Annotated in this window: 60 protein-coding genes, 1 pseudogene and 1 other annotated feature (2 of these 62 only partly in view); of the genes and pseudogenes, 19 read left to right on the top strand and 42 right to left on the bottom strand. The window is 38.8% G+C overall.

Translation table 11 applies throughout. From position 1 onward, the window contains the following. A protein-coding gene (locus I5J82_RS03995; RefSeq protein WP_198766761.1) for a hypothetical protein crosses the window boundary here: on the top strand, positions 1 to 8 show its 3' portion. The gene continues 277 nt to the left of window position 1, outside the view; only the last 8 of its 285 coding nucleotides appear in the window; the start codon falls outside the window, past its left edge; it ends in the stop codon at positions 6 to 8. 15 nt (positions 9 to 23) lie between these two features. Then, complete coding sequence (locus I5J82_RS03990; RefSeq protein ID WP_198766760.1) at positions 24 to 746, top strand: hypothetical protein; 723 nt, start codon at positions 24 to 26, stop codon at positions 744 to 746. Between the two features lie 36 nt (positions 747 to 782). Here I5J82_RS03990 and I5J82_RS03985 read toward each other — a convergent pair whose 3' ends face one another. The 3 genes and pseudogenes from I5J82_RS03985 to I5J82_RS03975 form a co-directional block, all read right to left on the bottom strand. After that, entirely contained in the window at positions 783 to 1,145 is a 363-nt protein-coding gene (locus I5J82_RS03985) for a cupredoxin domain-containing protein (protein WP_191752706.1), read from the bottom strand. A 115-nt stretch (positions 1,146 to 1,260) separates the two neighbouring features. Beyond that, positions 1,261 to 1,578, bottom strand: a pseudogene (locus tag I5J82_RS03980) (redoxin domain-containing protein); the annotation flags it as partial. A gap of 15 nt (positions 1,579 to 1,593) precedes the next feature. Beyond that, a complete protein-coding gene (locus I5J82_RS03975; RefSeq protein ID WP_198766759.1) occupies positions 1,594 to 1,776 on the bottom strand; it encodes a hypothetical protein in 183 nt (60 codons plus the stop codon). Positions 1,777 to 1,901: 125 nt separating this feature from the next. Here I5J82_RS03975 and I5J82_RS03970 point away from each other — a divergent pair, with 125 nt between their 5' ends. Continuing rightward, positions 1,902 to 2,603 (top strand): thermonuclease family protein, encoded by a 702-nt coding sequence (locus I5J82_RS03970; RefSeq protein WP_233096401.1) that lies wholly within the window; start codon positions 1,902 to 1,904, stop codon positions 2,601 to 2,603. A 77-nt stretch (positions 2,604 to 2,680) separates the two neighbouring features. Here I5J82_RS03970 and I5J82_RS20660 read toward each other — a convergent pair whose 3' ends face one another. The 6 genes from I5J82_RS20660 to I5J82_RS03940 form a co-directional block, all read right to left on the bottom strand. Next, positions 2,681 to 2,962, bottom strand: coding sequence for an adhesin (locus I5J82_RS20660; protein WP_198766757.1), 282 nt, complete (start codon positions 2,960 to 2,962; stop codon positions 2,681 to 2,683). Between the two features lie 141 nt (positions 2,963 to 3,103). Continuing rightward, a complete protein-coding gene (locus I5J82_RS03960) occupies positions 3,104 to 3,298 on the bottom strand; it encodes a hypothetical protein (protein WP_198766756.1) in 195 nt (64 codons plus the stop codon). Positions 3,299 to 3,454: 156 nt separating this feature from the next. Next, positions 3,455 to 4,039, bottom strand: a complete 585-nt coding sequence (gene uptA, locus I5J82_RS03955; RefSeq protein WP_197127418.1) for an undecaprenyl phosphate transporter UptA — start codon at positions 4,037 to 4,039, stop codon at positions 3,455 to 3,457. A gap of 374 nt (positions 4,040 to 4,413) precedes the next feature. Continuing rightward, entirely contained in the window at positions 4,414 to 4,758 is a 345-nt protein-coding gene (locus I5J82_RS03950) for a fluoride efflux transporter FluC (protein WP_198766755.1), read from the bottom strand. After that, the gene (crcB, locus tag I5J82_RS03945; protein WP_198766754.1) at positions 4,755 to 5,144 is read right to left on the bottom strand and encodes a fluoride efflux transporter CrcB; all 390 of its coding nucleotides are present in this window, start codon (positions 5,142 to 5,144) and stop codon (positions 4,755 to 4,757) included. The genes I5J82_RS03950 and crcB overlap by 4 nt, the downstream gene beginning before the upstream one ends. Positions 5,145 to 5,190: 46 nt before the next feature. Continuing rightward, on the bottom strand, positions 5,191 to 5,613 hold the full coding sequence (locus I5J82_RS03940) for a CBS domain-containing protein (protein ID WP_066392775.1): 423 nt from the start codon (positions 5,611 to 5,613) through the stop codon (positions 5,191 to 5,193). 244 nt (positions 5,614 to 5,857) lie between these two features. On the opposite strand from I5J82_RS03940, the gene I5J82_RS03935 reads away from it, so the two are divergent. Beyond that, complete coding sequence (locus I5J82_RS03935; protein WP_198766753.1) at positions 5,858 to 6,829, top strand: metal ABC transporter solute-binding protein, Zn/Mn family; 972 nt, start codon at positions 5,858 to 5,860, stop codon at positions 6,827 to 6,829. 36 nt (positions 6,830 to 6,865) lie between these two features. On the opposite strand, the gene I5J82_RS03930 is transcribed toward I5J82_RS03935, so the two are convergent. The 3 genes from I5J82_RS03930 to I5J82_RS03920 form a co-directional block, all read right to left on the bottom strand. Beyond that, a complete protein-coding gene (locus I5J82_RS03930) occupies positions 6,866 to 8,689 on the bottom strand; it encodes an ABC transporter ATP-binding protein (protein ID WP_198766752.1) in 1,824 nt (607 codons plus the stop codon). Positions 8,690 to 8,694: 5 nt separating this feature from the next. Further along, positions 8,695 to 10,458 carry an ABC transporter ATP-binding protein gene (locus tag I5J82_RS03925; protein WP_198766751.1) on the bottom strand — a complete coding sequence of 588 codons (1,764 nt, stop codon included), beginning with the start codon at positions 10,456 to 10,458 and terminating at the stop codon, positions 8,695 to 8,697. A 173-nt stretch (positions 10,459 to 10,631) separates the two neighbouring features. Continuing rightward, positions 10,632 to 11,162 (bottom strand): copper resistance CopC family protein, encoded by a 531-nt coding sequence (locus tag I5J82_RS03920; protein ID WP_198766750.1) that lies wholly within the window; start codon positions 11,160 to 11,162, stop codon positions 10,632 to 10,634. Between the two features lie 221 nt (positions 11,163 to 11,383). On the opposite strand from I5J82_RS03920, the gene I5J82_RS03915 reads away from it, so the two are divergent. Beyond that, complete coding sequence (locus I5J82_RS03915) at positions 11,384 to 11,470, top strand: YjcZ family sporulation protein (RefSeq protein ID WP_082820548.1); 87 nt, start codon at positions 11,384 to 11,386, stop codon at positions 11,468 to 11,470. A 193-nt stretch (positions 11,471 to 11,663) separates the two neighbouring features. On the opposite strand, the gene I5J82_RS03910 is transcribed toward I5J82_RS03915, so the two are convergent. Further along, a complete protein-coding gene (locus I5J82_RS03910; RefSeq protein ID WP_198766749.1) occupies positions 11,664 to 13,748 on the bottom strand; it encodes a peptidoglycan D,D-transpeptidase FtsI family protein in 2,085 nt (694 codons plus the stop codon). 144 nt (positions 13,749 to 13,892) lie between these two features. Beyond that, on the bottom strand, positions 13,893 to 14,948 hold the full coding sequence (locus I5J82_RS03905; RefSeq protein WP_198766748.1) for an EAL domain-containing protein: 1,056 nt from the start codon (positions 14,946 to 14,948) through the stop codon (positions 13,893 to 13,895). 94 nt (positions 14,949 to 15,042) lie between these two features. Between I5J82_RS03905 and I5J82_RS03900 the strand changes: the two genes are divergently transcribed. The 3 genes from I5J82_RS03900 to I5J82_RS03890 are packed head-to-tail and all read left to right on the top strand — an operon-like array spanning position 15,043 to position 17,592. Further along, entirely contained in the window at positions 15,043 to 15,822 is a 780-nt protein-coding gene (locus I5J82_RS03900) for an ABC transporter permease (protein WP_198766747.1), read from the top strand. A 3-nt stretch (positions 15,823 to 15,825) separates the two neighbouring features. Beyond that, positions 15,826 to 16,611, top strand: a complete 786-nt coding sequence (locus tag I5J82_RS03895) for an ABC transporter permease (RefSeq protein WP_198766746.1) — start codon at positions 15,826 to 15,828, stop codon at positions 16,609 to 16,611. Between the two features lie 12 nt (positions 16,612 to 16,623). Continuing rightward, on the top strand, positions 16,624 to 17,592 hold the full coding sequence (locus tag I5J82_RS03890) for an ABC transporter ATP-binding protein (RefSeq protein WP_198766745.1): 969 nt from the start codon (positions 16,624 to 16,626) through the stop codon (positions 17,590 to 17,592). Positions 17,593 to 17,685: 93 nt separating this feature from the next. Here I5J82_RS03890 and I5J82_RS03885 read toward each other — a convergent pair whose 3' ends face one another. The 4 genes from I5J82_RS03885 to I5J82_RS03870 all read right to left on the bottom strand — a co-directional run bounded on the left by I5J82_RS03885 (position 17,686) and on the right by I5J82_RS03870 (position 22,224). Beyond that, positions 17,686 to 18,543: a patatin-like phospholipase family protein gene (locus tag I5J82_RS03885; RefSeq protein ID WP_198766744.1), complete on the bottom strand. Its 858-nt coding sequence runs from the start codon at positions 18,541 to 18,543 to the stop codon at positions 17,686 to 17,688. Between the two features lie 170 nt (positions 18,544 to 18,713). Further along, positions 18,714 to 20,288, bottom strand: a complete 1,575-nt coding sequence (locus tag I5J82_RS03880) for an N-acetylmuramoyl-L-alanine amidase family protein (protein ID WP_198766743.1) — start codon at positions 20,286 to 20,288, stop codon at positions 18,714 to 18,716. A 138-nt stretch (positions 20,289 to 20,426) separates the two neighbouring features. Continuing rightward, positions 20,427 to 21,203 carry a Cof-type HAD-IIB family hydrolase gene (locus I5J82_RS03875; RefSeq protein ID WP_198766742.1) on the bottom strand — a complete coding sequence of 259 codons (777 nt, stop codon included), beginning with the start codon at positions 21,201 to 21,203 and terminating at the stop codon, positions 20,427 to 20,429. A 94-nt stretch (positions 21,204 to 21,297) separates the two neighbouring features. Beyond that, complete coding sequence (locus tag I5J82_RS03870; protein WP_198766741.1) at positions 21,298 to 22,224, bottom strand: DMT family transporter; 927 nt, start codon at positions 22,222 to 22,224, stop codon at positions 21,298 to 21,300. Positions 22,225 to 22,656: 432 nt separating this feature from the next. Between I5J82_RS03870 and I5J82_RS03865 the strand changes: the two genes are divergently transcribed. Further along, the gene (locus tag I5J82_RS03865; RefSeq protein WP_066288466.1) at positions 22,657 to 22,863 is read left to right on the top strand and encodes an alpha/beta-type small acid-soluble spore protein; all 207 of its coding nucleotides are present in this window, start codon (positions 22,657 to 22,659) and stop codon (positions 22,861 to 22,863) included. 53 nt (positions 22,864 to 22,916) lie between these two features. Here the strand turns inward: I5J82_RS03865 and I5J82_RS03860 are convergent, their stop codons facing one another. Further along, positions 22,917 to 25,355, bottom strand: a complete 2,439-nt coding sequence (locus I5J82_RS03860; RefSeq protein WP_198766740.1) for a DUF6359 domain-containing protein — start codon at positions 25,353 to 25,355, stop codon at positions 22,917 to 22,919. A 203-nt stretch (positions 25,356 to 25,558) separates the two neighbouring features. Further along, complete coding sequence (locus I5J82_RS03855) at positions 25,559 to 26,206, bottom strand: SOS response-associated peptidase (protein ID WP_269819557.1); 648 nt, start codon at positions 26,204 to 26,206, stop codon at positions 25,559 to 25,561. A 72-nt stretch (positions 26,207 to 26,278) separates the two neighbouring features. Between I5J82_RS03855 and I5J82_RS03850 the strand changes: the two genes are divergently transcribed. Further along, entirely contained in the window at positions 26,279 to 26,509 is a 231-nt protein-coding gene (locus tag I5J82_RS03850; RefSeq protein WP_198766738.1) for a YczF family membrane protein, read from the top strand. Here the strand turns inward: I5J82_RS03850 and I5J82_RS03845 are convergent. From I5J82_RS03845 to gnd, 5 genes are all read right to left on the bottom strand, one after another. After that, complete coding sequence (locus I5J82_RS03845; RefSeq protein ID WP_198766737.1) at positions 26,469 to 27,602, bottom strand: GerAB/ArcD/ProY family transporter; 1,134 nt, start codon at positions 27,600 to 27,602, stop codon at positions 26,469 to 26,471. The two genes, I5J82_RS03850 and I5J82_RS03845, sit on opposite strands and share 41 nt — an antisense overlap. Further along, positions 27,599 to 28,819: a Ger(x)C family spore germination protein gene (locus I5J82_RS03840; RefSeq protein ID WP_198766736.1), complete on the bottom strand. Its 1,221-nt coding sequence runs from the start codon at positions 28,817 to 28,819 to the stop codon at positions 27,599 to 27,601. Before I5J82_RS03840 ends, I5J82_RS03845 begins: the two co-directional genes overlap by 4 nt. After that, entirely contained in the window at positions 28,816 to 30,489 is a 1,674-nt protein-coding gene (locus I5J82_RS03835; protein ID WP_198766735.1) for a spore germination protein, read from the bottom strand. The genes I5J82_RS03840 and I5J82_RS03835 overlap by 4 nt, the downstream gene beginning before the upstream one ends. A gap of 370 nt (positions 30,490 to 30,859) precedes the next feature. After that, entirely contained in the window at positions 30,860 to 31,378 is a 519-nt protein-coding gene (locus tag I5J82_RS03830; RefSeq protein ID WP_144701383.1) for an acyl-CoA thioesterase, read from the bottom strand. 115 nt (positions 31,379 to 31,493) lie between these two features. Then, positions 31,494 to 32,390 carry a phosphogluconate dehydrogenase (NAD(+)-dependent, decarboxylating) gene (gnd, locus tag I5J82_RS03825; protein ID WP_066392738.1) on the bottom strand — a complete coding sequence of 299 codons (897 nt, stop codon included), beginning with the start codon at positions 32,388 to 32,390 and terminating at the stop codon, positions 31,494 to 31,496. A gap of 242 nt (positions 32,391 to 32,632) precedes the next feature. Between gnd and I5J82_RS03820 the strand changes: the two genes are divergently transcribed. Further along, entirely contained in the window at positions 32,633 to 33,499 is an 867-nt protein-coding gene (locus I5J82_RS03820) for a sulfite exporter TauE/SafE family protein (protein WP_198766734.1), read from the top strand. A 102-nt stretch (positions 33,500 to 33,601) separates the two neighbouring features. Here the strand turns inward: I5J82_RS03820 and I5J82_RS03815 are convergent, their stop codons facing one another. Next, entirely contained in the window at positions 33,602 to 34,444 is an 843-nt protein-coding gene (locus I5J82_RS03815; protein ID WP_198766733.1) for a DegV family protein, read from the bottom strand. A gap of 227 nt (positions 34,445 to 34,671) precedes the next feature. Between I5J82_RS03815 and I5J82_RS03810 the strand changes: the two genes are divergently transcribed. The 4 genes from I5J82_RS03810 to I5J82_RS03795 all read left to right on the top strand — a co-directional run bounded on the left by I5J82_RS03810 (position 34,672) and on the right by I5J82_RS03795 (position 37,354). Beyond that, positions 34,672 to 35,115: a MarR family winged helix-turn-helix transcriptional regulator gene (locus I5J82_RS03810; RefSeq protein ID WP_198766732.1), complete on the top strand. Its 444-nt coding sequence runs from the start codon at positions 34,672 to 34,674 to the stop codon at positions 35,113 to 35,115. 212 nt (positions 35,116 to 35,327) lie between these two features. Beyond that, positions 35,328 to 36,281, top strand: a complete 954-nt coding sequence (locus I5J82_RS03805) for a helix-turn-helix transcriptional regulator (protein ID WP_198766731.1) — start codon at positions 35,328 to 35,330, stop codon at positions 36,279 to 36,281. A 67-nt stretch (positions 36,282 to 36,348) separates the two neighbouring features. After that, entirely contained in the window at positions 36,349 to 36,537 is a 189-nt protein-coding gene (locus tag I5J82_RS03800; protein ID WP_066392730.1) for a cold-shock protein, read from the top strand. Positions 36,538 to 36,775: 238 nt separating this feature from the next. Then, positions 36,776 to 37,354, top strand: a complete 579-nt coding sequence (locus I5J82_RS03795) for a YtxH domain-containing protein (RefSeq protein ID WP_198766730.1) — start codon at positions 36,776 to 36,778, stop codon at positions 37,352 to 37,354. Between the two features lie 56 nt (positions 37,355 to 37,410). Here the strand turns inward: I5J82_RS03795 and I5J82_RS03790 are convergent, their stop codons facing one another. After that, on the bottom strand, positions 37,411 to 39,279 hold the full coding sequence (locus I5J82_RS03790) for a heavy metal translocating P-type ATPase (protein WP_233096400.1): 1,869 nt from the start codon (positions 39,277 to 39,279) through the stop codon (positions 37,411 to 37,413). A 563-nt stretch (positions 39,280 to 39,842) separates the two neighbouring features. On the opposite strand from I5J82_RS03790, the gene I5J82_RS03785 reads away from it, so the two are divergent. Both I5J82_RS03785 and I5J82_RS03780 read left to right on the top strand, forming a co-directional pair. Continuing rightward, positions 39,843 to 40,460, top strand: coding sequence for a DUF47 domain-containing protein (locus I5J82_RS03785; protein WP_198766729.1), 618 nt, complete (start codon positions 39,843 to 39,845; stop codon positions 40,458 to 40,460). A gap of 12 nt (positions 40,461 to 40,472) precedes the next feature. Beyond that, on the top strand, positions 40,473 to 41,471 hold the full coding sequence (locus tag I5J82_RS03780) for an inorganic phosphate transporter (RefSeq protein WP_198766728.1): 999 nt from the start codon (positions 40,473 to 40,475) through the stop codon (positions 41,469 to 41,471). A gap of 42 nt (positions 41,472 to 41,513) precedes the next feature. On the opposite strand, the gene I5J82_RS03775 is transcribed toward I5J82_RS03780, so the two are convergent. From I5J82_RS03775 to I5J82_RS03725, 11 genes are all read right to left on the bottom strand, one after another. After that, positions 41,514 to 42,335: a pentapeptide repeat-containing protein gene (locus tag I5J82_RS03775; RefSeq protein ID WP_233096399.1), complete on the bottom strand. Its 822-nt coding sequence runs from the start codon at positions 42,333 to 42,335 to the stop codon at positions 41,514 to 41,516. A gap of 146 nt (positions 42,336 to 42,481) precedes the next feature. After that, positions 42,482 to 43,735, bottom strand: coding sequence for a dicarboxylate/amino acid:cation symporter (locus I5J82_RS03770; protein ID WP_198766726.1), 1,254 nt, complete (start codon positions 43,733 to 43,735; stop codon positions 42,482 to 42,484). 89 nt (positions 43,736 to 43,824) lie between these two features. Next, on the bottom strand, positions 43,825 to 44,733 hold the full coding sequence (locus I5J82_RS20595; RefSeq protein ID WP_198766725.1) for a GNAT family N-acetyltransferase: 909 nt from the start codon (positions 44,731 to 44,733) through the stop codon (positions 43,825 to 43,827). Positions 44,734 to 44,818: 85 nt separating this feature from the next. Next, on the bottom strand, positions 44,819 to 45,856 hold the full coding sequence (locus tag I5J82_RS03760) for an HAAS signaling domain-containing protein (protein WP_198766724.1): 1,038 nt from the start codon (positions 45,854 to 45,856) through the stop codon (positions 44,819 to 44,821). A 13-nt stretch (positions 45,857 to 45,869) separates the two neighbouring features. Further along, on the bottom strand, positions 45,870 to 46,190 hold the full coding sequence (locus tag I5J82_RS03755; RefSeq protein WP_198766723.1) for a PadR family transcriptional regulator: 321 nt from the start codon (positions 46,188 to 46,190) through the stop codon (positions 45,870 to 45,872). Positions 46,191 to 46,311: 121 nt separating this feature from the next. Next, entirely contained in the window at positions 46,312 to 47,742 is a 1,431-nt protein-coding gene (gene proS / locus I5J82_RS03750; RefSeq protein WP_198766722.1) for a proline--tRNA ligase, read from the bottom strand. Between the two features lie 46 nt (positions 47,743 to 47,788). After that, positions 47,789 to 47,999, bottom strand: a binding site (T-box leader). A gap of 220 nt (positions 48,000 to 48,219) precedes the next feature. After that, positions 48,220 to 49,188 (bottom strand): sugar phosphate isomerase/epimerase family protein, encoded by a 969-nt coding sequence (locus I5J82_RS03745; protein WP_198766721.1) that lies wholly within the window; start codon positions 49,186 to 49,188, stop codon positions 48,220 to 48,222. Position 49,189: 1 nt separating this feature from the next. Then, positions 49,190 to 50,245, bottom strand: a complete 1,056-nt coding sequence (locus I5J82_RS03740) for a Gfo/Idh/MocA family protein (RefSeq protein ID WP_198766720.1) — start codon at positions 50,243 to 50,245, stop codon at positions 49,190 to 49,192. Continuing rightward, a complete protein-coding gene (locus tag I5J82_RS03735; protein WP_198766719.1) occupies positions 50,242 to 51,276 on the bottom strand; it encodes a Gfo/Idh/MocA family protein in 1,035 nt (344 codons plus the stop codon). Before I5J82_RS03735 ends, I5J82_RS03740 begins: the two co-directional genes overlap by 4 nt. Before the next feature lie 41 nt (positions 51,277 to 51,317). Continuing rightward, complete coding sequence (locus I5J82_RS03730) at positions 51,318 to 52,040, bottom strand: ThuA domain-containing protein (RefSeq protein WP_198766718.1); 723 nt, start codon at positions 52,038 to 52,040, stop codon at positions 51,318 to 51,320. 90 nt (positions 52,041 to 52,130) lie between these two features. Next, complete coding sequence (locus I5J82_RS03725) at positions 52,131 to 53,147, bottom strand: LacI family DNA-binding transcriptional regulator (protein WP_198766717.1); 1,017 nt, start codon at positions 53,145 to 53,147, stop codon at positions 52,131 to 52,133. Positions 53,148 to 53,301: 154 nt separating this feature from the next. Here I5J82_RS03725 and I5J82_RS03720 point away from each other — a divergent pair, with 154 nt between their 5' ends. Beyond that, positions 53,302 to 54,390, top strand: coding sequence for an AI-2E family transporter (locus I5J82_RS03720; RefSeq protein WP_198766716.1), 1,089 nt, complete (start codon positions 53,302 to 53,304; stop codon positions 54,388 to 54,390). 19 nt (positions 54,391 to 54,409) lie between these two features. Further along, a complete protein-coding gene (locus I5J82_RS03715) occupies positions 54,410 to 55,261 on the top strand; it encodes a DUF1206 domain-containing protein (RefSeq protein ID WP_198766715.1) in 852 nt (283 codons plus the stop codon). A gap of 93 nt (positions 55,262 to 55,354) precedes the next feature. Here the strand turns inward: I5J82_RS03715 and I5J82_RS03710 are convergent, their stop codons facing one another. The 4 genes from I5J82_RS03710 to I5J82_RS03695 form a co-directional block, all read right to left on the bottom strand. Next, positions 55,355 to 56,584, bottom strand: coding sequence for an MFS transporter (locus tag I5J82_RS03710; protein WP_198766714.1), 1,230 nt, complete (start codon positions 56,582 to 56,584; stop codon positions 55,355 to 55,357). A 224-nt stretch (positions 56,585 to 56,808) separates the two neighbouring features. After that, complete coding sequence (gene clpP, locus I5J82_RS03705; RefSeq protein WP_191752752.1) at positions 56,809 to 57,390, bottom strand: ATP-dependent Clp endopeptidase proteolytic subunit ClpP; 582 nt, start codon at positions 57,388 to 57,390, stop codon at positions 56,809 to 56,811. A 15-nt stretch (positions 57,391 to 57,405) separates the two neighbouring features. Further along, positions 57,406 to 57,615: a hypothetical protein gene (locus tag I5J82_RS03700; protein WP_198766713.1), complete on the bottom strand. Its 210-nt coding sequence runs from the start codon at positions 57,613 to 57,615 to the stop codon at positions 57,406 to 57,408. Further along, positions 57,612 to 57,671, bottom strand: the final stretch of a protein-coding gene (locus I5J82_RS03695) for a winged helix-turn-helix domain-containing protein (RefSeq protein ID WP_198766712.1). Its footprint extends 525 nt past the window's final position; 60 of the gene's 585 nt are visible here — the last part of the coding sequence; the start codon falls outside the window, past its right edge; its stop codon occupies positions 57,612 to 57,614. The genes I5J82_RS03700 and I5J82_RS03695 overlap by 4 nt, the downstream gene beginning before the upstream one ends.

Genomic DNA, 57,671 nt, shown 5'->3' with positions numbered 1-57,671 from the left:
AAAACTAAAGGAATAGGATAACTATGCGGATTACAACTTTTGTAATGGCTGGGATCGAACAGCCTGATGATGAAACATTGAGTGAATTGCACGAGGAGGAATTGCCCTCTTATGAAATCTCAAAAAAAGGGTTGTACACCGCATATTCCTTGGAATCTGGTGAACGTTTAATTAAGGACGAAAAAGATACGTGGTATGTGTGTACTTCTTTTGAAAGAAAAACGCTTCACGAGATCAAGTATGGCAGACAGCTCTTTCCCCCGCCGTACAATGATATTCCCATTGAACAACTACCATTTGTAGAGTTGCTTCAGCGAAACAAGTGGACTCCGTTAAACACTCATTATGATAAGGCGTTATGCCATGTCATCGCTGAAGTAGAGGATATTGATTCCGTGTCATTAGATTTTCAATCAAGACTAGCACATGCTGATGGTGATGATGACCCACAAGTTGCACACTCTATTCATTACATAGAATCTAAGCTGAACGGCAAACGCACTCGATTTATTTCAGGCTGGGAATCTCATTCTTTTGCAACGATAACGGAAAGTCACGAATTTGCTCAAAATATACTTATCCCTACTTCTTCTTGGCTCTATCTTTTGTATTTTGAACACTTTCTACATCACAAAGGTTTGATTCCTTCAGACCAAATGATGCCAAGATTATTAGGTAATCTATGGGCCTCTACTAGTAGTGAAGTTACTTACAATAAGGAACTTCTGCAGATTAAAAAGTTATAATTAAAGCCTCTAGCTAAAAAGCTAGAGGCTGATTATTTATTTTACAACAAGTTTTGATACCATATCTGCATGACCGTTTCCACAAGGAACGCTGCATCGTAATGTATATTCACCAGGCTTTAAATTTACAACATCAGAAGAGCCACCAGTTACGTTCACGTCTTCTCCTTCGATCATGACCGCGTGATTGCCATCAACGTTTTCTAGTTTAAGAGCTACGTCTTTATTTGCTGGAATTTCATATTCTTTTTTATCGAACTTAAAATTGCTAGCTTCAATTGTGATCGTTTCTTCCGCATTCTTTGTACTTTTTTCCTTGTCTTTTCCTCCACCGCAAGCTGCTAGAATTCCAATAGCAAGAACGGCGATCGCTGCAAGCCATAAAGATTTTTTAAGCATGGAAAATCCCTCCTAGAGTCTTTCTACTTTCATTATAACCCCATTTTATAACAACTAATATGGAGAAACTGTGACAGATAACATATCCGAAAAAAATAGTCCGTTAGTTGGCGGACTATTTTTCTAACTTCTTATATTCTTGGTGAATCTGTTTAGACGTTTGATCGATTTGTTCACCCCAGTGGTCGTTCACCTTTGTAAAGATAACCTTTCCTTCCTTATCGATCAGTGCATAACCACGTTTAGCTACACTGTCCCCTTTCATATCCAGGTGATCAATGAACTTAAATTCCGGATCAGATAAAAACGGAAACGCAGGTTTCATCTCTTGGTGAAGGACAGACAAATGCTCAACCGTATCAGAGCTTACCGCATAGATATTTACATCCATATCTTTAAATTCACCTATATTTTCATTCAGCTGAACCAGCTGCTTTTGGCAGAGTCCTCAGCCTGCAGTTGTAAATAAAAAGATGAGTGATGGCTTGTCTGATGGGAAAACAACAATAGGTTCACCGTTTTGGTTCTCTAGCTTGGCTTCTTTTAATTGCGTTTCATTTCCACATCCGGCGGCCAGGAGTGTAAGAAGAATCGCTACACAGATTATAAGGTATCTTTGTATCTTCTTCATGCTAATCCCCTTTCGTAAATTTTAAAGTAATTATGTATGGTAATCTAAATCTCTACGATCTATCATTTATTATAATAGTAAAAGGTAGGGCATATACAATAAATTAAAAAATGAAGGATGTTTACATGTTAAAAACGAAAATGTTAGTCTCTGTTATTAGCGCATTACTCCTGATCTCTGGCTGTAGTTATCTGACTTCTAACGACGAAAAACGAATTCCTGTAAAAGTTGAAAAGGTTATTGACGGTGATACGATTAAAGTTCGAGTTGATGGAAAATTAGAAACCGTCCGCTTTCTGCTCGTCGATACGCCGGAAAGTGTTCATCCTTCCAAACCTGTTCAGCCATTTAGCAAAGAAGCTAGTACATACACATTAGATATGTTAGAAGGCGCTGATGTTCAGTTAGAACTTGGAATTGGAGAACGGGATAAATACGGTCGTCTTCTCGCGTACGTATATGCAGATGGCCAAAGCGTTCAGGAAAACCTGCTAAAGAAAGGATTAGCACGTGTAGCCTATGTGTTTGAGCCAAATACGAAGTATGTAGATCAGTACGAACGTATCCAAAAGCAAGCCCAAAAAGACAGTGTTGGTATTTGGAGCATAGAGAACTATGTGCAAGAAGAAGGTTATGTTTCAGATGATGTTGAACAGCCTGAACAAGCCATAAATAAAGAGTGTAAGATTAAAGGTAATATTAGCTCTTCTGGAGATAAAATTTATCACCTAGAGAGTGGACGATATTATAAAATGACAAAGCCCGAAAAATGGTTTTGTACAGAAAAAGAAGCGATGGACTCAGGATTTAGAAAATCTAAACAATAATAGAACCGCTAGTTAGAAAATCTAAACAATAATAGAACCGCTAGTGACTTTTACGAAGTCACTAGCGGTTCTATTTGTTAACAGCAATCGTCCTGTCCGAGCATCACAAGACCCGATCCATGTTTAGAATCTTCAAAGTCTAGTTTTAATGCAGAAGTCTGCTCTTTGATCCTTGGATCAAAGGCCACTCGTATTCCGTTGATTTCTTCAATAATGTCTGTGTTTTCAGGCTCATCCAGAGCCAGGCCAAGCTTAGGACCGCCTCAGCCCATTCCTGAGAAGTAAACTCTTATTCCATTGGCGTTATTCATTTCAAGCACTTCTTCTATATACTTCTTTGCGCTTAATGTTATATCCATAACCATCACCTCTTACAAGAAGTATAACGCAGATGTGAGGTCATCGTCTAAGAAAGGGCTTAATCAATTTTAGTATATAGGTAGGAATGTATATCAAAGGTGTCCACTGCAGATGGACAAAGTTGGTGAAAGTGTAATTGTCTAGGGTCTGTCCCCCCCTCGTAGTTGTTTCAGCACTTGCTCGATATCTCCAGGGGTGAATCCGCAGATTTCCATCGCTTCAGACACTTTCGCAGCCATATTTTCTTTACCTTGGTGTTCTTTGATGCGCAGAAGCAACTCATTCACTTTAGCTGCATTGTATGTTTCATGATAACTCTTAATAAATGTATCCATCTCATTTGCACTCCTTTCATTTATATTGCGGTAGCCATATATATGTTGTGTACATCCCTCGTTAGAATTTGTCTATGCATCATTTGAAGAATAATAAATAAAAGCCTGGAGCATAAATACCAGGCTTTCACGTGTAAGATCGTATGATAGCAATGACTATTTCTTCTTTACTTTATAAAGAATGAACAAAAAGATAACAACAACGGCTATGATCATGATTCCTCGTGTGTAGGGAGCTGCGATTGTTTTTATATCCTCCCAGTTAGAGCCAAGTCGGCTACCTAATTCTATAAAGAAGATCGACCAAGGTATAACCGCTAATGTTGTGAACAATGTAAACTTAGCGAATGACATTTTCGCGATTCCCGCCGGAATGCTTATTGCATGTCTCACAACCGGAATAAATCGTGCAAAAAAGATGACACCTGTCCCATATTTATTGAACCATCTTTCTGATAAATCGATCTGCTTTTTCGAGATCAGTACATACTTTCCATATTTCTCAAGAAATGGACGACCTCCGTAATATCCCATCCAATACAAAAAGAGCTGTGCTATTGTTCCTCCGATCGTTCCAGCAATAACACTCAGAGTGAAGTTCAAGTGTCCCTGAGACACCATATACCCTCCATAAGATAAAACCAGCTCACTCGGAATCACTTCAACCATCAAACCAAGTGCAATGCCTAAGTGTCCTAAACTCATAATCCATTCTAATAAAGAAATCACTAAATCTTTCATTATATCTCCTTTAATGTTTTGATTGGCTGTTTTCGTATACATGTTAGTCTTTGAAAGTAAATGACTTCCGCTCCAGGCTGCTCGCATTCCATAGGGCGAACGGTGAGCCTCCTGTTTAATTGCAGTGACTAGCCCCCTCGAGGTCAAAAGTTAAACGGTCAAGAAGGCAAAGTACGCCTACCAAGCCCATTTACCTTTTGCTTGTTGGGGCTGAACGGGTCACTTCCACTTTTGGGAATGCCGCTTTGCGCCTTTAGGAGTCTCCACCTGACCGCTCGTCCCATAGGAGTCGGCAACCTTCCACTTCAGACAACTTGCTTCAGAAGAGAGCAAGATGCATCCAAACATCAACAATCTTTTTGAAAATAGCCTCTTCATCTTAATCCAATAAAAAAGCCAGTCCAAGCTGCTAGTAGTCCTAATATATATGTAAGTAACAAATACGTTAGACCTCTTTTAGCATGACTCTTTAATAATGTTACTGCTTCAAACTGCAAGGTGGAAAACGTGGTGAGAGCTCCCAAAAAACCAGTCGCATAAAGTGAACTCAATAAACCGTCTCCTTCATCCGCCACATACCACCCTAACAGAAACGATCCAACAATGTTAACAGCCAAAGTTCCCCACGGAAAACCTCTATTTATTCGTTGACTAATTAAAAAGCGCACAACCGCACCTACCGCTCCACCTGCAGCTATTGCTATTGTTTGTGCTATCATTGTTCTGCACCCGCTTTGCCATATGTAATAGTACCTAACTTCATTCCCAAGTAGATAGCAATAACACCTGTAACAGCACTTGCAGAAAAATATAAAAATGCCATTGTATACAGCTGATCCTCAACCAGTAATAATATTTCTGTGTTAAATGTAGAGAATGTTGTAAAAGAACCAATTACACCTGTCTGCAGAGCCACTATTAAGTTGTTGCTCTTTATTTTTTTCACACCATAAACTACGAACCACCCTAGAATAAAACTGCCGATTACGTTTACAAAAAAAGTAGAAAACGGAAAAGATCCCTCTGGGTTGAAAAGAAACATACCGCACCAAAAACGTAGCAAGGCTCCAACGATTCCACCCATTGCAACGGCAAGTATCTTCACTTGAAATAATCCTCCTATATGTACAAAAAGATTAAGACATTAAGCCTTAATCTTTCGTAACTTCCTTATTCCAGATTAAATTTGCACAATACTTGATTATGTCCCGTCTCCTAATAATTCCGATAAAATGACCGTCATCATCTGTAACAGGTATAAAATTTTGGTCGGTAGACAAAGTAATAAGATCTTCCATGTTAGAGTTGATGGAAACAGAAATATTATTTATACGCTGAGGTACATTCACTAATTTCGTTTTTAATACCTCATCATATCCTTTGTCAAAGGCTTCTCTAAGTTTCCATAGAAGATCGCCTTCCGTTAACGTTCCTATGTAGCGTCCTTCTTCTGAGACGAGAGGCACAGAGGTGTACTTGTGGTAAGATAACTTTTCAAGTGCCTGTCTCATCGTTGCTTCTGGGTTCAAATACTTCACTTCATCTTTAGGCAACAAATAAAAAGCAATATTCATGTTAGTACGCGCTCTCCTTTTTAAGCCTGATTCACGCTTATTTAAACGCTTAGATAAAAACACCTTCTTTATTATACCAAAAAGGACTTCTATCTGCTTGTTAAATCACTACCCTTTAGAGATTCGTTTTAGACTATTTATTTATCATCTAGAGAAAAAATTTCGGATGCAAGAAATAACATTTTACAAATCGTAATCATTACGTTTATAATGAGTAAGGATTGTTTGAAAGGAGATAAAGTAAATGCGAATAATAAGCTTACTAAGCGTATCGATAATGCTGATTTTTTCAGCAGCATGCGGTAATAATAGCACATCTGATAATAAAGACGGTACATTGAAAATCTACACCACCATGTATCCATTAGAATATTTCACTGAAAGAATCGGAGGCAAGCATGTAGAAGTATCTTCTATTATACCTCCTGGTGCGGATGCACACACGTATGAACCTTCTACGAAAAAGATGGTAGAAATGACGGAAGGTGATGCTTTCGTTTACAACAAACTTGAGTCTGATGAATTCTCATCTTCTGTTGCAGATACATTAAAAGAAGAAGATATGCCTATCATAGATGGCGCTAAAGGAATTTCCTATCATGAATCTGCAGAGCATGAAGGTGAAAGCCATGCTACAGAAGAAGAACATGAAGATGATCACGCTCATGAGAAAGAAGAACACCACGATCATGGTTCCTTAGATCCTCATATTTGGCTTGATCCAGTCCTTGCACAGGAAATTGCAGATAATATTTATGAAGGACTCGCAAAATTGGACCCTGATTCTAAAGATGAATTTAAAAAGAATCATGAAGCACTCATTACCGATTTAAAAGAATTGGATTCATCGTTTAAATCAAAAGTTAAAAACGCACCAAAGAATTCGTTCATCGTCTCTCATGCTGCTTATGGCTATTGGTCAGAACGCTATGGGCTAGAACAAATTGCGATCAGTGGTCTTTCGCCTTCGCATGAACCTAGTCAGAATCAGATCGAGAAGATTATTGAAAACGCCAAAAAAGAAAAAAACAACTATATTTTATTTGAAGAGAACGTAAATAACAAAGTAGCTGCGATGATTAAAAAAGAAGTCGGTGCAGAAACCATGACTCTTCATAACTTAGAAACTTTAACAAAAGACGACATAAAAAAAGAGCGAGATTATCTATCTATCATGAACCAAAACATTGATACACTTTCAAAAGCATTACAATAAAACAAAACGCCTAGGAAAAAATTTCCCAGGCGTTTTTTATATCGCATCCAGCATCTTAAACTGAGATACGACTAGGTGATAATAGATGCCTTCTGCACGCATAAGCTCCGCATGACTTCCTTGCTCCATAATCTCACCGTGATCCAAAACAACAATATTATCTGCTTCTCTTATCGTAGAAAGTCGATGTGCAATGATGATTGCTGTTCTTCCATTTAACAGCGTCTTTAAAGCTAATTGTATCTTTTGTTCAGATTCTGTATCGATACTAGCTGTTGCTTCATCTAGGATCAAAATATCAGGATCTGCAAGAAGTGCTCTGGCAAAAGAAAGAAGTTGCCTTTCACCGACCGATAAAACATTTCCTCTTTCCTCAACTTCTGTTTCATAGCCATTCGATAGTCTCTCGATAAACGCATGTGCTCCAACTGCTTTTGCTGCATTCTTAACATCTTCATCGGAAGCACCTGGTCTCCCAAAGCGTATGTTTTCTTTGATCGTTCCTGAAAAGATGAAAGTATCTTGAAGAACAACACTGACTTTTTCACGAAGACTCGCTAGATTAACGTCTTTTAAATCTTTTCCATCAATCTGTACCGTACCTGATGTCGGATCATAAAATCGGCTGACTAAGTTTGCGATCGTAGTCTTACCTGACCCTGTATGGCCGACCAGTGCGACGGTCTGACCACCTTGAATCGTTAGATCGATGCCTTTTAATGCTTTTCGATCAGCGTTATAGGAAAACTCAACGTCCTTAAGCTCGATTTCCCCTTTAATTTTTGAAAAAGAATAAGCATTTTCTTTTTCGTGAACATTTGGTTTTTCGTCTAAAAATTCAAAGATTCTTTCAGATGAAGCCATTCCGACTAAAAGTTGATTGTAAACTTGCCCAAGTCGAGAGATTGGCTCCCAAAACATACCCAGATAAAAAGCAAACGTAACAAACACCCCAATTTCGAGTGCTTCACCTTGAATCAAGTAAGAACCAAACCACAATAGAATAACTGTTCCAATCGCATTAGACATCTCAACAAAAGGTCTGAACAATGCGTTCTGTTGTGTCGCGGTTTTCCAGCTATCATACGTTTCATTGTTCACTCCATTAAAGAAGCTCATGTTCTCTTTTTCTTGCGTGTACGCTTTAGTCACTCGTATCCCTTGGATACTTTCATTCAGATGTGAATTAAGCTTTGCTTGTTTAATACGTACCACTTGCCAAGAGCGTCTGATCTTTTTACGTAAACTTGTTGAGATAAAGAACATCAGCGGCAAGATGACCATGATCGCTAGTGTCAGTTCTGGGCTATAGATGAACATGATGACAATGATACCAAACAGAAGAATGATATCCATCAATACGTTGATTACACCGTTCGTGAACAAATCTTGTAACGAGTTTACATCATTAATGATTCGTACAAGAATAGATCCGGCAGAACGCTGATCGAAAAAGCGGTGCGATAAGCGTTGAATATGCTTGAACAGATGCTGACGTATGTCGTAGATCACATATTGCCCTAGATAGTTCATCCATTTTATCCGTAATGTGTTAGCGCCCCAGGATAAGAGGTAGAGGCCCGCGATCGCAACAATTAGTGTAACAAGAAGATTCGTATCTTTGTTCTTAATCGCATGATCAAACGTCAGAACACCTATAAAAATAGGAACTACAAGTCTTACAGCAGTGGAAACCATCATCGCTATGATTGCTTTCGGCAACAAGTTTTTGCTGTAAGGCTTCATATATTGAAACAAACGAATAATCTGACCCCAGTTGAACGGTTTATCGATTACTTGCTCTGAGGAATATTTAAACCGAGGCGATTTCTTCGTCTGTGATTCCTTTGAATGCTGCATCTTCCCTACACCCCCTGCCCGTTCATTTGAAACACTTTATCTTTGTCTTGATACTGAATATCATAAATTTTACGGTACGCTCCAGATTCTTGATGAATCAGTTCTTCATGTGTACCACGTTCGATTACTTTCCCATTTGACAGAACGAGTATTTCATCCGCATGTTTTAAAGAAGAGATACGATGAGCAATAATAAATGTCGTTCGGTCACTCATCACTTCTTTTAAAGCCTTTTGTATCCTGAATTCTGTCTCCATATCTACAGCACTCGTCGCATCGTCTAGAATTAGTATTGTTGGATCGATAAGAATCGCTCTAGCTATTGAGATTCTCTGTTTTTGTCCCCCAGATAGCCCAAGTCCTCTTTCTCCTAATATCGTGTCGTAACCATCTGGAAGTTCCATAATAAAGTCATGAGCTTGAGCTCGTTTAGCTGCATCGATAATATCATCCATATTTGCATATGGATTACCGTAAGAGATGTTATCTTTTATTGTTGACGAAAACAAAAAGGACTCCTGAAGAACGGTACCAATATTTTTCCTAATCGTTCTTAACGAATAATCTTCAAGTGGTTTACCATCTATTAAGATCGTTCCTGATTCGGGATTGTAAAACCTAGAAAGTAGTTGGGTAATAGAAGTTTTCCCCGAACCCGTTGCACCGATTAATCCAATCGTCTGACCAGGTGTTGCGGTAAACGAAATATCTTTGAGCGCTTCTTTTTTCTCGTTTTTATAACGATGTGTGACATTTTCAAACGTCACTTCTCCATGAAAGCGCATTGTTTCAAGCTCCCGATCTTTCCCTTCCATCTCAAGAGGTTCGTCTAGAACTTCTAACAGACGTTCACCAGATGCTTTTGATTGAGAGAACGTGTTCATGATAAACCCTAGATTCATAATGGGTCCCATGATATACCAAACAAGACTAAAGAACGCGACTAGCTCTCCAGCTGTCAGGCTCCCCTGAATAACAAGATAACCACCATAAGCAAGCAGCAACACGACGGATAGATTTCCGATCAATTCCATTACCGGAAAGTACTTAGCCCAAATATGAGACGTGTTTAAGTATTGAGACTTATAATCTTCATTAGACGTATCAAACTTATTAATCTCAAAATCTTCACGTGATAACGATTTAACAGTGTTGATTCCACTAATATTCTCCTGCACTTTCGTATTGAGATTCGCCATAGATTTACGAATTCCCCGGAAAGCGGGATGAACTTCTTTATCAAACTTGTAAACAACGATTGCGAGGAAAGGCATCATGCACAGTGTAATGAGTGCTAAAGGAACTGAATAGAAGAACATTACGGAGAGACTAAACCCTATAATTAACACAAAGTTGATTAGTTGTGAGAATCCAAAAGAAAGAAAAAAGCGAAACCCTTCAACATCGGCTGTTAACCTCGACATCAGATCTCCAGTCTTTGCATTGTCATAATAGTCGAATGGAAGAAACTGCAGCTTTTCATAAAGAGATTCACGAAGTTCATAAACAGACCGAATACCGAACAGATCTCCATAAAACTGATGAGTGTATGTAGCTGCACCTTTAATTACCATCAGAAGTATAAAGCCTACCGCAACATATGGTACGGTTGAATATTCCCCTTTAATAATAATTTCATCGATGGTAAATTGTAAGACCATCGGATAAACAACTGTGATTCCTGACACTAAAATCAAAGTTAAGATCGACCAATAAAAGTACTTTTTATACGGCCAATAAAAATCTTTTAATCTCTTAAATGTATCCAATCCCAGCACCTTCTCCCTTATAAAAATTAAAAGACAATATACATCATATAACAGAATAGTTAGAAAAAACTATCTATTTGCTCATAATCTTTACTAAAAACAAAATAAATAATTCACTTTGTTACCTTTCCTATAGTACGAAAAAAAGCCCCGATATATTCGAGGCTTTTCCTTTAACGCTTTCTTCTGAACGCAAAGAATGACACAATCGCAATGACTATAATTAAACCAATAGTTAGTGGTGCAAAATAAGTTGGGTTATTAGGCTTCTCATTTTTTTCTTGATCCGTTAGTGCATTTTCATCTTCATTTTCTTGTTTCTCTTGTGTATCCTGTTCTGGTACTTGTTCAGGACGATCTACGGAAAAAGAGTATTCACCCTCAATTACATGACTATCTGCGCCTATAATCTTATACGCAACTGTGTAGTTTCCATTCTTCAGTGGGTTTGTAATTGCCCCAGTCATTTGATCATCTTCTACACTAATCTGAAGAGGCATCTCTTTATTACCATTTTTTAATGTCATTGTACTTAACGACTCAATCTTCGTTGAAAACGTTAATACCACTGCTTCAAGATCTGTTGTAACTTTCTCACCTTCTGCTGGAGTAGAATTTTCGAGTTTAGAATGAGCAGACGCCGATAAAGGCACTTGGAATACAATTGTAAATAATAATATTAATGGTAAGAGTAATTTTTTCATAAGCTGACTCCCTGTCACGTATTTTCTTTCTCTTTTCATTAAAACAAAGAATATATGTTCTTCACAAGTATCCAGTCTTTACAAATCGTTGACACTTTCATAGTCAAACATACATTTACAGCCTATTTTAATGGAATCTGGGCTCCTGCCCACTTCAATTATGAAAACAGGCATAGGATATATGGAATTAACAATTGCAAGAATTAAAGGAGGAAAAATCGATGGGTTATTCTTATGGCAATTCTTTTGCATTGGTAGTAGTGTTATTTATTCTATTGATTATTGTTGGGGCAGCTTGCTTCTGCTAATAAACAATAGTATGAAGGAGAAAACCGGCCATGTGCCGGTTTTTTCTTTTGTTTAAATCTGATTATCTTGAAAGTGGTTGATTTCCGCTCCATGTTGCTCGCTTTAATCAATTGTTTTAGACGTAAATAAAAAAGATTTAAAAGCAACAAAGAGCCTTTTAAAAATTCAAAACAAAAAAAGAAAAACTCAGCATTATTCTGCTGAGTCATCTTCGCTGTCTTTTTCTAAATTACCGGTAACTGTTGCTGCATTTTCACCATATTTTTCTTTTAGATTCCAATATGCTTCGAGTGCGCGTTGGCCGATGTATTTGTTGATCTTCTGGTTTCCGTTCTGTGGTGTACCTTCAGGAACCACTACAGCAAAAGCGATCTCAGGATTTTCGAATGGCGCATATCCTACAAGTGTAAGATTATGTTTTTCTACAATGTTCCCCGTACGCGGGTGTCTGATGATACGCTGAGCAGTTCCGGTTTTTCCTGCTGGATTATGGTATTTTGCAGGGTCATCGAAATAACCTTTAGCAGTTCCTTTAGATCCATGCATTACTTGCCAAAATCCATCCTGAACACGTTCGATGTATTTCTGTTCAACATCAATTTTGTTTAAAATTTCTGGTTCAAAACGTTTTAAGAGTTTACCATGACTTTTATCATCAGTTGCTGGTTCTCTAATTTCACGAACAAGATGTGGCTTAACTCGATATCCATCATTTGCAATGGTAGATACATATTGAACAAGCTGCATTGTTGTATACGTATCAAACTGACCGATACCTAAGTCATATAACGTACCTGATTCTCCTTCAGGAGGTTTTCCTTCATATCCGATTGCTTCATTTGGAAAGTCAATCCCTGTTTTTACACCTAAACCATATTGATTAAAGGAATAACGAGCTTTAGCGTATGTTTGTGTCCAATGTTCTGGTCCAATCATGCGGTCCATGATATTAAACATATAAACGTTAGAAGACATCATTAAAGCTTGTAAGTCTGTTATTGGCCCCATGGTTCTCCATGAAGACTTATTCATTTTATTTTTTGTGAAGGGTTTATCCACAATAACTTCACCCATATGAATCAGTCCTTGTTGAAGACCAGTCAATACGGTTGCGCCCTTTACAGTTGATCCCATTTCATAAGCATCAAATAAGGCTCCGTAAGCATCGTTACTAAATTCTCCATCTTCGTACTTTTTCCCTGCGATTCCTTTAATTTCACCAGTCTTAGGATTCATCATAACGATATAAGCTGAGTCTAGAAGATCATTTCCTCCTAGTGGCTTAGCTCGCAAAATTTCTTCCTCAAGAATCTTCTCTAATTGGAATTGCAGCTCCATATCTAAAGTTAATACGATATCTTTTCCACGTTGACCAGGAATCGTTTTTGGTTCACCTATCGTTGCACCTGTTTTTGGATTTGTAAGGTAAACTGATTTTTCTTTTGTTCCTCGTAATACATTCTCGTATTGATCTTCAAGACCACTGACTCCCACTTGATCGCTTCGGTCATAACCCATACTCATAAAGTAGTCTGTTTTAGATTTAGGAATCTGTTTAACTTGTCCAAAAATGGTAGAACTACCATACGGATATATTCTTTTTGAATCCGCCATAATATCTACCCCAGGAAGGTCACCCAAGTTCTCAGAGATAACGGAAACTTCTTCGTTGTTCAAGTTCGTTTTGATTCGTTGTGCTGAATACGCATAACCTGTATCCATCGCACGTTTATAAGCGAGAATCTTAATATCTTTGTCAGTTAGACTCTTGATTTCTTCATCTGTAATCTTATTGACGAGTGCGACATATTGATCTTTATCGCTTAGTTTCTTTTCTTTCTTGCTAAGACGTTCTTCAATCATCTTGGTCACATCTTGTTTTGCGATAAAATAGTCTTTTTTATCGCGCTCTGTGATTTTTTTGATCTGATCTTCGGTAACCCCAAGGCGATCAGCTAGCCATTCTGCAATCCGCATCGTGTCTTTTGCTTTTGTATCTACTGTTTTCGTATATGTTAAAGAAAAGAAAGGTTCATTCCCTACCACCTCACGGAAGTTGCTATCTAACAGCTTTCCTCGTGGCGCTTCTTTCCTTGCGATAACTTCTTCAACTGCTTCAGACTCTAGTCGTTTTTCCTCTCCATTTACAATTTGGAGAACACCTAGCCTCAAAATAAGGACTGAGAAAAGAAAAAAGACGACCAAAAACAAGACATTTAAACGAAAGGGCACTTGCGACTTTTTCCTCTTTTTTTCCGGATCCGCTTTCGTTACCATCATTCCGCTCCTTTTGGAAATATTCCCGTTAATTTTACAATTATATTACAAAAGCATCTACCTATAGATTACTAGAAGTTGACTATTATTCCAAGTCATTCGTTAAAAAAAACCTTATCTTTTTTTGATAAGGTTTTCGTAAATTTATTGGACTGCTGCAGCTAATGATTCTGTTGGAACTGGACGACCAAAATAGTAGCCTTGAGCAAGCTCAACTCCACATCTTAAAGCGATGGCCGCTTCTTCTTTTCTTTCAATTCCCTCTGCAAGAACCACTGCACCTATTTCTTTTGCTACTTCAACGATCTGCTGGATCATATCTTCTTTAGAAGAATCTTCATCACAGAAAGAAATGATTTTACGGTCAATCTTAACATAGTTTGGTTTCAGCTCTTTTAATACAGAAAGGGTTGAATGGCCCGCACCCAAGTCATCTAATGCTACTTTCATTCCTTGCTCTTGATAAGCTGTTAGTATGCTTTTTAAATGATTGATGTCTGCGATCTCTTCTGTCTCCACCACTTCGAAGACTAGATCGTTCGGATCTACTCCTGCCTCAGCAGCTGCTTTAAATGTTGTAGCTAAACAATGCTTTGGATCATAGATGGATGATGGAAGGAAATTGATGAATCGCTTCAATCCTGGCGCAACGGCCCCAGAGCTGTTACGAATGGAAGTCATCCTCGCATTTCCGTCCAATAACGCCTGTAAACCCGATCGTTCAGCAAACTGAAAAAGTTCATACGGTTTAAACTCATTTTCCTCTGACAATGGACGAAGTAAGAATTCATATCCATAAATTTCTTCGCTCTGTAAAGAAACAATGGGCTGAGAATGTGTAGTAAAAAGCTGCTGTTGAATAATTCCATACAAATCGATATGCTTCATTCTTTCATAAAAATGCTGAAAAGAAATCCAAGGTGTGAAAACACTTATTTCTTCCAATGTCGAAGTAACGGAACAATTATACGATCCCACAGCAATGTCGTTAAAGGTTTCAAGTGCCTTCTCCATGAAATCTTGCAGTTCTATAAGATTGCTATATTTTGCTGATGCAACATTTCCAGAATGAATGCCTTCTAAACCATGCTCTTTAAATAAATTCATCAAACTTTCCACAAGGACGGGATGATCGGTACGGATATGAATAAAGCCACTTTCCGGAAAATCTCCTGTTGGACGACATTGTGAACATGACATATTAATTACCTCCAAAAAAGAATTGCAAACTTTTGTAAAATTTGCTATTTTATAATTCTGCGCTAAAAAATGAAAACTTCATAAAGGGGGACTTATGGTTTATTGGATTCTTTTACAAAAAAGCTTTATGCGTAACATGCAATACAAAGTGGCACATCTGATTAATAATGCGGCGAGTGCAATCTTCGGGTTTGTTTTTATTGCAATATGGGTCGGTGTGCTGCAAGGAAAAGAGAATGAAAGTCCCTACAGTGCCCTAGATATGACCTTTTACATTGCGGCTGTACAGTGCATCCTCTGGTTATCCGGTTTCTTAACGGCAGGACTCAATATTCAAAACGGTGTAAGAAATGGTGCAATCTCTTTAGAACTCGCAAGACCAACAAACTTCTTTCTATATGTTACCTCTCAAGAAGCTGGACGACTATTGTATAACTTGTTCTTTCGCTCTCTTCCTATTGGGCTTGCTTTTTCGTTAACGGTAGGCTTTTATGTTCCTCAATACATTCCGACCTATTTTTTCTTATGTATTTCAATTCTGTTTGCCATGATTATTTCTATTAACTTGCATTATCTAGTAGGATTAAGTGCTTGCTGGACGACTGAGATCAACTGGGCACATTTTGTGAATTTCACATTATTGGTTGGACTTGGAGGACAGCTTGTCCCTATTGATCTACTTCCAGCTCCCCTATCTACTATCACACCCTATTTGCCTTTTGCAGGAGCCATCTATTACCCTGTCATGATATTTCTTGAGAAAGTTTCGAGTGAGGTTATTCTTATCCAGCTGATTTGGGTCGTGGTATTAACAAGCTTCAATCTATGGCTAACTGAGAAGGCTCGCCATAAGTTAGAAATTCAAGGAGGATAAGTCATGAACCTTTATCTGAAACTATTATCAGGAAGTTTGCGTTCGCGTATGCAGTATAAGATGAACTTTCTTGTATCCTCCTTATCATACGGTTTGATCATGGCGGTAGATTTTGTGCTGCTCGCAGCTATCCTGCAGCGCTTTGACGATGTCAAAGGTTGGAACCTTTATGAAGTGGGCTTGCTCTATGGAATCTCTTCTGTTGCTATTACGCTGTACAGAGTATTTTGTGTAGAGGTACATAATTTTGAACGATACATGGTCGAAGGTGAATTCGATAGTCTTCTAATTCGACCTGTCTCTCCGTTATCACTGCTTTTAACTAAGAACTTAGACCTATCCCGAATAGGAGGAACGATACAAGGTGTTTTGATCCTTGTTATTTCTATTATCGGTTTAAAACTTAATAACGTTGAATTATTTCTTTTGTTAATTTATCTACCGGTAACCATTTTTTCTGGAGTACTTATTTGTTTCTCACTTGGTTTGATCACAGCTACAATTGCCTTTTGGACTCAGAGGATCAAAGATTTTCAAACCTTTACTCTATATGCTCCTTTTAATGCAGCCAATTATCCAATGAACATCTATCCCGGCTGGCTGAAAATCATCTTTTTCACGATCATTCCAGTAGGATTCATGAACTATACACCTATTCTGTTTCTTTTGAAAAAAGGCGGTGACCTTTGGAATCTAGCTTTACCACCTGTTGTTGCGATCCTTTTTCTATTCATTGCATTGAAATTTTGGAAGTTTGGAATTCGCCATTACCATAGTACAGGAAGTTGAGGAGGACTTTATATGATTGAAGCTCAACAATTAAATAAACATTTTAAAATCTATGAAACAAAGAAAGGCTTTATCGGTTCGTTTACTTCTCTCCTTTCTACAAAACATCATATTGTAAAGGCTGTAGATGATATTTCTTTTTCTGTTAAAGAAGGAGAATTTGTAGGTTACATCGGACCGAACGGAGCAGGAAAATCCACTACGATCAAAATGTTATCCGGAATTCTTCATCCGACTAGCGGTGAGATCAAAGTCGGAGGGTTGAGCCCACAGAAAAAAAGAAAAGAAGTAGCCAAAAAGATTGGCATTGTATTTGGACAACGTACACAGCTTTGGTGGGACCTTCCTTTACGTGATTCATTTGATATTTTAAAAGAAATGTATAAAGTACCTGATGAGAAGTACCGTCAGTTTTTGAAGTTATATGATGATATGCTTCAGATTGGTAAGTTTATGGATACCCCTGTCAGAAAGCTTTCTCTAGGGCAACGTATGCGCGGAGACCTCGCTGCAGCCATGATTCATGATCCTGACATCCTTTTTTTAGATGAACCTACGATCGGATTAGATGTGAATGCCAAAACAAGTATTCGCGCCTTCTTAAAGGAACTTAACCAAAATGAGAAGAAGACCATCCTGTTAACCACACACGATATGGATGATATAGAATTGTTGTGTAGCCGTGTGATTGTGATCAATCACGGAAAGATTGTTTTAGATGGTACTTTGGAAGATTTGCGTAAAAATATTGGCTTGCCAAGTGTCATGGAGGTTCAGTATCGCGTAAAACCAAACACCACTGAAATTCAATTAGAAGGAATTGAAAGAATGACATGGGAAGACGAGAAGTTAGTAATTGATTATGACCGCTCTTTGCTTTCTTCACCCCTCTTACTTCAAAACGTAACACAATGGGGCGAACCCATCGATATTCAAATGAAAGAACCTGATATTGAGCAAGTTATTCAGAAGATATACTAAATGAAAAAAGCTTGCTATAGAGATCTGTTCCAAGACTTCTATAGCAAGCTTATCTTCTTTTCAGCATGAAATGATACGTGTGAGTGGTTTTATTTAATCTGATAACCAACTTCTTAAGTTCTCCAATTGGTTGATAGCATCTACTCTTCCTTGTTCATAAAGGACTCCGAGGCGTTTAGGGTCGCGTTCTATTCTTTTAACTATCATCTTCTCCATGGGACGAAGTACAAATAGATTGCCTCTTTTCTCTTCTTTCTCTATAAAATCAAGCGTTTCATTATACTTGATGTAGCGTCCACGTAAACTTTCGTCGAGACCTGTGTATTCAGGATAGAACTTTTTCGTTACCCATGTCATTTTAGGCTTTTTCTTACGATACCCCTGATTCTGAGTCAGGACAACGACTCCTTTTTGGACGCCATCTTTCAAAGCTTTATGAACAGGAATAGGATCCGCAATCCCACCATCCATCATCTGACCTCCTGCAAGTTCGACCACTGGGGCGATAAAAGGAATGGACGACGATGCACGTAAGACATTTGAGATCTCCATCTCTTCGTAATCTTCTTTATTTAAATAAACGGGTTGGCCAGTTCTTACGTCTGTTACAACGACTACAAATCGTTCTTTTGATTGTTTAAATGCAGCATAATCGAAGGGAACTAGGCGGTTCGGAAGTTCATCAAATATAAAGTCCATACCGAACAAACCCTTCTTCTTAAACAACCAATTCTTATATGAAATATATTCAGGATGAGAGCTATATTCTAGATTCACCGTGCGATTTCTTCCATGCTGCCGTGATAGGTATGATACAGCATTACAAGCACCAGCAGATGCACCGATCACATACGGAAAATAAAGGTCATTCTCCATAAAAACATCGAGTATCCCTGCCGTATATACTCCGCGCATTCCGCCACCTTCAAGAATAAGTCCAGAGTTCTCCAAATTTGGCACCACCTATTGTTAACTACATTTATTATTTATCCTTTTAATTATATGAATAAAGTGAACATAAAATCCAGTCAAGCGAATTAAAAATCTAGTAAAACCTGTAGAAAAACAAACAAAAGAGGCACCGCTTAAAAGTTAATACTTTTAATCACTGCCTCTTCACCTTATTTAAAATATTGAGCCAATCCGTTTGTTATTCCCATCGCTGCTTTTGTTTGAAAAGAATTACTTTTTATAGTACTTTCATCAAATGGATTTGATAAAAAGCCAAGCTCTACTAGAACGGCAGGTTGTTTGTTCTCACGAAGCACATGAAAGTTTCCATATCTAACATTTCCACCTTTTAGTCCCGTTTTTGCTCCAACCAATCCAGTGTTTACCGAGTTAGCCAACTTTAAATCCTTCTGCCCGTAATAGAAGGTTAATAGCCCTGTAGCGGTTCTATCAGAAGCTGAGTTATAATGCAAACTTACAAATGCATCTGCAAAATGATAATGACTGATCTCCACTCGTTTGTTAAGAGAAATATACGTATTATCACTTCTGGTTAATATCACTTTTGCGCCTGCATCACTGAGCTCTGTAGCTAATAATCTCGCACTCATCAATGTCATAGCTGCTTCTTGTGTACCTGACGATTTCCCAGTGGCACCTGGATCATTTCCTCCATGACCAGGATCTATTACAATTCTTTTTCCTTTTAATCCCTCCAATGATGGTTTAGGAACTGAAGGATTGTTTGGTGAAGAAGGTGACTGTTGAACAGCAACAAGCCATCCAGCTAGCCAAGCACTTTTACCGCTTGGCATCTTAATTTGTACCCAGTCGTTTTTCGATTGTAAATAAGCGAACTCGTCCCCTTGATCTGCATTTCCTACTATTAAGTACGCTGTAGAGGGACCTTGCCTAATATTCACTCCATCTGACAAGACGACAACTTTTTTAGAGACAGATGAAGGTGGAGCAACTGGAGGTTTCGTTGCAGGCTTAGGGTTTGTAACGATTGGAGATCCTCCAGTTTGTATGGTTATGTATTGCCTAGATACCCAACCTTTCTTTCCATCCGATGTTTGAATGAAAAGCCAGCTTCCTGACTCTGACAAAATCTGAACAGAGGTACCATATTTAATCGAGCCGATGATCGGTGAAGTTAAATTTCCTGATGATCGAAAATTTAAATACGTAGCAGTTACCGTTCCCCACTTCCCGCTTTTAACAGGTTTGTTTGCAGAAGGCTTACCTGTTTGGTTTAATAGGTAAGCACTACTTACCCATCCTTTAATAGAGCCATATGTTATGTTAGACCAATTGCCTTCTTCTTTAATTACAGAAACTACTGCTCCATTCTTAAGCGAACCTACCGTCTTATATTGAGTTCCTGCCCCACTACGTACATTTAGAGAAGTTGCTGTGACTTTTGCTGTTTTTGCTTCCTTTTGAGATGGTATATGGGAACCCGTCGAATGATTTTCCTTTATGTACGCGGAACTAACCCATGCTTTTCTATCCTGAAAAGATATGTTAGCCCATCCTTTTTCTATCTTGTACACCGTAACGATCGACCCTTTTTTTAATGATCCAATCTGTTTAGACGATGAGGAAGGTTCAGTGCGTACATTTAAGCTTGTTGCGTTCACTGTAGCGGTTTTTGTTGCTGCTGAAGTCGGTTTGAATGGAAAGCTCCCGATTAAAAGGATAATGACTAGAAAGAAACACAACACCTTAACATTTAATCTCACACGTTTCAACTCCTATTTGAAAAGTTCTATACTTGCTGTATGTGTTATATCGTCATTCAAAGAATGTTCCTCCACCTTTTTTAACTGCTTTTAAAACAAAAAAACACCCTAGCTGAAATCAACTAGGGTGTTTCATGTTTAGATTAATCCAAAATGCTTAAGTCCATGATAGATACCATCTTCATCGACTGATTTTGTTACAAAGTCTGACGCGTCTTTTGCTTCTTTTAAACCATTGCCCATCGCGATTCCTGTTCCAGCTGCCTTAAGCATTTCAATATCGTTTAGCGCATCACCAAACGCGTATACGTTCTCAGGTTTCATGTTCATCTGGTTCATGAATGCTTCAATTCCTTTGGCTTTCGAACCACCAGTTGGCAATATGTCTAACGCATTTTCATGCCAGCGTATAAAATCGAACGTGCCTTTGTATCCATCTCGATACACATGTTCATGCTGTTCCTGGCAGAATAATAAAACTTGATAAACCTCGTTCTCCTTGTAGAATCCTGGGTGGAAAACGGGATAACTAGGCATGAGATTAAACGTACAGTTTTTAATGATCTCATGATTATCAGCATTGCTTGTTGCTCGTTCATGATCAAGATAAACAAGGGGATGACCGGCCTTATCTGCTTCTTCTTCTATTTTGAGAATTGCTTCTCTAGATAATGGCGTCTTATGAATCACTTCATCTTTAAAGACAACATATGATCCGTTAAAGCTTACAAACGAATCAACCTCTAATTCCTCACGAATAGGTTCAAACATAAATGGACCTCGTCCAGTAGCGATCGCTACATGTACGCCATTCTTTTTCAACTGTGAAATACTCTCTTTCGTGCTATCAGGAATCTTTTTTTCATCGTTTACTAACGTTCCATCTATATCGAAAAATACTATTTTGTCATTCATATCGCATCGTCTCCTGTTGAATGTTCTACCCTACCATAGTGGTACGATTCCTTATAAATGTCAAATCATGCGTATTCCTTTACTTTCTTATTGTTTAATTTTGCTTCACTTGGATCAATCCCTTTTCTGGCATAGATAGCAAGAATACTGTCAATATAATCAGCATGCCACCAGCGGTTTGAAAACTTCCAAACGCAGTACCGAGCCAAATAACAGATACGAGTGTTGCAACTAAAGGTTCAGCACTCCCAAGTAAGCTCGTTTCTGTCGAGCTTATATACTTTAAGCTGTCTAAGTAAAGATAAAAAGGCAATAACGTTCCGAATACTACAACAAATGAAAGCATCCAAAATAGTGATAATGACCAATCGATTGCATTTGCCTGCCATGGCTGAGTAAATATAGAAACGGCAGATCCTCCGAGCAGCATTGCCCAGCCTACGATCGTAGCAGATGCATACTGCTTTAGTAATCTAACAGGATATACGGTATATACAGCTACAGAAATACCTGAAAGAACTCCCCAGAAAATAGCTTTTTCGGAAACCGTTATCTCTTGCAAACTTCCATTAGTTAATAGTAAAAAGGTTCCTGAAAGCGCCATTAGAACCGCGATCCATTCTTTTCGTTTTGGCCATTTAAAGAACTTTAACGCAAAATAGATCGTAATAAACACCGGCCCTAAAAATTGAAGCAGTGTTGCAGTTGGAGCATTTCCCGCTTCTATACTCAAAAAGAAAGTAAGCTGAGCCCCAAGCATACCCGTTAAGGAAAATATCATTAAATCAAAACGATCTTTTTTGTTCTTCCAAACTTCAAATATATTGTGATGAAAAGAAACAAGAAATAATAACAGCGCTCCAGCCATCACCATGCGGACTGATACTAACCATGTTGCAGTCATTGCTGAATGAGAAAAGATCCATTCTGCCGCATTTCCTGAGAAACCCCAAAGGGAAGCCCCTGCTAATGCAAGTCCTATACCTTTCCACCGGGAATATTCTTTTTGATTCCCCATCATACACCCGCTCTCCCATTTGCATAATTCTCATAATAACATTCACAGTTTTGATCCATATTTTTTCATATATCTTATAAACCTACACCCTTCATTCATTATAAATCGAATGAGTGAAAATCAAATACTTTTTCTTTATTCTAATTTCTACAAAGTTATTTTGTTATGTATTAATCAGCTAGTATTTGAAACACCAAACCTAGTTCAGCAAAAGTCATAAAACAGAAAGCACTGAGCGGTAAAACCAGCTCAGTGCTTATCTAGAAAATAAAAATAGGGGGATGATGTATCATACGAAATTTACGGCTTTTGGTGTCGGTAAAGGCAAAAATATGCGAATACCTATTTATTACATAATCTCCTAAAAAAGTTTTTCCAACATGTGCATAAATTTGTTAAATATATACAAACTAGTAATACAAGGAGGTGATACATATGGCACGTAACAATAACTCTAACGAATTAGTAGTGGCTGGAGCACAAGCAGCTTTGGATCAAATGAAGTATGAAATCGCTTCTGAGTTTGGTGTTCAACTAGGACCAGACACAACATCCCGTGCGAATGGATCTGTTGGTGGTGAAATCACTAAACGTCTTGTTCAAATGGCTGAACAGCAACTAGGTGGGGGATACCGTCGCTAAACTATATCTCACAAGAAAAAGTCATCCACAACATGCGGATGACTTTTATTAGTTTATCTGACTTTATCTAGTTTAACTTGAATTAAGACAGGATCATGATCACTTGCTCGACCGTGTTCCTCCATAAACTGCGAATTGATATGAACGATGTCCACTTTCGTCTTTCTTGCCATATTGTTTGTTACTAAAATATGATCAAGAACTTGAGCGTTTCCTTGATAAGAATATGTGTAGCGCTCTTTAAAAGGAACTTCTTCGATCATGTTCGTCAGTTCTTCGCCTTTCACTTTTTGTAGCGTCTTCGTAAACTCAAAATCATTGAAATCTCCTAGCAACACTACCTTTGCATCCTTATCTTCGGTCTTAACATTTTTAACAAACTGATTTACAATTCCCGCAATCTCTAAACGCTGCGCTTCACTTCCAAGGAAAGGAGGCTGTTTTTTCCCAAACAGCGGCTGATCTCCACCTTTTGAGTTAAAATGGTTGGCAACCACAATTACGCTTTCACCTTTAAACATAAACTGTGCTGCGACTGGCTTTCGGCTGTTTTCAAATGCTGGGTTTGCTGGATCGATACGCCCAGGATTTACAGTAAGCTTACCGTCCTTATATCCTACCGCTTCAGTTGCTGTACCTTTTGCTCCTTCTGCTAGGGAAACACGTTCAGGATTGTAGATGAATCCTACACGAATGTTACCGCCAGGAATACCGCCATCTTTGCCATCAACTGGAGCGATATCTGTATACACATAGTGTGGACCGCCTTGCGCTGTAATCTCTGCAATTAATCGGTCAGCACTTGCTTTGGCATCTGTCGTACCATCATTTGTTGGACCGTTTCCATCTTGCATCTCCACAAGTCCTACGATATCTGGTGCGTTTAAGTTACGTACGATAGATTTTGCGATACGTGATACTTTTTCATCACTCGTACTGTCACGTCCTTCTTTTAATGCAGAAAAGTTCTCCACGTTAAAGCTCGCGATCGTCAACTCTTTATGTTTTTCATGAATCTTTGTAACTTCCGGTTTTGTTTTCCCTTCAACAAATGGCGGAAGTTCTTCACGATCAGCTAACATTTTATAGTTACCAAACCCGTAACTTACAACACCTGTAATAGAGCCTAAGAAGAAATCTCCTGTTTTTGCAACAAACGATTCATCGTTAATATCAATAAAAATCCGCTCAGGGTTATAATCAAATTCTGTGATGTTCAGACCACCTGATGAGTTAAATTCTTTTTGCTTCCAAAAATCTGGCACTACAACAAGTTCTCCATACTTTTGAGGTGCAAGAACTCCAGGGTTTTTAACTTCGACAAGCATTCCTTCTAAACTTTCATAAAAATCGATGCCGTCTTCTTTTGGATCAAACACTCCAAAGTTATCATTATCGATCACTCTTGTTGGCTGTTGAAGACCAAACAAACCGATGATCGTTGATTTAGGAAGTTTTTGTCCTTCTTGTAGTTTTGTGATGCGACTTGCATTAATCTCTGTAGCAGCTAGATCTGTTTTTAATTTATCTGAATACCCTTCAAGTACCCACTCTTTTACTAATCCATCAACGGAGACCAGATTTCCTTTAGCTTGTCCGTGATCTTTTTGGTAGACCAAAATACCCTCAGACGTCCTATAATCTTGGTCCGGCTTTACGTCTTGCATATAAAAATTATTGTTATCAACAACTTTTGTTACAATTCCTTCTACACCTTCTACTGCTTTATTTGCAACAGGAGATTGATGACTCGCCCCTTGAATATCATGGATACGAAGTCCAGCTAGAGCAACTTGGTATTTAAACTCTGAAATGTTACTATTCTTTAAACCTTCTTTAACAGCAACAGCTTTAATCGTTACATCTTCGTTCACGGTTATAGGAGATGTATAACGTGTGCTTTCTGTAGTCGGGTCTTGTCCGTCAACCGTGTAATAAATTGCAGCATCCGCTGTTTCAGTGGATAGTACTACAGAAGTCCCTTTAGAGACAACCTGGCCCTCGACTGATGCTTTTACTTCTTCCACTTGTGGTTCAGAAGGAGCACCATCAATAAACTGAAATTTGTCCACATTTTTAAGTCCTGGCACACTAAAATAAGCTTCGACCGTTCCTGATAGTTGCACTTTTTTCCCTAAGTTCTCAGGATGATCGACAAGGTTCAATGCAGTTCTAACATCATTACCTGGTAACTGAACAGTCAAAATCTTCGTTTTATCTGTTTCGTTTGCTGAATCTGCGATAGCTAGATTGGTATTCGCTGTAAATGGTCCTTCATGTTTGAATGAGATAGAAGACCCAGTGCCACCTTTAACAGTCCCTACAATATACCCTTCAACTACCTGTTTCGATTTATCTTGCTTCACCAATGCTTCGTTAACCGTTAGAACGTCAGCTGCGGAAGCTGTTTGTTGCAGTGGCAAAACCATGCTAAGTACCATGGCTACCATGATACTAATATTCGTAATCCTTTTTGTCATTTTCATGAACATATTGTTCCACCTGCCTCACTAATAGTATGTAAAACTTAGTAAATCCATGAAAAATATAACACAATTCTGTCGATTCAATTGTTAGTTTTATATTAAAACAGTTAAAAAGACTTACAAAGAATTTACAATATAGTACACTTGGATTATTTTTCACATAAAAAAAGGACACCTTCTTCTGATCAAATCCTGATCAAAAGAAAATGTCAGTTTATTTTACGAACATTCAAATCTAAAGTGACTTGCTCAGCAAATAGTTCAGGGCTGTTGTCTTGAAGAAGAGAAAGAAGTTTCTCCTTACCTGCTGATCGGTCCAACCATTTTTCTCCGACTTTTGGCTCTAACATCACTGGCATACGATGATGGTATTTTTCCATAGAGGAATTTGAGGCTTTTGTTATGATGGAACAGGTTATTCTTTCCTCTTGCTGACCATTGACCTCACCTGTCCACCTTGACCATATTCCAGCAAATGCAAAAGGCTTCTTGTCTTTTAAGGTAAATTGCAAAGGCTGTTTTTTGCTGTTACCTTCATTTACAACCCATTCATAAAATCCGCTTGCAGGAATTAAACATCTTTTTTGGAGAAAAGAGTTTTTAAAGCTAGGTTTTTCGGAAACAGTCTCACTTCTGGCATTCATTAGCTTGTTTCCTATTTTCGGATCTTTTGCCCAACTTGGGACAAGTCCCCACTTCATGTATCCTGCTCTATTTCCTGAACTTGCTTTTATAACCGAAAGAACTTGCTGACTTGGAGCAATGTTAAAGCGTTTATCATAATCAAATTCATTTTCTAAATTAAAGGCATCAATAATCACATCTTTTTCGTAGTAAAGCATATATCGCCCACACAAAACACAGCACCTCGATTCAACTTATGGATAAGGAAGTCAATCGTGTAAAAACTAAAACAGGAGGTGAAAAACTTGAAGAATCCTGTTATTATTTATATCATTTTATTATTTAGCATGATCTCTTTACTCATCATCATCGATTGGTTTTTAGGAATCGCTCCAGCTGCTGTAATAAAAAAATCATTTATGTCTTTCTTTCACTATGTTGACAAGGTCGAATACTTTCTAGTGATTATTCTGATGATCTTACCTATTTTGACATTTATTCTGTCGAAGTGGATGGAGAAGAAGCAAAAGGCTTAAGCTTCTTTCTTCTAATTAAGAATACAATAATGAACAGACTCGGTAAAACAACTTGAAATGGTATATGGATGAAATGAGGAACGATACTTAAGCCTTCTGTAATATGTTCCACATAATTTGCTGCTATGACAATGGATGAAAGGATTAATACTATACCGATTGGACCGATGAGCTTTTTTTCTTCTTTTACCCCGAAGATGTCTTGTGTTGCTTTAACTGCAACATAAAACAATACAGAGATCTTGAAGAACCCTCCTATAATTAGCGTAAACACCACTAGCGCATCCAATCTTTGAATAAATTCTCCTAAGTTTATCTTCGCAACTGCAGCAAGTAATGGAAAGTAGACATGAGTAGCCACATGCCCTCCTAATATCGCAATGTCCATCGCGACCGTTATACTTAAGATGATACCACTCAGCATTATTGCAAATAACCCCACTGTTAGTGCTTTGCTTTTCTTTGTTGTTTTTAGATAAGGAAACAGCATCGTAAAAACCACCATTTCTCCAAATGGGAAAGTAGGTGTTACTGGGAACGCTGCCTTTAAGACCGGCAAGAACCCCTTACCTAATATAGGGAGAAGATAATTGTATTTCATTAAGTCTGCTGATAAAACGAGTACAGCAAGAATCATTCCTAATAAAACCACTAATGAAAATATGATCTCTCCTGTTCTCACAAGGACTTCAAAACCTAATTTTAATACATAAACGATTGTAGCAATCATAAGCGTATTTACGACGATAATTGGTGTTTGTACAAAAACGGCTGATAGCAGAAGGCTTCCAAAGTCACGTAATACACGAGCAGCTAAATACATGAAATACATGAGATATAGAAAACCAAATAGCTTTCCTATATACTTTCCGAACAAGATCTGCAAATATTGTGTTAAAGATTGCTCTGGAAACTGTTTATAAAGATAAAAATAACCTAGAAAAAGAATCATTCCGCATATCATCCCTAGCAGTATGGCGATCCATGCATCTCTGCCTGCATCCATACCTAAACCAACAAGAATCGCACTCCCGAGTTCAAATAAAATGATGATGATAAAATATTGTTGAATATCGATCTTGATGGTCTTCATTTCGGAGCCTCTTTCTTTTCTTCAAATAAAAACGGTGAAGTTCGAATGCCTGATCTTCTAATACGAGAATCAACATTTACTTTCACTTTTAACTTAGGGAATATTTCTTTGTAGTTCTTTTTGTATTCATTTCGCCATTTCCTCGGGTTTTCTCTATACAACAATTCTCCAAATCCAAGTACATCACTATTAAAACCTTGTGATGCTGTAATCGTTTTTTTAATTTCTTTTTCAATGACTCGATTTAATTCATCTTCAATTTTATTGATTTCAGAAGGCTTTTCGAGGTTCACCGCGCAATTCGCTTCTGCAATATTCGCTTCAGGAAATACATCGATCGTTAAGAAAGGTATTTCCCGCTTTGTTTCTGCTGACAGTTCAGTATTCGAACGAACGATCTCGATAGAATATCCGTTATCATTACCCATACAAGGTACAGTGATCGCTGAACTAACAAGCTTTCCTTTGATCCACAGAACGCCTCTTGCTTCAGGTCCATCTAACCAGCCCTGCAGCTTACCATCTCTAAATATTCCCATACCTGATAACTGCACTCTAGCAGGATCACCTACTTCATAGTTTTGAGCTGTCACTGCCAACTTTTTGTCACCTGTAATTTTAATGCCGTTGATTATCGGTTCTCCACCTTCATCGATAATTGATTGAAGCACTTCATTTATATCTTGTTGCATATTTTCTCCCCAATTTTTCTCTGAAATCTTCAAAATCGTTGCAACCTCATCTGAAGTTACTTTATCGATGGCCGTAAACGTTCTTAATAATTTGGATGGCGTCGTATCTCTCGCTACAACGACTTGAATAGTCGAACGAACTTCTGGGTCTCGTGAGATCATATCGACCGCCTGATAGATACTGTCTTTTGCTATTTTTTCACTAAAAACAAGCATCCTTGCATGCGCAAAAAATAAACGTCTTGATGTTTGTTTACTTGCTTTTCTCGTCGCTTCCATCAAGTTTCTTCCCTTTGTCTCATAGACCGTAAAAACAGGCTGCTTCCCTCCTCCTGCTCCAGTTATGCCTGGTGCGACTTCAGTAGGATTGACCACCTGATAGGTCACAATCAGATCTCCTTTTTTATCGATGTCAATCCCGATTCCCATTACGATTGAAAGCTCATCAAGCTCATTTTGATCCCAGCAACCTGTCAAAAATAGAAGGCAGATCGTGAGGGGGAGGCAACTTTTTAACAGCTTCAACGCGTTGTCTCCTCCTCTCTTTTCTTCTTCACTGTATAAGGTTGTGTACGTGTTTGATTTTGTTTTGAAAGCTTCTTTGGTCTCTTGAACAATTTTGTAATAGGAAAACGAAACAAGCTATCCTTTAGATCCTGTGTCTGTATCGGTGCAAAAGGACTTAAATAAGGATAACCAAAAGATCTTAAACTTGATAAATGTGCGATGATTACAATCAAAGCCAGTGTAAGACCATAGAAACCAAATATCGATGAGATCAGCATTAACGGAAATCGTAATAATCGTGCTGATGTGGCGACAGCGAACGATGGGATCGCAAAGCTGGCTACAGCTGTAATTCCTACAACGATAACCATCGCAGGTGAAACAAGTCCTGCTTGAACAGCTGCTTGACCTAATACAAGTGCCCCAACGATCGAAACGGCGACCCCTACCGCACGGGGCATCCTAATTCCTGCTTCACGTAAAATTTCAAATGTAATCTCCATCACTAACGCTTCTGCTATTGCTGGAAACGGAACACCTTCACGCTGTGCAGCAATACCAAACAAAAGAGTCGTTGGAATCATGGCTTGATGAAAAGTGGTAAGTGCAATATAAATTGATGGAGCGATCAAGGAAATAATAAAGACCGAAAATCTCAACAAACGAAGAAATGTACTTATGTCGTACCTCATATAATAGTCTTCTGATGATTGAAAGAACTGTATAAATTGTGCTGGAGCGATTAAAACAAACGGTGTTCCGTTAATAATAATTCCCACTCGTCCTTCGAGCAGGTTTCCAATAACAACATCTGGTCGTTCAGTATTTAAAAACTGAGGAAAAACGGTAACGGTCTCGTCTTGAATAAACTCTTCAAGTTGACCTGATTCTAGCAAGCCATCTGTCTTCACTTCTTCAATTCTTTCTTTGATCTCTTTGACCAATAATGGATTAGCGATATTCTCTAGATAAACTACCGCTACATCTGTATGTGTTATCTCTCCTATTTTGTATTTTTCAATTCTAAAATCTTTAGATCGAACTCTTCGTCTTATTAAAGAGATATTCGTTTTGATCGACTCTGTAAATGAATCCTTCGGTCCACGTATAACAACTTCTGATGAAGGCTCTTCTATCCCTCTAACTTTTCCGCCGGTCGTACCTAGTTTAAGACCTTTCATATTCCCTTCAACTAAAAGAACACTGAACCCAGCAAGAAGGGCTTCAACTAGTTCATCTTCTGTTTCAACATCTAAAACTCTGCCTAGTGCTAATGCATTTTGTTTGATGTAATGTAACGCATGATTAACTGGTACTGGAGAAGATTGCTTATCTGATGACAATGACATCAGTGGTGAAAGAATAAACTCATTTAAAACTTGAGAATCGTTCATTTCTTCTAAGAATAATAAGGTTGCCGTAACCTTATGCTCTAACTCGAATTCAAACTCACGTACGATTAAATCCATTGGGTCACCTAAGAGTGACTTTACCCTGTCAACCATTACATGCAAGACTGGAATGAGCTCTCCGACAACCTTTTCAGTTGTTTCCTGATTTTGTAATGGGCTTTCCATTGAAATGGTTTTAGATCGAAGAGAAGAATGATCAACATGCTTTTTATCTGCCAACATATCTGTTAACTTTTTATGAGTTCTAATAATTGGACGTTTTCTTCTATTTCGCATTACCATCCGCCTTTTTACCAAACTTTTCTTAGCATTTGCACAACATGCTTTGGTTATGTAATAAAAGTAACGACTCGTACTTGAATGAAAACTCTATCTCATTTCATACTTCTTCCGGCTGATAGGATGAATCATCTAAATCTTTACGGCAAAGGCAACCCCTTCTGGTGACCAATAATTCGTACTCTAAAGAACACAAAAAAGCCCCTGATCGTTTTCATCTATGAAAACGATCAGGGGCTTTAACAATTAACAGTATAAATGCCAGGGTTCTGTATCCCTGGCTGGAAAAAGGTAACTTAATTATAGCATCTTATTTTCAAAATGCGAATTTTATGAACCGCAAAATGCTAAAAATATATCTTTATGCTCACATTGGATCCCAAGGTTTTTTTACTCCGAACTCTTTGGCTAATTTCTTGCTTTCTTCTCTGCGCTTTTTCCTTGCAATCGCTCTTTCTGGTGCATGCTCGTGAAGCCACTTTTCTTCTTCTGTTTCAGGTATGACTTTTGGCACTGGCGTTGGTTTTCCATCTTCATCTAATGCTACGAATGTAAGAAAAGAAACCGCGCAAACTTTTCGTTCTCCAGACAATAAATTCTCTGAGATCACTTTTACGAAAACTTCCATTGAAGTTGTTTTCGTCCACGTCACAAATGATTCTAAGCAAACGGAGTGGCCTTCTTTAATGGGCTGTAAAAAGTCAACGGAATCCGTTGAAGCCGTAACTACATTTTTTCTTGCATGGCGGATCGCTGATATAGCAGCAACATCATCGATATAAGCCATCAATTTACCTCCGAATAACGTACCATGATTATTTGTATCAGGCGGCAGTACTACCGAGGACTTAACCGTTCGAGATTCACGAACAAACTTTTCTTCCATGATCAAAACTCCTATTCTTGTCTCTTCATCACTAGTATATGTTGAATGTCCAAAAATTAATGAAAGACCTCTGCTTAAACGGATAAGCAATGAGGTCTTCATTAAGGCATTTTTATTATTTTTTCACGACTGCATGGCCACCAAATTCGTTACGAAGTGCTGCAACGACTTTACCGTGGAACGTATCGTCTTCTAATGAACGGAAACGCATGAATTGTGATAATGCGATAACTGGAGCAGATGCTTGGTAGTCAAGAGCAGCTTCAACTGTCCAGATCCCTTCACCTGAAGAATTCATCACGCCGCGGATGTCTTCAAGTTTTGGCTGTTTGCTGAATGCGTTCTCCATTAGTTCGATCAGCCAGCTACGGATAACGGATCCGTTATTCCATACTCTAGAAACCGCTTCATAGTCGTAATCGAAGTCACTTTTATCAAGGATTTCAAAACCTTCTCCGATTGCTTGCATCATACCGTACTCGATTCCGTTATGAACCATCTTCAAGAAATGGCCAGATCCTGCACGTCCTGTAATCATAAATCCTTTTTCCACACAGATCTTTTCGTATAAGGGAGCAAGGTAGTTTACTGCATCGTCATCTCCACCCATCATGGCACAAAGACCGTAACGTGCTCCATCAGTTCCTCCACTCGTACCAACGTCTACAAGATGGATACCAGATGCTTTTAATTCTTCATAGCGGCGAAGTGTGTGCTTGTACATGGAGTTACCAGCGTCAACGATGATATCGCCCTCAGTTAAATGCGGCTTAAGTTGTTCAATTACTTGGTCAACGATCTCTCCAGCTGGAACTAGAAGAATAACAGCTTTTCTTCCTGTAAAAGAATTAGCTAGTTCTTCGATTGAGTCAACACCTTTAACACCTTCTGCTGAAATCTCTTTCACTGTATCTTTGTTAACATCTGTAGCGAAAACCGTATTTCCTTTATCATTCATATTCAGTGCCATATTGAAGCCCATTTTTCCAAGGCCGATTAAACCGATTTCCATTGTACATATCACTCCAATTTATGTATTTATATCTGTTTTGTATTATTCCACAAAATAAAGGCGATTAACCTCTACTTGCAACACTGTCTATTAGAGTATCTAAAAATGAACAAAAAAACAATTATTTCAGTTCTTTTTATATGAAATAACAGAGAAAAATTTTAAAATCATAAACATTTGACCTGAACCTTTCTCATTTTGTCCACATAATCTATAGAATCTCTTTTGTTGGAGGACCTTCCATGAAAAAAATTGTAATGCTGGCTTTGATCGGACTTTTAGCTCAACTCATTGACGGTTCACTTGGCATGGCTTATGGAGTTACTTCTACTACTCTTCTTTTAGTAGCAGGGTTCTCACCAGCTTTAGCCTCTGCGTCTGTTCACTTATCAGAAGTTGTGACATCTGCTGTTTCAGGATACTCACACCTCAAATTCGGGAATGTCGATATAAAAACGGTAAAAAAGCTAGTGATTCCAGGGGCTATTGGTGCATTCTTAGGTGCTGCTTTTTTAAGTTATATTCCTTCTACTGTAATTAAACCGTACATCTCCTTATTTTTATTAGGGCTTGGCTTTTATGTTTTGTTCCGTTTTTTACTGGTAAGAGTGAAGGTGGATATAGATACCGAGTCTACAGAGAACAGGACTAAGAAAATGATGTATCGGCCATTAGGTCTAGTTGCTGGATTTATGGATGCAACAGGTGGCGGAGGATGGGGACCGATCACGACTCCTATTCTCTTGACTCAGAAAAACCTTACTCCCAGCAAAGCAATCGGCTCAGTAAATTTTAGTGAATTTGCGGTTTCATTATCTGCTTCTATCGGTTTCTTTTTGTTTATTGGATGGGAGACTTTGCTTTGGCAGGTCGTTGTTGCGATGATGCTAGGTGGAATCATTGCAGCTCCTTTTGCAGCGTGGCTGGTGCAGAAGTTAAAACCAGCGCTATTAGGCGTATTAGCTGGAGGTTTAATAATTCTAACGAACTTAAGAACGATTTTAAACGAATTTTATTCCGTAGATTTGTTTACCGAAGTTTCAGCTTTGGTGCCGCTTCTTCTCCTATGGGGTATTTTAATCGTATTTGCCGTTCGGAAAAAAGCATAAAAAAGCAGATTATAGCGAGCGTAGATTGTAGAAAGCAAAACAGCCAAAATGTCCATCTTGGATGGACATTTTGGCTGTTTGTAATTGTATGGGGTCAGACCCCTATTCTTCAAACCAGAGGATGCCGAGCGTGCCTGCACCGACGTGGACACCGATTGCAGGACTCAGCTGTCCAAGATTGAATGAAATGTGAGGATATTTCTCTTTTAATAAGTGAAGCCAGTCCTCCGCTTTTTCTGAGGAGCCGCTGTATACGACACTAACACCATAAGCACCCTTATTTAGTGCAGCTTCTTCAAATAATGCGAGAACGCGAGATTCTGCCTTTTTTAAAGTCCTGATCTTTTCGAAGGGTACGAGTGAACCATCGTCAAAGGTAAGAATGGGTTTGATCTGCAGAAGATTACCGACAAGGAAGCTTGCACCGGATAATCTACCGCCTTTTCTTAGTTGTTCCAGACTTCCGATGCATACATAACCTTTTACATGATCAGCTTTTTCACGGAGCAACGCAGCTATTTCCTGCGCTTCTAATCCTTCATCTTCAAGCTTCTTCCCTTTTAACAAAAGTTGTTTCATTGATTCTGATGTTATCTTTGAATCTACAATATGTACGGGAAAGTCTGCCATGTCTGCACCAAGTCTAGAACCGTTGATCGTACCACTAAATTTCTCTGACACGTGGATTGCAATTCCACAATCATAACTATGTTTAAGAACTTCATAAAAGTCTGAGAACTCACCGACTGTTGGTTGGCTCGTTTTTGGCAGTTCAGAGACACTTTCAAGTTTTGTATAAAATTCTTCCGGCGTAATATCTACACCGTCTTTATAAATTTTATTTTCCATGATGACAGATACAGGAATAATATGAATACCAAGCTCTTTTGCTTCTTCCTGTGTGATGCAGCTTGTACTATCTGTAATCCAAGCAATACGTGCCATATTGCACATCCCCCTTTATCTCTCTATTTTTTATTAGATATGTACAAGAGAATTCCTCTATTAACAGAAAAATATATTTTTATTTCTAAATTAAACCTATATTTCAATAGTTTAAATACTAGCACAGAGATACACATTGAAAACTAGATACTTTATACTACTCTTTAATGGAACTTATCGGAAATTTATATTAAAATAGGAGTAATGTAAGCTAAGGAGGCAGTACTGTGAAAGTGGTAGCAGATAGTAGAAATGTATTAATGGAAGTAGAGCGTATAGAGAAAGCGTTTAATGAGATCATGGACGTGATAAAGCCTGAGATTTGGGAAGAAGAAGAGATAACTTCTACTCAATTCCAAATATTAAAGACTTTATCTTCACGTGAAAAATGGACGGTTTCTGAAATTGCTGACGCTATGAAAGTACGTGCAAGTGCTACTACCGTTATCATCGACCGACTCGTTAAAAGAGGATTAGTAGATCGTTATCGCTCTGACCTTGATCGAAGAATTGTTTACGTGCAACTAAATGAAACCGGTTTAACAGCGTTTCATGCAATTCAAGAAAAAAGAAACGGTGTACTGATCAAGTACATGTCACAGCTCACTGATAAACAGCTCGCGGATATGGTTCAATGTATTGAACACCTTTCTTCAATCGTAAAGAACTAATTCTTAAAAACTGCTTATAACAATTACCGCAGATTAGTTTTCCTACCTTTCATACTACGAAATCAACACGTTATCCAAAGGATTAACGTGTTTTTTATTATATTCTTACTTTATTTGGATAAACCCTAACATTTCAGCACATTTGTACGATATAACATACAAAGACTAGAACAAAAGTTTTAATACATGAATATATCAATTAGGGGTCTAACATGTCAAAGATAAAAAGACTGGAACGGCTACTGCTTTCCATAAACTCAAAAAAACATTTTACTTTAAAAGAATTAGCCGATGAATTTGGGGTATCTACTAGAACGATTCAACGAGATTTATTAAATCTTATTGAGATGGGCCTTCCCATCGTTTCTGAATTCGGACCACACGGCGGATATCGCATTGAAAATGACCGAATCCTGCCTCCTATCGGATTTACCGAAATGGAAGCTTCCTCTATTCTTTTTAGTTTACAAACATTCACTGAAACGAGTTTTCCATTTCAAACGCAAAGTAAATCTATTGTAAATAAACTTCATCAATTCATGCCAGAAGATGCAAAAGATAATTGGACACAGATTCAAAAACGACTTTTCGTTCAGCTTCCATTGCCTCCAAAGAACCAAGTTGCGCCAATCATTCTTGAAGCTTCTATTAAACAAAAGATTGTCACGATTTTATATACGATGAAAGAACAAAAATTGTATAGCAACATTCAACTGATCGGTCTTTTTAGCGAGAACGGTGAATGGTATTGTCCTGCATATTGTTATTCACTCATGGATTATCATATTTTTAAACTTTCTGATATTAAACATGCCGTAATTAACTACGAACCGATAGAAGTGAAAGATTTTACTGAAGTGACCATTCAAAATTGGGCATCTCAAATTTCACCAAGAAACTATGTTAGACTTGAAGGAGAACTCTCACTAGATGGATTGAGGTATTGTGAATCTCATCCTATTCTAAGACAGTTTATAACGACGAATGAAAATGGTTTATACAGTCTGTCAGGAAAAATATTGGCAACTTATGTTGATAAAGTTGCCGAGTATTTATGGTCGCTAAAAACAAGCATTTCGATACAATCTCCTAAAGAGATTAAAGAGATTCATGCACGTTGGGCGAAGCAAATCTCTCTTCAATATGAAGTTATTTTAAATATGTAATCAAATTGATACATATTTTTCCTCTTTTAGGCGTATACTATAAGTAGAACAGAAAAGGGGGATATCTATGGCTTTTTTTTCAAAACAACCTGCAGAGCCGATTCCAGACGTAGAAACGAAGGTTTGGGCATGTACGAGTGATGGATGCTCTTGCTGGATGCGCGCTGACTATTCTTTGCAAAAAGAACCGCAATGCCCCATTTGCAAATCTGCAATGAATGAAGAAGTTCGTATGCTTCCAGAACTAAAAAGTTAATGAAATAAATAGAAATCGGCCGGGTGCTCGTCGCCCGGCTTTTTCTATGCTTAAATATTCTCCATTGAAGTTACCAACTCCCAATGCCCTATTTCTAGACACCACTTTAAAATATCAACTTTCCCCATTGTCCGAAAAGTTTTTTTCCCGAAGCTATACATATGCTTTCATACTTAATGTTTATCATTAAAAGGTTCCGGGTAGGGTTTTATACAGACTAAAAGGAGGATTCAATACTATGCCTAACTATACAAATACAACAACGACTACTGCGGAACCGGTTTTTACACATTCCGATTTCCAAACACGAGATACTGCTGATACGAACGTTAGCAAGAAAAGTAATGCCTCTGGTTTTGCTACAGGTTTAGTAGTGGGAGGTCTTGTAGGAGCTGCGGCAGCTCTATTATATGCGCCTAAAAACGGGAATGAATTTAGAAACGATCTTCGTGATTCGTCTATTAAATTAAAAGAACGCACCCAACAGATGAAAGACGAAACCATGTTAAAAGCGAAACTTGGGACGATGGATGCAAAAGATACAGTTGCATCTATTAAAGAAAAATCTGGAAACCTTTCTCTATCTGCTCGTCAAAAGCTACAAGAAGCTAAGAATACGGCGAGCGAAGTAAAAAGTGAAACAAAAACTGCTATTGCAGAAGCCAAACAAGAGGCTGAAAAAGACAAATATCAAACCAACCCCAACACGCAAACAAAAGCTGTTGTAACACCTCGTACCCTTTCTTCAACAGATACACAGCAAAAGACAGGTACAGATTCTACCTACGAAAAAAAGCAAACAGACATAAATAATTAATCCTAAGCGTAAAGAAGATAAAAAGCCGAGACGTCAAGTCCGGCTTTTTTCTTTAGCTATTTTAATAAACGCAGTCCATTTAAAATTACCAGTATCGTGCTTCCCTCATGCCCGATCACTCCAAACGGCAATGTGAGTAACTGTAAATAGTTCGCACTTAATAAAAGGAAAATGATACTGATTGAAAATATGATATTTTGTTTAATAATTCTTGATAATCTTTCAGACAGCTGCATCGCATAAAGCAGTTTACTTAGATCATTTTTAACGAGTACTACATCTGCGGTCTCAATGGCAGCGTCGCTTCCCATCCCCATCGCAACACCTATATCCGCTATAGCGAGTGCTGGTGCATCGTTCACACCATCTCCTATCATAGCCACAACGGCTTCTTTCTCTCTCCATTTTTTCACGGTGCTAACTTTATCTTCAGGCATGCACGAATAACCGATTTCGTCGACCTTCGCGATCCTACCGACCTTTTCTGCTCCACGTTTAGAGTCACCAGTCAGCATAATCGTTAAGATTTGCTTTGCTTGTAGATCTTTTATCGCTTTAACCGTCTCGTCCCTAATAGTATCTCCTAATAGAAAGTAAGCTACAAGCTGATCGTTAGCTGTTACAAATACAACTGTGTGTCCTGTATCTACTGTTGCATCATCTATCTTCATCAGTAGCTCACACTCTTGTTTTTCTGTGATGTCCGTCCACTCACGATTCCCTATTTTCCAAATGGTTTCTTGAATGTGAGCTTTCACACCCATCCCTGGCACATCTTCAAACGCAGTCAGTTCTATAGGTTTTTTTACTTGATGAATTTTTAGATGTTCATTAATAGCTTTTGCAAGGGGATGTATACTATTTTTCTCAATTTCATAGATGATTGAGTTTAACTCTTCTTTACTCCAAGAAGAATGGAGAAATTCAGCGTGTTTCACAGTGGGGTGGCCTTTTGTTAACGTACCTGTTTTGTCAAAAGCAATAACATTTACTAAACTCAGTTTCTCCAAAAAGACACCACTTTTAAAAAGGATTCCGTTCTTAGCTGCGTTAGACAACGAAGCAAGTAAGGCAGGCATGGTCGATGCTACAAGTGCACAAGGAGAAGCGACAACTAACAGAACACAAGCCCGGTATAAAGATTCTGAATAACTCCAAATTCCTATCGAACCGGGCACTAAAAAGGTTAATGCTGCAGCCAACAATACAAATAGAACATATTTTGTTTCAAACTCTTCTATTTTTCTTTGAACAGGCGGAGCATCATTCTGGGCGCTATTCACGAGGTCTATCATTCTTTGAAAGACTGAGTCTTTCATGTGTTTTGTAACAGAAACCTCTAACAATCCAGAGTGGTTCAAAGTTCCTGCTAATACTTCCGATGACGTGTGGACCTCTCGAGGGAGAGGCTCACCTGTTAAAGCGGATTCATTAATAAAAGAATTTCCTTTTACGATGATACCATCTGCAGGTACCCGCTCTCCTGGCTTAACTTTTATAAGGTTACCAGGTTCTAAGGACGAAGCCTCTACTCTGAGTTCCTTATCTTCCATTAAAAGCCATGCTTCTTCAGGCTGCAAAGAAATTAATGCTTTGATTTCTTTATCGCTTTTTTGTAAAGTGTACATTTCTAGAGCGCCAGAATAAGCAAAGATTAGGATCAGAACAGCTCCCTCTCCCCAATAGCCGATTGCAGCAGATCCGATTGCGGCAAACATCATAAGAAGTTCGACGTTCAATTGTCGGTCTTTCATGCTTTCCTGAATGCCCTCAACTGCTTTTGCATAGCCTCCTACGATAAAGGCTAGCAGATAAAAGAGAACATAATAAGGAGAATCTGAATACTTTTCCATCATCCAAGCAGTTAGTATGAAGATACCAGACATTGTTGCCATTAACAGTTGTGTACGTGCAGAGAGTTCCAATGGACTTCCCCTCCTGCGTATTTGATAATAACTATCATCCTCAAGTACCCTTAAAAAGCAGAAATGCTGCCGTCTTTTACGACAGCAGCCTGAAAACTATCCAATATTCGGTTCCTAGCACTAACATTGTATGTGGATTTACCATTTAGGTGACTTCATTTAATAATTATATTATACATGTTAACCAAACGATTTAGAATGTTTATTGTTTATAACACAGAAGATTTCAACTCTTGAACTCCATAACACTAACCAAAATAAGAAATACGTTGACATACTTAGCGAAAATACCGATTTTAAATAGTACCTTTGGGGAAAGATGAGTTAGAAGAATATAAAGAAAATGTTTCATTTCTAATGATTTGTTAATTGAATGTGTGCAAATCATAAAAAGAAAGTTTAACATTGTAAAGCTTTTGTAAATTATTGATTACAATTCCTTCTTTTTCGACAAAAACTCTTATTTTTTTGTATAATGTGTTGGGTGGTTAAAAAAGAAAAAAATGACTGCCACAAAAAACGTAAAAGAAAAAGGATAAAAGACATTTCTTTTGGAGGGTACTATGTTTACAAAGAAAAAGGATAAGTTCATGGTCATGCTAACGGATATTGCTAGCAACTTAAAGGAGTCTGCTGGATATTTCCACGATTTTAAAATCAACAACGAGAATGATCTTCGCGAATTTGCAGACCATTTAAAAGGACTAGAATCTAAAGGTGATACTTATGTTCATACTGTTATCATGGAATTGAACAAAGTATTTATTACACCCATTGAAAGAGAAGACATCTTATCACTTGCTATGAGCATGGATGATATTTTAGACGGTATCGAGCAATCTTCTGCTTTGTTTGACATTTATGCAATTACAAACCCAGATCAATACATGGTTAAATTTGTAGAATACATTAAGTTAAGTGCAGAGGAAATTCTGCTTACTGTTAACTTACTATCAGAGAAAAAACTTCTTGATATGCGTGAACATGCAATTAAAATCAAAGATTACGAATCAAAATGTGATGATCTATACCGTGAAGCTCAACGTGAATTATTCGCAACTCAAGCAGATCCGATTAAGGTCATCAAGTACAAGGAAATGTATGAAGTGCTTGAAGGCATTGCCGACAGCTGCCAAAATGTTGCGAACACTATTGAATCCATCATTATGAAAAACGCGTAACGGGTGACTGGTATGGATACAATATTACTGATTACCGTTCTTGTTGTTATTGGTGCTTTAGCATTTGATTTTATCAACGGATTTCATGATACTGCAAATGCCATTGCTACATCCGTTTCAACAAAAGCACTAACACCAAGAAGAGCAATTATTTTAGCTGCTGTCATGAACTTTGTCGGGGCCATGACATTTACAGGTGTTGCAAAAACGATTACAAAAGATATCGTTGACCCTTTTACACTTCCTAACGGGTCAGTTGTTATTTTGGCTGCTCTTATTGCGGCGATTGCTTGGAACTTGATTACTTGGTATTACGGAATTCCAAGTTCATCTTCTCATGCAATCATTGGTTCAATCGCTGGTGCTGCCATCGCAGCTGCTGGTTTTGAAGCACTTCACTATTCTGGATTTCTAAAGATCATTTATGGCTTGCTGCTTTCACCAATCTTAGCATTTATTGTTGGTTTTATTTTTTATCATGTTATTAAGCTAGTATTTAAAAATACAAATCTAACAAAAACGAACAATGGTTTCCGTAAAGTACAGGTAGCTACAGCTGCTCTTCAAGCATACTCACACGGAACGAACGATGCACAAAAAGCTATGGGTATCATCACGATGGCGTTAATCGCGAACGGCTACACAGATAGTACAGATATCCAGACTTGGGTACAGGTATCTTGTGCACTTGCTATGGGTCTTGGTACATCTGTTGGTGGTTGGAAAATCATCAAGACGGTTGGCGGAAAGATCATGAAGATCCGCCCTGTTAACGGGGTATCTGCTGATTTAACGGGAGCTTCTGTTATCTTTGGTGCATCATTCTTAGGTATTCCTGTAAGTACAACCCACGTTATCACTTCTTCTATCTTAGGGGTTGGTGCGTCTCACCGATTAAAAGGTGTTAAATGGGGAACGGCTAAGACGATGATCATTACATGGTTCATTACACTGCCAATCTCAGCAACATTGGCAGCTCTATCTTATCTTGTACTAAACTTAATCTTTTAATAACAGTTAAGCCTTCCGTTATCAGTTAGCGGAAGGCTTTTTTTATTTTGCTTTTACTTTTAGCCAGTGATTAGGATGATTTAAACTAACAGGAAGCTTTGTATCGGCATTTCCTTTTGCTGAATTCACCTGAGCTTGCGTTAAGAATATACTTCCCCTTAAGTCCGCACCACTTAAATCAGCATCACGTAAGTCAGCACCTATTAGATCACATTTTCTTAAGTCAGCGTTTTTTAAGTCTGCCGCAATGAGCAGAGCACCCCGTAATTTCGCACCACGCAAATCTGCTTTTTGAAGTTTAGCACCTATTAGATCACTAGCTTTACCTTTTATTTGATATTTTTTATGTATAAATTCTGCTCTTACTAATTCACTAGTACGAATCAGCAACTCATTAATCTTCATACGGATGTCTGATACGTTTGTCTGTTTGATTTCTGAAGCTCGGCGTTGTGTTAGTTTTTCTATCTCATCTATAGCCACTTCTAATGCTTGATGAATAGCTTTTGTTTCGTTGAGGTTCACCGCCTCTGTTAAGTAATACAACATTTCTTGAAGTTGTTGCATGATCGGAAATATATCAAACATATCCTTCGCTAGACCTGGATGAGTCTTCCAATCCATTCCTGAAAAAGTATTCCGTGAGACTTTTTGCCCTGCGCCAAAACATTCATATACCGTACAACCTTTAAATCCTTTATCTCTTAAATGCTGGTGAATTCCACAACGAAAATCGTCTTGCAAGTTCCTACAAGGAGTGCCTCCGTCTTTATCAACAGCAAAGTCTGCAGAAATTGCGTAAGGGAGGGCCACACAGCAAAGACCAAAACAACGAGCACAGTCAGCTTGTAATGAAGAATTCATTTTGTTCACTTCCTTTTTCAACCACGTCATGTTAATTCTTGTTAAATTAAGAGTAACATTTACAAATTAATTTGAGGATGGGTAGCTTCTCATTTTTCCCATAAAAAAAATCTCTAACTCAAAAAAGAATGAGTTAGAGATTTATATTAAGCGCCTTTTTGTTCTGTTAACGAACCTGTCTTCTTGATCAACCAGTTTTTACCTTCAACTAAACGCGCGGTCATCATACTTGCGACATTATCACCTGTTGCGTTCAACAATGTAGCTGGCGGATCGATAATTGCAGAGATCGCAGCAATGATCGGCAGTGCTTCAGGAGGAAAACCGAACAGTGATAAAATAAGCATCTCCGCTATCAGTCCACCTTGAGGTATCGCCCCCATTACCATACCAACTAATAGAGCAACTCCACCAACTAGAAGATACGTGTTGATTCCTGAGAAATCCATACCAAATATTCCAAAAAGGAACGTGATCTTTAATACTCCACCGATAACCGATCCGTCTTTATGCAGTGTTGCACCAAGAGGTATCGTCGTTTCACTAATATCGTCAGGCACTCCCATTTTCTTAGTAGCTTCTAAGTTTACTGGAATGCTTGCAGCAGAACTGCATGTTGCTAAACTCGTTACAGATGGTGAAAGCATGTTCTTCCAAAACACACGAATACCCAGCTTTCCATGTGCCATGAACGCGTATAGCGTAAAGAATCCAAAGAAATAAAGAATAGAGAAAGGATAGTAGAATAAGACTGCTTTAAAATACGACCCTAACAATGTTGGGCCAAATTCACCAACAAGTGCTGCAAAATATGCACCTAAACCAATCGGGGCATAATACATCACGTATTTTACCATTTGAAGAGTAACTTCACTTCCCGCCGAGAGGAAGTTCGCGAGCGGCTTTGCTTTTTCTCCCACTTTAGATGTTGCAAGGCCTAACAACACAGAAAATAGAATAAGTGCTAACATGTTGGCACGACTTAATAGATCCACAAAATCAGGAACTGTAACCGTACTTACTAGCTGATCACCAATTGATACTTCTTCACCCGTAGTTTCAGGTTTCACTAAATCGATCTTCACACCCTCTGAAGGCGGAAAGATTTTAATTCCTGCCATACTGATAATTGCTGCAACTGTTCCAGTGAATAAAAAGACGATCATCATAGAGCTAATTATTTTACCGAAACGCTTTGTTCCAGCCATGCTTGCTACACTCGACGAAATCGAAAAGAACACGAGTGGAACAACAATCATGAACATAACGTTTAAAAACAGATCGCCAAATGGTTTAAGGACTGCTGCGTCCTTGCCCATCGTCGAACCGATGATGCTACCGGCAATAATCGCGAGCAGCAATATAATCGGTGAGCGATATGCTTTCCAAGTATTTTTCATAAAACATTCTCCCCTTAAATAGATTCATAATCACTCTATCTATTTTATACGGAAAAAATATTTTTCATAGAGGTGAAATAAAAATAGTACTATTTTCTAGCGTGTGTTTCTGCAGAAAGCTGCTTTTTTATATGGAATAGTTCTTTTTGAATAACAAAACCAACTTTTTCATACAAATGGATTGCAAGCTCATTTTCATTGTTGACGCACAGATCAATATGCTTCATATGTGGGTTGCTAAGCATCCATGTGACAGCATACATTAGAAGCTGTACGCCGATTCCTTTTCCTCTATGCTTTTCATCTACAGCGAAGAATTCAATAGAACCTTCACCAAACTGTGGTTGTATCTCTACATAAATATAACCAACCACTTTATCCTCAGTTTTATATACAAATACTTTATGAAACTCGTTAATTCGTTCCATGATCTGCTGTGAATTGTAATACGTTGAAGGAAAGTGACTATCATGTAGATTTTTGAAATCATCTATATCATTTTCTGGCAGTTCTTTTATGTTCTTTACTGAAGTTGTGGTTATTTGTGATTCCTTATTAACCCTTAGTATTGTGTGTTTACTTTCTTGCTCTACAAAGTCATTATTTATTAGAAGCTCTCTGAAATTTGTATTTGCTGTAGAGATAAAGAAATGAACCATTTTGATCGTATGAGGTAAGAGCTGGAGTAAAAAATCCCAAAGCTGTTGGGTCATTTGCAGGTGTTCACTATGTCGGATAAATGGACCCCATATTTCGGCGTTTCCGTTTTCAAGGTCTGCATCGAATCCGATCACTCCCACTAGACGGTCGTTCTCATATGCCAATGCGAAGGATTCATGGAAAGGAACATCTGAGAGGTCTTCGTTCAGTGATTGAAGAATTTCTTGTTCTTCTTCTCCACAATAGCCGCAATGCTTAGAAGTGTTACAGTTTTCGTTTGCTATGAATGATGCTATTTCTTTCGCTTTCGAAGAATCTGCTTTTACTAGTGTGATCACGGTACTCCTCCCTTCTATTTCTTCATAAGTTTAACATATTGTTCCATTCTAAAAATAAAAAAGACTCCCAAAAGAAGTCTTTTGCTTATCCATTTTTCATCCATTGATCGATTACAGTATTTGATTTATGTGCTTTATTGAAACCCGAAATGATATCGATTATAGAAAAAACTGCTATGATTGTTGCCATTGTCGTTACAAACCAAAATGCTGGAACATTCGGGACTGTTTCATATAGTTTTTCAATAAATGACTTATTATAAAGGGTTTCATCCGTTAGCATAAAACAAAGTAACCCTACCGAAATAAAGTGATAGATCAGGTTCAATGAAGCAAGTAGATTCGTCCATCTTCCAATGAAGAATTTATAGATGGCCAGACCCACTTCAATGAGAATAAGCAGGACTATAAAAGGAGCATACGAGAACAAAACTTCTTCATTAAATAGAGGTGCTTTGAGTGTGAGTCCTTCTAATCCTTTTCCACTTTGTTCGTACCAACCGATCATTTCGGACGAGTTGAATAGGATTATGGCCCATAGCGCTGTCCAAAACAGACTAAAGAAAACTTCCGCTTTTGGAATCTGTCTTTTCGTCACTACCTTTTTTAATTGATATAGATCGGATGGAGACCATGCTTTCTTTTTCCAATTATAAAGATCTCCATTTGAAACTTCTGTTCGTTCTAAGATGATAAAAACAATGGTTACCCAGAAAAAGACTTGGAATAAAACATTCAAGCTAGATAAAAACATCTTCAAACAAAGTTGACCGATAAAAGCCATGAGAGTAAAAAGAGACTTGTCACCTTCAAAAGTAATCATACCGTTTACAAACAACATAAGGCTGCTGATTACGACAGAAATGATCGTTGCTACGATCAAGACATTGATATAACTTTCATAAAACATAGGACCTATTAGATAACGAGGCTTATTATTGTATTCGCTGGCAAGCTTGACAGGATCTCCTAGTTTCATTAAAACCTCTTCAACATCCTTGTCTGTGTGTTGATCTGGAAGCATATCTTCAATGGTAGACCTTAACTCCAACGCGATGTCATCCCTTATTTTTTCGGGAAGTCTTTGTGTCACTTCACTGATATACATTTCAATCAAATTCATTGGGAATTCCTCCTTATAACATCGAATTTAATTGCATGGACGTGTTATGCCATTCTTCTTTCAGTTGCTTGAACACTTCTTGACCTAACTCGCTCAGAAGATAATATTTTCTAGGTCGGCTCTCTGTTGTATCCCATTCGCTCGTCAACAGCTCTTGCTTTTCGAGTCTTCTAAGTAGTGGATACAGGGTGCTTTGATCAATCGTTACGTTGTTCTCTTCTAACCGCTGCGCGAGTGAATACCCGTATTGCGGCGTTTGGAGCTGGCTTAAAACTGCTAAAGTTAACGTTCCTCTTCGCAGTTCTGTCTTTAGAGAGAAAATTAATTCGCTCATGCAATCACCTCGATTATAGTGTAGTGTATGTCATACAGTAATGTAAAGTTCCTAATATAGTAAGAATAATTATATTTGAGAATAAGGAAAGGGGTCAGACCCCGGGTCTGACCCCTTTCCTTTAATATGCTTTTGCCCAGTAGACGAGGTGTTTTGCTTGTTGATCACAGCAAACGCACTTTTCTGAGAGCTTTTCTTGTTCAAACGGTATACACCTTGATGTTGCCCCTGTTTCATCTTTTATAAAACTTTCACAAGCCTCATCACCACACCACATCGCTTTAATGAACCCGCCTTTTTCAGTTAGTTCGTTTTTGAATGCATCAAATGTAGTGACTGTCGTTGTTTGATGTTCTCTATGAGCCCTTGCCTTTTTTAACAAGTTACACTGAATATCATTTAGTGTATTGTGAATGTGTAATTCTAAATCTTGCAGAGAAACTGTTTCCTTTTCCCCTGTATCCCGACGAACTAATATCACTTGCCCTTGTTCAATGTCTCGCGGACCAACCTCTAGACGTAGAGGGATTCCTTTCATCTCATACTCATTAAATTTCCAGCCTGGCTTTTTATCACTAGCATCAATTCTTGTTCGAATGGTCTGTGATAGCTTATCTTTTAAATCGTAAGCAAAATCGAGAACACCTTCTTTGTGTTGGGCAATCGGAACGATCATGAGTTGAGTTGGTGCTATCTTTGGAGGAACTACTAGCCCACGGTCATCGCCATGGACCATGATCATCGCACCAATGATACGAGTCGTAAAGCCCCAAGATGTCTGCTGAACAGTCTGTAGTTTACCTTCTCTGTTCGTAAACTCGATACCGAAAGCTTTTGCAAATCCATCTCCTAAATGATGAGAAGTTCCAGATTGCAACGCCTTTCCATCATGCATAAGGCTTTCAATCGTATAAGTGTATTTTGCTCCAGCAAATTTTTCTTTTTCCGTTTTTTGACCCTTAACGACCGGTATTGCTAGGAATTCCTCACAGAGATCAGCGTATACGTTAAGCATACGAATTGTTTCCTCGTGTGCCTCTTCATCTGTTTCATGGCACGTATGTCCTTCCTGCCAGAGGAACTCAAGAGTACGAAGAAAAGGTCTAGTGGTCTTTTCCCATCTCACAACGTTTGACCACTGATTATAGAGCTTTGGAAGATCGCGATGTGAATGGATGATGTTTTTAAAATGCTCGGCAAAAAGAACTTCAGATGTCGGACGAACGCAAAGGCGTTCTGTAAGCTTTTCTTCTCCCCCATGTGTTACCCATGCTACTTCAGGCGCAAATCCTTCAATATGGTCTTTCTCTTTTTGAAGTAGACTTTCCGGAATAAAAAGTGGCATATAAACATTTTCATGGCCTGTAGCTTTGATTTGCTTATCAAGTTCCTTTTGGATGTTTTCCCATATAGCATAGCCGTAAGGTCTTAAAATCATCGAACCGCGAACGCTTGAATAATCAATAAGTTCTGCTTTTGTGACAACATCTGTATACCATTGTGCAAAATCGTCTTGCATACTCGTAACATTCTTTACAAATTCCTTAGCCATTGGTTGCACTCCTCATTATTTGAAAATAAAAAAAGCCACACTTCTCATTAGGGACCAATTTCTTGGCGGTACCACCCTAATTCATAGCATAGCTTTACACTCTTTCATGATAACGGTATTTAACCGCTGAATATCTTATGAATAAGATACAGAACTCAAAGGCAGGTTCAATCGTTTGTCAGTAGAAGCCTTTCAGCCACGCAGCTTCCTCTCTAAAAAGACAGAATCGACTTACTAATCCTTTTCTTCGTTTTCTTGATAATATGTTTTTGAAATTATATGTGATATTGGGATGAACTGTCAAATCATTTTTTAAGAAGAGGTTTAATAATAATTCCGTTAAACAAGAAAACCCGCATTCCATTAGGTGGAATGCAGGTTTTCGCAGAGCTTGTGAGACTATAACGGTAATTGCTATGGAATGTTCACTCCACAAATACAAATCTAGTAGATTTGTATTTGTGTGGGGTCAGACCCCTAGACCCACCACATCTCGGCTGGCTGCTCGGTGATGAGGATAGACTGAAGGTTCTTTACCGCGCGATTGAATCCTTCATCGATCGACATGATTGGATCTTCATGCTCGATGCTTACTACATAATCATAACCGTACGTACGAAGTGCACTCATCATGTCAGACCAATCCTGAACAGAGTGACCGCAGCCTACTGAGCGGAAGCTCCATGCTCGATTTTGAACAGCTCCGTATGGCTGCATGTCCGTTAATCCGTGCATGTTGATATTATCTTGATCTAGATATGTGTCTTTAGCGTGGAAGTGATGTATCGCTCCAGCTTTTCCAAGAATTTTGATCGCGGCTACTGGATCGATACCTTGCCACCAAAGGTGTGATGGATCAAGGTTCGCACCAATTGCGTCACATGTTTCTTCACGTAATTTTAGCAAGGTATATGGAGTATGCACTAAGAATCCGCCGTGAAGCTCTAGTCCAATTTTCACTCCATGCTCTTTTGCAAATTGACCCCACGTGCGCCAATATGGAATCAACTTCTCTTCCCATTGCCACTTCAACACATCGCTGTATTCGTTCGGCCAAGGTGAAACTGGCCAGTTCGGATATTTTGCACTCTCGGAGTCACCGGGAACACCTGAGAAGCAGTTTACAACTGGTACATTCATCAGTCCAGCAAGTTCAACGGTTTTAACAAAAGTATCGTGTGATTCTTTTGCAAAAGCTTCGTCTGGTGATAACGGATTACCGTGACAACTGAAGGCTGAGATCGTCAAACCGCGCTTTTCTACTTCATGAAGATACTGCGAACGTTTCTCTTCACTCTGAAGAAGTTCATCAAGCGGACAATGAGCGTTCCCTGGATAGTTACCCGTTCCAATTTCTACGGCTTGTACGCCAGCCTCTTTCACATAGTCAAGCATGTCTGTAAATGATTTTTGTGAAAACAGAACCGTAAACACACCTAATTTCATGTTACTTCACTCCTTTTTCGTTTCCTAGTTGAATGCCTTTTCCCATAAGACTACTTGCATAGATCGCTTCGATCACCCGTGAAGTATTCATGGCTTCCTCAGCACTTACAAGAGGTTTAGCTTTACCTAAACAGCTATCAACAAAGTTCTCTGCTTGAGGACGGCCAGGATCATCCTCTCCAAGGATCCAATCTGCTTTTGTTGTCGTCATCATACCGTTTACTGCTTTGTTCACCGCAAACGGAAATACATCGAGTCCGCCTTTATCACCCGAAATACGAAGCAGTTCTGCATCATCTGGAATATTTGCTGCCCACGATGTTTCAAACAGAATTGTCCCTCCATTTGCGAGACGAATATATGCCGTGACGTGGTCATCTACTTCAAATGTTTCTGCATCAAACGAACCCCATTGGTTCACTTGCTCAGCTTCACGACTGACTGTGTTATAGGTTTGACCAGATACTTCACTCACAATCGGGTTGTCTAAAAGCCAAAGTGTTAGATCCAACAGATGACACCCATAGTCGATCAAGCTGCCGCCACCTTGAAGCTCTTTGTTTGTAAAAACGCCCCAACCTGGGACTTTTCTTCTTCTAAGCGCTTGTACACGAACAACAAGAGGATTACCAACTTCTCCTGCCTCCATGATTCGTTTTGCAGCTTGTGACTCCTTCATGTAGCGATAATGATAAGCGATGGACAATACTTTTCCAGATCGTTTTTCTGCTTCTACCATTTCAGCACATTCTTCAACGGTCATTGCCATCGGTTTCTCACAAAGAACGTGTTTACCAGCATCCAATGCTGCAACTGTGATCTCTCTATGAAACTTGTTAGGCGTACAGATCACAACCGCATCTACATGTGGCCACATCTCTACATAACTCGTAAAATAGTTCGGTACGTGAAATTTTTCAGCAACACTTTTTGCAGCATCCACGTTTACATCACTAATGGCAGTAACTTCTGCTTTTTCACCTAAACTTTGAAAAGCGGGGATATGTCGGCCTTGTGCAATACCGCCTGCCCCGATGATTCCAACTCTTAGTTTCATGCGTGAACTCCTGTTTTAACTTTCTCGATCGTTTTCTTTTCGTTCGATTCTAAAGCAGCTAGAATTACTGCCAATGAACGTTTTCCTTCTTCACCCGTGATAAGAGGAGCATGACCTGTTTCAATCGCTTCAATAAAGTGATCTACCACATGTGAATTTGATTGGTTCTCATTCGTTTGAATCGCACCCATTTCATAGCGTACAACATTTCCATTCGTGTATTGTGCGACTAATGAATATTTCGGATCATCTTCTAATCGAAGGATACCTTTTTCACCATAAATAATCGTAGAGTTATCTTCTTTTGCCGTGTAAGACCAGCTAGCCGCCAATGTTCCGATGATTCCGCTCTCTGTTTTCAACACACAAACGGCTGTATCATCAACCGAAGCAAACTCTTTTGCGCTCGTCTCAACAAAAGCACCTACTTCTGCAATCTCTTCACCTAAAATGTATCGGATCAAGTCTGTTTTATGAACGCCAAGGTCTCCCATAGCTCCGATAAACGCTTCATCCTTTTTAAAGAACCAGCTGCTCGCACCGTCCACACTCCAGCCTTCAGGTCCTGGGTGACCAAAAGCAGTACGGAAGCTGTAAACTTTGCCTAACTCGCCTGACGCAATAAGCTCTCGTGCTTTTTGATGCGCCGGAACAAAGCGCTGATTGTGTCCGATCATTAACGTCTTTCCGCTCTTTTCTGCTGCAGCAATCATTTCCTCTGCTTCTTGAAGAGAAGTAGCCATCGGTTTTTCACATAAAACATGCTTTCCTGCATTTAATGCTGCGATTGAAATTGGTGCATGCAGAAAGTTTGGTGTACAAACACTCACTGCCTCTACTTCTTCAAGAGCAAGAAGCTCATTATAATCCGTAAAAATCTTCCCTCCGTAAACTGCTTGTGTTGATTCAGCACGCTCTTTTACGATGTCACAAACAGCAACGATCTCTACTTCTTGATTGGCCGCATATTCTGGAAGATGACGATGTTGTGCGATACTACCGCAACCGATAATTCCAACTTTAATTGTCATAACTATTTCCTCCTTAAAAGTGGGTGTTTAAAGATTCTTATTTACTTTGCTCCGATTGCTTCAAGTGGTTTTGCATTTCCGTATTTTGGAGCTTCACTGCCTGAAGGAGCTAAGAATGATACAGCATTCGTGATCACTTTTTGCACATCTTCGTTATAATACGTTGGATACGTTTCATGTCCCGGACGGAAATAAAATACTTTTCCTTTGCCACGATTGTAAGCAGCACCTGATCGGAACACTTCTCCTCCTTCAAACCAGCTAACAAATACAAGATCATCAGGAGCAGGAATATCAAAATGCTCTCCATACATCTCTTCTTTTTCAAGCTCGATGTATTCACCAAGACCATTTGCTATCGGGTGGCTAGGGTTAACGATCCAAATGCGTTCCTTTTCATCAGCTTCGCGCCACTTTAGGTCACAAGAAGTTCCCATCAACTTTTTAAATATTTTAGAGAAGTGACCAGAATGAAGGACGAGCAAGCCCATTCCATCAAGAACACGTTGATACACTTTATTAACGATCTCATCTTCTACTTCGTCATGAGCTAAGTGACCCCACCATACTAAAACATCCGTGTTGTTTAATACTTCGTCTGTTAAACCATGCTGAGCGTCATCAAGTGTCGCTGTGTTCACATCATGTCCTGCTTTTTCAAGGAATTCTTGGATCGCACCATGTATTCCTTTTGGATAAATTTCTTTTACTACCGGATTTTTCTGCTCATGGCGGTTTTCATTCCAAACTGTTACTTTAATCATTTATAACTTCCTCCTATATGCTTGTAAGCGTTTTACGTAAACGTTTACGTAAATCTTAAATAAAAATGAAGCTCTCTTATAACCCGTTTTTTACTTGTCATGAAAATCACTGACTGATTGCCTTTCCACAATCGAAAAAGGCATATAACGGCTTTTTGCTTCTTGTTGTTCACCTTTAATCAAACTGACTAGCATCTCACCTGAGGTCTGTCCCATATCCTTTAACGGCTGAGAAACGGTCGTTAGTGGAGGATAACACATCTCAGCAATCTTCAAGTTATCGTATCCAATGATTGATAATTCCTCTGGAACCTTTATACCCAACTGATGCGCTGCAGACATTGCTCCAATGGCCATCTCATCACTTGCTGCGAATAATGCAGTCATACCTGGAAGTTTTTTTAGTAAAGAAGGCAGTGATTCTTTTCCGTTTTGAAAACGATAACCCTCATTCTTTGTAATATGATTCTCGGTAAAAGAAAGACCATTGCTTTCAAGAGCTTTTTGAAATCCTTGCATCCTTGGTACTCCCGCTATTGGATCCTCGTCGCTGCCCCCAATCATACCAATCTCTTTATGCCCTTTTCGGATTAAATACTCTGTAGCTTGAAACGCTCCATCAAAATCATTCACCCGAACAAACGGAAGATCGTATTTGGGTGACGCCGTGGACACGAGGACAACAGGTACCTTCATCTCTTGAAAAATTTTATAGTACTCTTCTTTTACATCTTCTGAAGCAAAGATGATGCCATCTACTCTTTTTTCCTGCAGAAGCCTTAAATACTTTACGGTTCTCTTTCCACTTGAAGTCGTGTTGCAGACGATTACGCTGAATCCTCCGTCGTGTGCAGCATTCTCTACACCTTCTAATACTTCTGATGAAAGCATTCCAGACACGTCTGGAAAAAGAACTCCGATCGTCTGTGTTCGCTTGTTTATGAGTCCTCGTGCGATCGCGTTAGGTTGATAGCCGAGTGCTTCGATGGATCGCTGTACTTTTTTTTTCGTTTCCTCCGAATAGCCAGGCAATCCATTCACAATCCGAGAAACTGTAGCGATTGAAACGTTCGCATGCTTGGCGACATCTTTTATTGTCGGATTCAAAACATCTCCCTGCTTTCTTGTTACGTAAACGTTTACATTCACACTTACAATCTATCAGCGCTCATAGAAAATGTCAATTATTTTATTATCAAAATAAGATTACAGATTACTAAAAAGGGAAAAGACTACTAATATGAAATGGAGGTCAGATTTAATGTGGTATCAGCACTCATTCTTTAAGTACGCAGCAGGTTCAGTCTTATTGTTAACGATCCTATATTTATTAGGGAAAATTGATTACCTGCTTGACTTCCTTTATCTTGTAATATCAAGCGTTTTCTTCCCTTTGTTTATCGCAGGGTTGCTTTATTATTTGCTAAGACCGGTCATTCATTTTTTGATCAAGAAAAAAGTTCCTAAGTTTGTAGCTATCATGGTAGTGATGGTCGGATTGATCTTAGCCGTATCTGGTATTGCCACGCTAGCCGTCCCCGTTGTAGCCGATCAGCTTTCAAATATCACAGATGATTTTCCTAAAAAGATAGGTGAAGCTACTGAAAAAACAGGTACGATGATTACTGGAAACAAAAAATCATTCATCGACAGCACACATATAACAAAGTTAGCCACACAACGCCTTGAAAAGTTTACGAGTACTGTCTCAAAAGATGTCATTGCCCTTGTAACCACATTGACGAACATCGCTCTCATATTGTTAGTGGTCCCTTTTATACTTTTTTATTTGTTGCTTGACGATAAGAAATTTTTTAATTATTTTCTAAGGTTTGCTCCTCATCACATGGAGTATGAAGTTGCAGCGATTTTACGAGATATTGATTCGACCTTGTCTTCATATATAAAAGGTCAAGTTTTGGTCGCATGGTTTGTAGGTATTTTTATGTTTGCCGGTTATTTATTGATCGGATTAAAGTTCGCTTTAGTGCTTGCTCTCTTTGCTGTTCTAACGAATGTGATTCCTTTTTTAGGACCGTTTATCGGGGTATTTCCAGCCCTTTTAGTTGGTCTGATTCAAGACCCATTTATGGCAGTAAAAGTTGCTATCGTAACGCTCGTTGTACAACAAGTAGAAGGAAATATCTTGTCTCCTCAAATCATGGGAAAACAACTTCGTATCCATCCGCTCACCATCATCCTAGTCGTACTCATGGCTGGTGCAGCTTTTGGATTTATAGGTCTGCTTTTAGCCATTCCTACTTATGCCGTTTTGAAGACGATCATAAGTAACGTCTATCGAATCTACTTGTTATATAACCCACCAGAGACTAGAAGTAATTTACTCTGAAAGGAGAAACGTGCCTATCGTGAAACAGCCTTTTGTAAAAGAACCAACACTTAAAGATAAAATGAAAAGTCATTTTGAATCATATCGCCCTTGGATCCACCGTTCTGCACGTATCGGTTATCTTTCAAAAGGTATCGTTTACATCATTATCGGCATTCTGGCTTTAATCATGTCTATCGGAAAGCACCCGAGTGAAGCGAGTTCAAACGGAGCACTCTATACAATCGCTCAACAGCCTTTTGGTCCTGTCCTATTGATCGTACTTTCGGTAGGCTTGAGTGCATTTGCTTTTTGGCAGATCGTTAAAGCTCTTTTCGATCCTGAATGTGTCAATCACGATTGGAAAAGATGGTTTAATCGGTTAGGTTATTTGATTATTGCAGGGATTTATATCGCAATGTGTATCAGTTCCTTACGCATTTTGTTTCGTGCAAGAGCGAAATCTTCTGATGAAACGTACCAAACGCTGTCAGCGCAAATGCTCTCACAACCATTTGGTCAGTTATTGGTCGCTATCGGCGGTGTTGTTTTTGCCATTACTGGTATCGTCTTTATGTATCGAGCCTTCACACACCGATTCAAACGTGATTTAAAGAAGAATGAAATGAACAAAAAAGAGTGGCGTTGGAGCGGTTATATTGGAACATTTGGAATGGCTGCACGCGGCATCGTTTTTATGATTATTGCGTTCTTTCTAGTTCGAACCGCGATACTTGCTGATCCAAAAGAGACACGCGGATTGGATGGTGCACTCTTAGAACTTGCATCACAGCCGTTTGGTCCCGTGCTTCTCGCCATCGTATCACTCGGCTTTATCTCGTATGGTATTTTCATGTTCGCAAGTGCCAGATATCGACGATTGAATAACTAAACAAAGGCCCCTGTCTCTAAAGAGACAGGGGCCTTTGTATTTGTGGAAAAGACATAATGGAGATAAATGTCTTTTTCTGGGGTCTGACCCGGGTCAGACCCCAGAAGACCATTTTTCAAGCGTTTTGTCTGTAGGCAGCATGACGGTTAACAACCCGACTAACGGTAAGAAGCTGATCAAGAACATCGTGTTTGAGATGCTTGTAACGTCAGCGACCTTACCAAGCACTACCGATCCGAGCGCCCCCATACCAAATGCGAGTCCAACGATCAAACCTGATACCATACCGATCCTGCCTGGTACAAGTTCTTGTGCATATACGACCGTCACCGAAAAACTCGTGTTCAAAATGAAACCGATCAAGAAGAACAATGGAATAACCGCCCATAATCCTACGTGCGGAAGAAGTAGAGCGAGTGGCGCTGTTCCGACCATCGACCAAAAGATCATATTTCGCTTTCCTAACCAGTCTGCAATCGGCCCTCCAAAGAATGTTCCGAGTACGCCTGACGCCATAAAAACAAATAAATAAACTTGAGCTTGCCTGATCGTTAAACCATAATCATCGATCAAATAAAATTGGTAATAGTTTCCTATTCCGGAGAAGTACCATGAACGTGCAAACACTAAAAAGACGAGTAATGCCATCGCTCCAATTACTTGTTTTTTTCGCTTTCTATCGATCTTCTTTTTCACACCAGTTTGCTTTTGAACGCGAGGGAAATGCACGAGTTGTCTAGCATACCAGCCTGAAACATAAAACAATACAAAAATAGCGATAGCTGCAAGCGAAGTAAACCATACAGCTCCGAACTGTCCGAGAGGTACGAAGACGAGTGCCGTCATCACAGGAGCAAGTGAACTACCGGTATTTCCACCAACTTGATAGATAGATTGAGCTAACCCTCGACGGTTTCCTGCTGCCATATAAGCGACTCTAGACCCCTCAGGATGAAAGACAGCAGAGCCTAAACCAATACCAATAACCGAAATAATAATCGTATAAAAGGAATCTGCAAATGCGATCCCTAGCATACCTATTAAACTCGCCATCATACCAACCGGGAGTATATAAGGTGAAGTGGTTTTATCTGTATACCAACCAATCACTGGCTGCATAATAGAAGAGGTGATGTTTAAAGTAAAAGCGATCCATCCAAGCTGAGTAAAAGAAAGATTCATTGATTTCTCTAAGATTGGAAAGATAGCAGGAATAACAGCCTGCATAGAGTCATTTAACAAATGCACAAAACTTATGGCGAAAAGAATGGAATAGACCGTTTTTTGTTGTTGTAGAGAGGTACCCGCTGAATTGCCTGGCATGCTTCATTCCTTCTTTCATGTATCTTTAAAAGTAACACTTATAAGCGATCTAACTTACACTAGATTACCATATTCAGCTTGATCAAAACGAATTTGCTTCAGCAAACACCCGGGGAGAAAAATTTAAACCAACGCGGGAAATAAATTGTTTGGGGACTGACCCCAAAGAAAAGCCAGCCGTGCACGGCTGGCTTTTCTCCTTGTACTTATCTGTCGTTTATTTTTTAGATCTTCTCGATCACTTTATCAATGATCCCGTATTTTAAAGCTTCTTCTGCAGACATGAAATAATCACGGTCTGTGTCTTTCTCTACTTTCTCGATCGGTTGACCCGAGCGCTCAGAGATGATCTTATTCAACAACTCGCGCGTTTGCAAGATGCGTTTCGCGTGAATGGCCATATCTGATGCCTGCCCTTGTGTTCCACCTAATGGCTGATGGATCATCACTTCTGCGTTCGGAAGCGCATAACGCTTGCCTTTTGCACCAGCTACCATGAGAACAGCTCCCATTGAAGCAGCCATGCCGATACAGATCGTTGAAACATCCGGTTTAATGAATTGCATCGTGTCATAGATCGCTAGACCTGCTGTAACAGAACCTCCTGGTGAGTTGATGTAGATGGAGATATCTTTATCCGGATCTTCAGCAGCTAGGAAAAGCAATTGAGCTACGATTGAATTTGCCACGTTATCATCAATCGCACTTCCAAGCATAATGATTCGGTCTTTTAACAAACGTGAGTAAATATCATAAGACCGCTCTCCACGGTTTGTCGACTCTACTACCATTGGAATTAAATTCATCTGTTTTCCTCCTAGTTAGGCTGCTATTGCCATTGGGTTTGTATTTATTTTTGGTGAAACGTGTATTTTTCCAAATCCTGACGTGATAAAAATAATTTTAGCTGGCTCCTGCACCGTTTCTGTTTCTTTCACCTGTACTTCCGTTTTCATAGGAATGATGTTTGCATCATCATTTGCTGCTTCGCGATTGATTGGGATAACGGTTCCTTTGCTCTCCTTATTCACGTTGTGCCGCCTCCTTCAGGTTTTGGGTACATCGCCATCGAAACGTGATACACTTT

Origin of the sequence: Fictibacillus halophilus, assembly GCF_016401385.1 — a bacterium.
Classification (GTDB): domain Bacteria; phylum Bacillota; class Bacilli; order Bacillales; family Fictibacillaceae; genus Fictibacillus; species Fictibacillus halophilus.
The sequence above is the reverse complement of the archived record's forward strand: the minus strand, read 5'-3'. Positions and strand labels throughout refer to the sequence as shown.

Bases quoted from the DNA above. Each gene is read 5' to 3' on its own strand.
- I5J82_RS03990 (WP_198766760.1), top strand. From the start codon at position 24: ATGCGGATTACAACTTTTGTAATGGCTGGGATCGAACAGCCTGATGAT.
- I5J82_RS03985 (WP_191752706.1), bottom strand. From the start codon at position 1,145: ATGCTTAAAAAATCTTTATGGCTTGCAGCGATCGCCGTTCTTGCTATT.
- I5J82_RS03975 (WP_198766759.1), bottom strand. From the start codon at position 1,776: ATGAAGAAGATACAAAGATACCTTATAATCTGTGTAGCGATTCTTCTT.
- I5J82_RS03970 (WP_233096401.1), top strand. From the start codon at position 1,902: ATGTTAAAAACGAAAATGTTAGTCTCTGTTATTAGCGCATTACTCCTG.
- I5J82_RS03960 (WP_198766756.1), bottom strand. From the start codon at position 3,298: ATGGATACATTTATTAAGAGTTATCATGAAACATACAATGCAGCTAAA.
- uptA (WP_197127418.1), bottom strand. From the start codon at position 4,039: ATGAAAGATTTAGTGATTTCTTTATTAGAATGGATTATGAGTTTAGGA.
- I5J82_RS03950 (WP_198766755.1), bottom strand. From the start codon at position 4,758: ATGATAGCACAAACAATAGCAATAGCTGCAGGTGGAGCGGTAGGTGCG.
- I5J82_RS03940 (WP_066392775.1), bottom strand. From the start codon at position 5,613: ATGAATATTGCTTTTTATTTGTTGCCTAAAGATGAAGTGAAGTATTTG.
- I5J82_RS03935 (WP_198766753.1), top strand. From the start codon at position 5,858: ATGCGAATAATAAGCTTACTAAGCGTATCGATAATGCTGATTTTTTCA.
- I5J82_RS03930 (WP_198766752.1), bottom strand. From the start codon at position 8,689: ATGCAGCATTCAAAGGAATCACAGACGAAGAAATCGCCTCGGTTTAAA.
- I5J82_RS03920 (WP_198766750.1), bottom strand. From the start codon at position 11,162: ATGAAAAAATTACTCTTACCATTAATATTATTATTTACAATTGTATTC.
- I5J82_RS03915 (WP_082820548.1), top strand. From the start codon at position 11,384: ATGGGTTATTCTTATGGCAATTCTTTTGCATTGGTAGTAGTGTTATTT.
- I5J82_RS03910 (WP_198766749.1), bottom strand. From the start codon at position 13,748: ATGGTAACGAAAGCGGATCCGGAAAAAAAGAGGAAAAAGTCGCAAGTG.
- I5J82_RS03905 (WP_198766748.1), bottom strand. From the start codon at position 14,948: ATGTCATGTTCACAATGTCGTCCAACAGGAGATTTTCCGGAAAGTGGC.
- I5J82_RS03900 (WP_198766747.1), top strand. From the start codon at position 15,043: ATGGTTTATTGGATTCTTTTACAAAAAAGCTTTATGCGTAACATGCAA.
- I5J82_RS03895 (WP_198766746.1), top strand. From the start codon at position 15,826: ATGAACCTTTATCTGAAACTATTATCAGGAAGTTTGCGTTCGCGTATG.
- I5J82_RS03890 (WP_198766745.1), top strand. From the start codon at position 16,624: ATGATTGAAGCTCAACAATTAAATAAACATTTTAAAATCTATGAAACA.
- I5J82_RS03875 (WP_198766742.1), bottom strand. From the start codon at position 21,203: ATGAATGACAAAATAGTATTTTTCGATATAGATGGAACGTTAGTAAAC.
- I5J82_RS03870 (WP_198766741.1), bottom strand. From the start codon at position 22,224: ATGATGGGGAATCAAAAAGAATATTCCCGGTGGAAAGGTATAGGACTT.
- I5J82_RS03865 (WP_066288466.1), top strand. From the start codon at position 22,657: ATGGCACGTAACAATAACTCTAACGAATTAGTAGTGGCTGGAGCACAA.
- I5J82_RS03860 (WP_198766740.1), bottom strand. From the start codon at position 25,355: ATGTTCATGAAAATGACAAAAAGGATTACGAATATTAGTATCATGGTA.
- I5J82_RS03845 (WP_198766737.1), bottom strand. From the start codon at position 27,602: ATGAAGACCATCAAGATCGATATTCAACAATATTTTATCATCATCATT.
- I5J82_RS03835 (WP_198766735.1), bottom strand. From the start codon at position 30,489: ATGCGAAATAGAAGAAAACGTCCAATTATTAGAACTCATAAAAAGTTA.
- I5J82_RS03830 (WP_144701383.1), bottom strand. From the start codon at position 31,378: ATGGAAGAAAAGTTTGTTCGTGAATCTCGAACGGTTAAGTCCTCGGTA.
- gnd (WP_066392738.1), bottom strand. From the start codon at position 32,390: ATGGAAATCGGTTTAATCGGCCTTGGAAAAATGGGCTTCAATATGGCA.
- I5J82_RS03820 (WP_198766734.1), top strand. From the start codon at position 32,633: ATGAAAAAAATTGTAATGCTGGCTTTGATCGGACTTTTAGCTCAACTC.
- I5J82_RS03815 (WP_198766733.1), bottom strand. From the start codon at position 34,444: ATGGCACGTATTGCTTGGATTACAGATAGTACAAGCTGCATCACACAG.
- I5J82_RS03805 (WP_198766731.1), top strand. From the start codon at position 35,328: ATGTCAAAGATAAAAAGACTGGAACGGCTACTGCTTTCCATAAACTCA.
- I5J82_RS03800 (WP_066392730.1), top strand. From the start codon at position 36,349: ATGGCTTTTTTTTCAAAACAACCTGCAGAGCCGATTCCAGACGTAGAA.
- I5J82_RS03795 (WP_198766730.1), top strand. From the start codon at position 36,776: ATGCCTAACTATACAAATACAACAACGACTACTGCGGAACCGGTTTTT.
- I5J82_RS03785 (WP_198766729.1), top strand. From the start codon at position 39,843: ATGTTTACAAAGAAAAAGGATAAGTTCATGGTCATGCTAACGGATATT.
- I5J82_RS03780 (WP_198766728.1), top strand. From the start codon at position 40,473: ATGGATACAATATTACTGATTACCGTTCTTGTTGTTATTGGTGCTTTA.
- I5J82_RS03775 (WP_233096399.1), bottom strand. From the start codon at position 42,335: ATGAATTCTTCATTACAAGCTGACTGTGCTCGTTGTTTTGGTCTTTGC.
- I5J82_RS03770 (WP_198766726.1), bottom strand. From the start codon at position 43,735: ATGAAAAATACTTGGAAAGCATATCGCTCACCGATTATATTGCTGCTC.
- I5J82_RS03760 (WP_198766724.1), bottom strand. From the start codon at position 45,856: ATGAATTTGATTGAAATGTATATCAGTGAAGTGACACAAAGACTTCCC.
- I5J82_RS03755 (WP_198766723.1), bottom strand. From the start codon at position 46,190: ATGAGCGAATTAATTTTCTCTCTAAAGACAGAACTGCGAAGAGGAACG.
- proS (WP_198766722.1), bottom strand. From the start codon at position 47,742: ATGGCTAAGGAATTTGTAAAGAATGTTACGAGTATGCAAGACGATTTT.
- I5J82_RS03745 (WP_198766721.1), bottom strand. From the start codon at position 49,188: ATGAAATTAGGTGTGTTTACGGTTCTGTTTTCACAAAAATCATTTACA.
- I5J82_RS03740 (WP_198766720.1), bottom strand. From the start codon at position 50,245: ATGAAACTAAGAGTTGGAATCATCGGGGCAGGCGGTATTGCACAAGGC.
- I5J82_RS03735 (WP_198766719.1), bottom strand. From the start codon at position 51,276: ATGACAATTAAAGTTGGAATTATCGGTTGCGGTAGTATCGCACAACAT.
- I5J82_RS03730 (WP_198766718.1), bottom strand. From the start codon at position 52,040: ATGATTAAAGTAACAGTTTGGAATGAAAACCGCCATGAGCAGAAAAAT.
- I5J82_RS03720 (WP_198766716.1), top strand. From the start codon at position 53,302: ATGTGGTATCAGCACTCATTCTTTAAGTACGCAGCAGGTTCAGTCTTA.
- I5J82_RS03710 (WP_198766714.1), bottom strand. From the start codon at position 56,584: ATGCCAGGCAATTCAGCGGGTACCTCTCTACAACAACAAAAAACGGTC.
- clpP (WP_191752752.1), bottom strand. From the start codon at position 57,390: ATGAATTTAATTCCAATGGTAGTAGAGTCGACAAACCGTGGAGAGCGG.